At 40.0% G+C, this 55,479-nt stretch carries 64 protein-coding genes, 1 tRNA gene, 1 other RNA gene and 2 pseudogenes (2 of these 68 only partly in view); 56 read left to right on the top strand and 12 right to left on the bottom strand.

Features of this window, described 5'->3' with window-relative positions; all coding sequences use genetic code 11:
* Positions 1-1,227 carry the 3' portion of an N-6 DNA methylase gene (locus tag DV356_RS05515; protein WP_110431005.1) on the top strand. Its footprint begins 30 nt before the window's first position, so only the last 1,227 of its 1,257 coding nucleotides appear in the window; the start codon falls outside the window, past its left edge; its stop codon occupies positions 1,225-1,227.
* Here the strand turns inward: DV356_RS05515 and DV356_RS05510 are convergent.
* The 3 genes from DV356_RS05510 to DV356_RS05500 form a co-directional block, all read right to left on the bottom strand.
* Complete coding sequence (locus tag DV356_RS05510; protein WP_110431006.1) at positions 1,211-1,873, bottom strand: MAE_28990/MAE_18760 family HEPN-like nuclease; 663 nt, start codon at positions 1,871-1,873, stop codon at positions 1,211-1,213. The two genes, DV356_RS05515 and DV356_RS05510, sit on opposite strands and share 17 nt — an antisense overlap.
* A gap of 6 nt (positions 1,874-1,879) precedes the next feature.
* The gene (locus tag DV356_RS05505) at positions 1,880-3,010 is read right to left on the bottom strand and encodes a GmrSD restriction endonuclease domain-containing protein (RefSeq protein WP_110431007.1); all 1,131 of its coding nucleotides are present in this window, start codon (positions 3,008-3,010) and stop codon (positions 1,880-1,882) included.
* Between the two features lie 81 nt (positions 3,011-3,091).
* Positions 3,092-3,790, bottom strand: a complete 699-nt coding sequence (locus DV356_RS05500) for a LexA family transcriptional regulator (RefSeq protein WP_110431008.1) — start codon at positions 3,788-3,790, stop codon at positions 3,092-3,094.
* A 110-nt stretch (positions 3,791-3,900) separates the two neighbouring features.
* On the opposite strand from DV356_RS05500, the gene DV356_RS05495 reads away from it, so the two are divergent.
* The 48 genes and pseudogenes from DV356_RS05495 to DV356_RS05265 all read left to right on the top strand — a co-directional run bounded on the left by DV356_RS05495 (position 3,901) and on the right by DV356_RS05265 (position 37,119).
* Entirely contained in the window at positions 3,901-4,089 is a 189-nt protein-coding gene (locus DV356_RS05495; RefSeq protein WP_005679233.1) for a transcriptional regulator, read from the top strand.
* A gap of 48 nt (positions 4,090-4,137) precedes the next feature.
* Entirely contained in the window at positions 4,138-4,578 is a 441-nt protein-coding gene (locus DV356_RS05490) for a YmfL family putative regulatory protein (RefSeq protein WP_112119160.1), read from the top strand.
* A gap of 46 nt (positions 4,579-4,624) precedes the next feature.
* Positions 4,625-5,293 carry a phage antirepressor KilAC domain-containing protein gene (locus DV356_RS05485; protein ID WP_118806638.1) on the top strand — a complete coding sequence of 223 codons (669 nt, stop codon included), beginning with the start codon at positions 4,625-4,627 and terminating at the stop codon, positions 5,291-5,293.
* A complete protein-coding gene (locus DV356_RS05480) occupies positions 5,290-6,036 on the top strand; it encodes a helix-turn-helix domain-containing protein (protein WP_112119162.1) in 747 nt (248 codons plus the stop codon). The genes DV356_RS05485 and DV356_RS05480 overlap by 4 nt, the downstream gene beginning before the upstream one ends.
* Positions 6,033-6,680, top strand: a complete 648-nt coding sequence (locus tag DV356_RS05475; protein WP_422567861.1) for a replication protein P — start codon at positions 6,033-6,035, stop codon at positions 6,678-6,680. The genes DV356_RS05480 and DV356_RS05475 overlap by 4 nt, the downstream gene beginning before the upstream one ends.
* Positions 6,677-6,901 carry a hypothetical protein gene (locus tag DV356_RS05470; protein ID WP_005633909.1) on the top strand — a complete coding sequence of 75 codons (225 nt, stop codon included), beginning with the start codon at positions 6,677-6,679 and terminating at the stop codon, positions 6,899-6,901. The genes DV356_RS05475 and DV356_RS05470 overlap by 4 nt, the downstream gene beginning before the upstream one ends.
* The gene (locus DV356_RS05465) at positions 6,898-7,821 is read left to right on the top strand and encodes an N-6 DNA methylase (RefSeq protein WP_112119163.1); all 924 of its coding nucleotides are present in this window, start codon (positions 6,898-6,900) and stop codon (positions 7,819-7,821) included. Before DV356_RS05470 ends, DV356_RS05465 begins: the two co-directional genes overlap by 4 nt.
* Complete coding sequence (locus DV356_RS05460; RefSeq protein WP_118806637.1) at positions 7,822-8,241, top strand: recombination protein NinB; 420 nt, start codon at positions 7,822-7,824, stop codon at positions 8,239-8,241.
* An 88-nt stretch (positions 8,242-8,329) separates the two neighbouring features.
* Entirely contained in the window at positions 8,330-8,875 is a 546-nt protein-coding gene (locus DV356_RS05455; RefSeq protein ID WP_112119165.1) for a recombination protein NinG, read from the top strand.
* The gene (locus DV356_RS05450; RefSeq protein WP_112119166.1) at positions 8,876-9,385 is read left to right on the top strand and encodes an antiterminator Q family protein; all 510 of its coding nucleotides are present in this window, start codon (positions 8,876-8,878) and stop codon (positions 9,383-9,385) included.
* Positions 9,386-9,524: 139 nt separating this feature from the next.
* Positions 9,525-9,881, top strand: coding sequence for a phage holin, lambda family (locus DV356_RS05445; protein ID WP_118806636.1), 357 nt, complete (start codon positions 9,525-9,527; stop codon positions 9,879-9,881).
* Positions 9,850-10,452 (top strand): glycoside hydrolase family 19 protein, encoded by a 603-nt coding sequence (locus tag DV356_RS05440; RefSeq protein WP_112119167.1) that lies wholly within the window; start codon positions 9,850-9,852, stop codon positions 10,450-10,452. Before DV356_RS05445 ends, DV356_RS05440 begins: the two co-directional genes overlap by 32 nt.
* Positions 10,445-10,768: a DUF2570 family protein gene (locus tag DV356_RS05435; RefSeq protein WP_112119168.1), complete on the top strand. Its 324-nt coding sequence runs from the start codon at positions 10,445-10,447 to the stop codon at positions 10,766-10,768. The genes DV356_RS05440 and DV356_RS05435 overlap by 8 nt, the downstream gene beginning before the upstream one ends.
* On the top strand, positions 10,680-10,961 hold the full coding sequence (lysC, locus tag DV356_RS05430; protein WP_112119169.1) for an Rz1-like lysis system protein LysC: 282 nt from the start codon (positions 10,680-10,682) through the stop codon (positions 10,959-10,961). The genes DV356_RS05435 and lysC overlap by 89 nt, the downstream gene beginning before the upstream one ends.
* Positions 10,962-10,999: 38 nt before the next feature.
* Positions 11,000-11,521 carry a terminase small subunit-like protein gene (locus tag DV356_RS05425; protein WP_112119170.1) on the top strand — a complete coding sequence of 174 codons (522 nt, stop codon included), beginning with the start codon at positions 11,000-11,002 and terminating at the stop codon, positions 11,519-11,521.
* Positions 11,496-12,899: a phage terminase large subunit gene (gene terL, locus DV356_RS05420; RefSeq protein WP_239994848.1), complete on the top strand. Its 1,404-nt coding sequence runs from the start codon at positions 11,496-11,498 to the stop codon at positions 12,897-12,899. Before DV356_RS05425 ends, terL begins: the two co-directional genes overlap by 26 nt.
* 1 nt (position 12,900) lies before the next feature.
* Positions 12,901-14,230, top strand: a pseudogene (locus DV356_RS05415) (anti-CBASS protein Acb1 family protein).
* Complete coding sequence (locus DV356_RS05410) at positions 14,202-15,692, top strand: phage head morphogenesis protein (protein WP_192878920.1); 1,491 nt, start codon at positions 14,202-14,204, stop codon at positions 15,690-15,692. The pseudogene DV356_RS05415 and the gene DV356_RS05410 overlap by 29 nt, the downstream one beginning before the upstream one ends.
* Positions 15,693-15,781: 89 nt before the next feature.
* Positions 15,782-16,882, top strand: a complete 1,101-nt coding sequence (locus tag DV356_RS05405; protein WP_112119172.1) for a DUF2213 domain-containing protein — start codon at positions 15,782-15,784, stop codon at positions 16,880-16,882.
* 12 nt (positions 16,883-16,894) lie between these two features.
* Complete coding sequence (locus DV356_RS05400) at positions 16,895-17,335, top strand: structural cement protein Gp24 (protein WP_103757463.1); 441 nt, start codon at positions 16,895-16,897, stop codon at positions 17,333-17,335.
* Between the two features lie 9 nt (positions 17,336-17,344).
* Positions 17,345-18,259 (top strand): major capsid family protein, encoded by a 915-nt coding sequence (locus tag DV356_RS05395; RefSeq protein ID WP_112119173.1) that lies wholly within the window; start codon positions 17,345-17,347, stop codon positions 18,257-18,259.
* A gap of 9 nt (positions 18,260-18,268) precedes the next feature.
* Complete coding sequence (locus DV356_RS05390; protein ID WP_112119174.1) at positions 18,269-18,631, top strand: DUF4054 domain-containing protein; 363 nt, start codon at positions 18,269-18,271, stop codon at positions 18,629-18,631.
* Complete coding sequence (locus DV356_RS05385; RefSeq protein WP_112119175.1) at positions 18,632-19,144, top strand: hypothetical protein; 513 nt, start codon at positions 18,632-18,634, stop codon at positions 19,142-19,144.
* Positions 19,141-19,512, top strand: coding sequence for a hypothetical protein (locus DV356_RS05380; RefSeq protein ID WP_118806635.1), 372 nt, complete (start codon positions 19,141-19,143; stop codon positions 19,510-19,512). The genes DV356_RS05385 and DV356_RS05380 overlap by 4 nt, the downstream gene beginning before the upstream one ends.
* Positions 19,436-19,939: a phage neck terminator protein gene (locus DV356_RS05375; RefSeq protein ID WP_223364811.1), complete on the top strand. Its 504-nt coding sequence runs from the start codon at positions 19,436-19,438 to the stop codon at positions 19,937-19,939. The genes DV356_RS05380 and DV356_RS05375 overlap by 77 nt, the downstream gene beginning before the upstream one ends.
* Before the next feature lie 4 nt (positions 19,940-19,943).
* The gene (locus tag DV356_RS05370; protein WP_112119176.1) at positions 19,944-21,452 is read left to right on the top strand and encodes a DUF3383 domain-containing protein; all 1,509 of its coding nucleotides are present in this window, start codon (positions 19,944-19,946) and stop codon (positions 21,450-21,452) included.
* A 76-nt stretch (positions 21,453-21,528) separates the two neighbouring features.
* Positions 21,529-21,687, top strand: coding sequence for a hypothetical protein (locus DV356_RS09855; RefSeq protein ID WP_006996371.1), 159 nt, complete (start codon positions 21,529-21,531; stop codon positions 21,685-21,687).
* Positions 21,688-21,696: 9 nt separating this feature from the next.
* The gene (locus DV356_RS05365) at positions 21,697-22,128 is read left to right on the top strand and encodes a phage structural protein (protein WP_065250971.1); all 432 of its coding nucleotides are present in this window, start codon (positions 21,697-21,699) and stop codon (positions 22,126-22,128) included.
* Positions 22,128-22,538 (top strand): phage tail assembly chaperone, encoded by a 411-nt coding sequence (locus tag DV356_RS05360; protein WP_042600671.1) that lies wholly within the window; start codon positions 22,128-22,130, stop codon positions 22,536-22,538. Before DV356_RS05365 ends, DV356_RS05360 begins: the two co-directional genes overlap by 1 nt.
* 150 nt (positions 22,539-22,688) lie before the next feature.
* Positions 22,689-24,800, top strand: a complete 2,112-nt coding sequence (locus tag DV356_RS05355; RefSeq protein WP_118806634.1) for a phage tail tape measure protein — start codon at positions 22,689-22,691, stop codon at positions 24,798-24,800.
* A gap of 5 nt (positions 24,801-24,805) precedes the next feature.
* The gene (locus tag DV356_RS05350) at positions 24,806-25,582 is read left to right on the top strand and encodes a phage baseplate protein (protein WP_112119179.1); all 777 of its coding nucleotides are present in this window, start codon (positions 24,806-24,808) and stop codon (positions 25,580-25,582) included.
* Positions 25,583-25,587: 5 nt separating this feature from the next.
* Positions 25,588-25,896, top strand: coding sequence for a phage baseplate plug family protein (locus tag DV356_RS05345; RefSeq protein ID WP_013525922.1), 309 nt, complete (start codon positions 25,588-25,590; stop codon positions 25,894-25,896).
* Between the two features lie 136 nt (positions 25,897-26,032).
* Entirely contained in the window at positions 26,033-26,158 is a 126-nt protein-coding gene (locus DV356_RS09975) for a hypothetical protein (RefSeq protein WP_257004065.1), read from the top strand.
* 14 nt (positions 26,159-26,172) lie between these two features.
* Positions 26,173-27,057 (top strand): phage protein, encoded by an 885-nt coding sequence (locus tag DV356_RS05335; RefSeq protein WP_116961844.1) that lies wholly within the window; start codon positions 26,173-26,175, stop codon positions 27,055-27,057.
* Positions 27,054-27,698: a Gp138 family membrane-puncturing spike protein gene (locus tag DV356_RS05330; RefSeq protein WP_112119181.1), complete on the top strand. Its 645-nt coding sequence runs from the start codon at positions 27,054-27,056 to the stop codon at positions 27,696-27,698. The genes DV356_RS05335 and DV356_RS05330 overlap by 4 nt, the downstream gene beginning before the upstream one ends.
* Positions 27,695-28,048 carry a contractile injection system sheath initiator gene (locus DV356_RS05325; protein WP_112119182.1) on the top strand — a complete coding sequence of 118 codons (354 nt, stop codon included), beginning with the start codon at positions 27,695-27,697 and terminating at the stop codon, positions 28,046-28,048. The genes DV356_RS05330 and DV356_RS05325 overlap by 4 nt, the downstream gene beginning before the upstream one ends.
* 128 nt (positions 28,049-28,176) lie before the next feature.
* Complete coding sequence (locus DV356_RS05320; RefSeq protein ID WP_112119183.1) at positions 28,177-29,490, top strand: SNIPE associated domain-containing protein; 1,314 nt, start codon at positions 28,177-28,179, stop codon at positions 29,488-29,490.
* A gap of 311 nt (positions 29,491-29,801) precedes the next feature.
* Positions 29,802-30,689 (top strand): phage antirepressor N-terminal domain-containing protein, encoded by an 888-nt coding sequence (locus tag DV356_RS05315; protein WP_112119184.1) that lies wholly within the window; start codon positions 29,802-29,804, stop codon positions 30,687-30,689.
* A gap of 111 nt (positions 30,690-30,800) precedes the next feature.
* Positions 30,801-31,943, top strand: coding sequence for a baseplate J/gp47 family protein (locus DV356_RS05310; RefSeq protein ID WP_042600682.1), 1,143 nt, complete (start codon positions 30,801-30,803; stop codon positions 31,941-31,943).
* A complete protein-coding gene (locus DV356_RS05305; protein ID WP_006996360.1) occupies positions 31,943-32,518 on the top strand; it encodes a DUF2612 domain-containing protein in 576 nt (191 codons plus the stop codon). Before DV356_RS05310 ends, DV356_RS05305 begins: the two co-directional genes overlap by 1 nt.
* A 9-nt stretch (positions 32,519-32,527) precedes the next feature.
* Positions 32,528-32,770: a hypothetical protein gene (locus DV356_RS05300; RefSeq protein ID WP_162628589.1), complete on the top strand. Its 243-nt coding sequence runs from the start codon at positions 32,528-32,530 to the stop codon at positions 32,768-32,770.
* 83 nt (positions 32,771-32,853) lie between these two features.
* Positions 32,854-33,117 (top strand): hypothetical protein, encoded by a 264-nt coding sequence (locus DV356_RS05295; protein WP_075985679.1) that lies wholly within the window; start codon positions 32,854-32,856, stop codon positions 33,115-33,117.
* A gap of 17 nt (positions 33,118-33,134) precedes the next feature.
* Complete coding sequence (locus DV356_RS05290; protein ID WP_112119186.1) at positions 33,135-33,515, top strand: hypothetical protein; 381 nt, start codon at positions 33,135-33,137, stop codon at positions 33,513-33,515.
* A gap of 3 nt (positions 33,516-33,518) precedes the next feature.
* Complete coding sequence (locus DV356_RS05285) at positions 33,519-33,761, top strand: hypothetical protein (RefSeq protein ID WP_005663359.1); 243 nt, start codon at positions 33,519-33,521, stop codon at positions 33,759-33,761.
* A gap of 125 nt (positions 33,762-33,886) precedes the next feature.
* Positions 33,887-34,195 (top strand): hypothetical protein, encoded by a 309-nt coding sequence (locus DV356_RS05280; protein ID WP_118806633.1) that lies wholly within the window; start codon positions 33,887-33,889, stop codon positions 34,193-34,195.
* A 9-nt stretch (positions 34,196-34,204) separates the two neighbouring features.
* Positions 34,205-36,391: a replication endonuclease gene (locus DV356_RS05275; protein WP_118806632.1), complete on the top strand. Its 2,187-nt coding sequence runs from the start codon at positions 34,205-34,207 to the stop codon at positions 36,389-36,391.
* 54 nt (positions 36,392-36,445) lie between these two features.
* The gene (locus DV356_RS05270) at positions 36,446-36,952 is read left to right on the top strand and encodes a MazG-like family protein (protein ID WP_085012573.1); all 507 of its coding nucleotides are present in this window, start codon (positions 36,446-36,448) and stop codon (positions 36,950-36,952) included.
* A complete protein-coding gene (locus DV356_RS05265) occupies positions 36,952-37,119 on the top strand; it encodes a helix-turn-helix domain-containing protein (protein ID WP_005652916.1) in 168 nt (55 codons plus the stop codon). Before DV356_RS05270 ends, DV356_RS05265 begins: the two co-directional genes overlap by 1 nt.
* Here the strand turns inward: DV356_RS05265 and DV356_RS05260 are convergent.
* Both DV356_RS05260 and ssrA read right to left on the bottom strand, forming a co-directional pair.
* Positions 37,100-38,392, bottom strand: a complete 1,293-nt coding sequence (locus DV356_RS05260; protein WP_112119188.1) for an integrase arm-type DNA-binding domain-containing protein — start codon at positions 38,390-38,392, stop codon at positions 37,100-37,102. The two genes, DV356_RS05265 and DV356_RS05260, sit on opposite strands and share 20 nt — an antisense overlap.
* A 193-nt stretch (positions 38,393-38,585) precedes the next feature.
* Positions 38,586-38,951: a transfer-messenger RNA gene (gene ssrA, locus DV356_RS05255) on the bottom strand.
* 428 nt (positions 38,952-39,379) lie between these two features.
* Between ssrA and DV356_RS05250 the strand changes: the two genes are divergently transcribed.
* The 4 genes from DV356_RS05250 (at position 39,380) to infB (ending at position 44,138) form a co-directional block, all read left to right on the top strand.
* A tRNA-Met gene (locus tag DV356_RS05250) sits at positions 39,380-39,456 on the top strand.
* A gap of 221 nt (positions 39,457-39,677) precedes the next feature.
* A complete protein-coding gene (rimP, locus tag DV356_RS05245; RefSeq protein ID WP_005650281.1) occupies positions 39,678-40,133 on the top strand; it encodes a ribosome maturation factor RimP in 456 nt (151 codons plus the stop codon).
* Between the two features lie 16 nt (positions 40,134-40,149).
* The gene (gene nusA / locus DV356_RS05240; protein ID WP_005691699.1) at positions 40,150-41,637 is read left to right on the top strand and encodes a transcription termination factor NusA; all 1,488 of its coding nucleotides are present in this window, start codon (positions 40,150-40,152) and stop codon (positions 41,635-41,637) included.
* An 11-nt stretch (positions 41,638-41,648) separates the two neighbouring features.
* Complete coding sequence (infB, locus tag DV356_RS05235; RefSeq protein ID WP_112119189.1) at positions 41,649-44,138, top strand: translation initiation factor IF-2; 2,490 nt, start codon at positions 41,649-41,651, stop codon at positions 44,136-44,138.
* Positions 44,139-44,216: 78 nt separating this feature from the next.
* On the opposite strand, the gene DV356_RS05230 is transcribed toward infB, so the two are convergent.
* The 3 genes and pseudogenes from DV356_RS05230 to DV356_RS05220 form a co-directional block, all read right to left on the bottom strand.
* Positions 44,217-47,384 carry a type I restriction endonuclease subunit R gene (locus tag DV356_RS05230; RefSeq protein WP_005694526.1) on the bottom strand — a complete coding sequence of 1,056 codons (3,168 nt, stop codon included), beginning with the start codon at positions 47,382-47,384 and terminating at the stop codon, positions 44,217-44,219.
* 91 nt (positions 47,385-47,475) lie between these two features.
* On the bottom strand, positions 47,476-48,855 hold the full coding sequence (locus tag DV356_RS05225; RefSeq protein WP_005694527.1) for a restriction endonuclease subunit S: 1,380 nt from the start codon (positions 48,853-48,855) through the stop codon (positions 47,476-47,478).
* A pseudogene (locus DV356_RS05220) lies at positions 48,848-50,574 on the bottom strand (class I SAM-dependent DNA methyltransferase). Before DV356_RS05220 ends, DV356_RS05225 begins: the two are co-directional and overlap by 8 nt.
* A gap of 115 nt (positions 50,575-50,689) precedes the next feature.
* Between DV356_RS05220 and rbfA the strand changes: the two are divergent.
* From rbfA to tyrA, 3 genes are all read left to right on the top strand, one after another.
* Positions 50,690-51,076, top strand: coding sequence for a 30S ribosome-binding factor RbfA (rbfA, locus tag DV356_RS05215; RefSeq protein ID WP_005694530.1), 387 nt, complete (start codon positions 50,690-50,692; stop codon positions 51,074-51,076).
* Complete coding sequence (gene truB, locus DV356_RS05210) at positions 51,076-51,996, top strand: tRNA pseudouridine(55) synthase TruB (protein ID WP_005694531.1); 921 nt, start codon at positions 51,076-51,078, stop codon at positions 51,994-51,996. Before rbfA ends, truB begins: the two co-directional genes overlap by 1 nt.
* Positions 51,997-52,084: 88 nt before the next feature.
* Positions 52,085-53,209 (top strand): bifunctional chorismate mutase/prephenate dehydrogenase, encoded by a 1,125-nt coding sequence (gene tyrA / locus DV356_RS05205; protein ID WP_192882162.1) that lies wholly within the window; start codon positions 52,085-52,087, stop codon positions 53,207-53,209.
* A 32-nt stretch (positions 53,210-53,241) separates the two neighbouring features.
* On the opposite strand, the gene queF is transcribed toward tyrA, so the two are convergent.
* From queF to DV356_RS05185, 4 genes are all read right to left on the bottom strand, one after another.
* Positions 53,242-54,081: an NADPH-dependent 7-cyano-7-deazaguanine reductase QueF gene (gene queF / locus DV356_RS05200; protein ID WP_071163292.1), complete on the bottom strand. Its 840-nt coding sequence runs from the start codon at positions 54,079-54,081 to the stop codon at positions 53,242-53,244.
* A gap of 125 nt (positions 54,082-54,206) precedes the next feature.
* Positions 54,207-54,992, bottom strand: coding sequence for a Zn-ribbon-containing protein (locus DV356_RS05195; protein WP_118806629.1), 786 nt, complete (start codon positions 54,990-54,992; stop codon positions 54,207-54,209).
* A complete protein-coding gene (locus DV356_RS05190) occupies positions 54,983-55,363 on the bottom strand; it encodes a SufE family protein (protein WP_118806628.1) in 381 nt (126 codons plus the stop codon). Before DV356_RS05190 ends, DV356_RS05195 begins: the two co-directional genes overlap by 10 nt.
* A protein-coding gene (locus DV356_RS05185) for a cysteine desulfurase (RefSeq protein WP_118806627.1) crosses the window boundary here: on the bottom strand, positions 55,360-55,479 show its 3' end. It continues 1,080 nt past the right edge of the window; the window shows 120 of its 1,200 coding nt (coding positions 1,081-1,200); its start codon lies beyond the right edge, outside the window; it ends in the stop codon at positions 55,360-55,362. Before DV356_RS05185 ends, DV356_RS05190 begins: the two co-directional genes overlap by 4 nt.

The following is a 55,479-nucleotide window of genomic DNA, read 5'->3' as shown; positions in this document are numbered from 1 at the left end:
GAATTAAATGTATGCTCATCTGATATTAAAATACTGCAGAAAGAAAACAATATAGACATTATTAACGATGTAATCAAAAATATCATAGGAATTGAATCGTTAAGAGCATTAGGAGCATTTTTTACCCCACAAGCACTAGCGAAAAATGCAGTGAACCAATTTTCAACTGCAATTACGGCGGAATCAAAATTATTAGATCCGAATTGTGGTGTGGGGAATTTGCTAATTGAAGCTACAATGGGTTTGGGCGTCCAACCTTCTCTTTCCGCTACGTTAAAGATATGGAATGAAATTCTCTATGGTTTTGATATTGAATGTAATTTTATTGTTATTACTAAGCTTCGATTGATTCTTGCTGCACTTGCTCGTGGCGTTAAATTAGATTGCAGTATTGAGCAAGCTGAATCCTATCTTACTAATATCAAATTAAAAAATGCTCTCGATATTACTGCAGAGGATATTTCGCACATCACGCACTTATTAATGAATCCCCCTTTTTTAAGAGTTGACTCTCCAACGCGGGATTATTGGAAGAAAGGTAAGGTAAATTCAGCCGGAGTATTCTTTGATTATTATTTAAGGCTAATTCCAGTAAGGTGTGATGTTGTTGCTATTTTGCCAGATGTGCTACGCTCCGGATCTCGTTATAGTGGTTTTCGTCAATTTGTATCTGAAAACTTGGTTGGGAAGAGTGCTATTTGGGGACGTTTTTCAATGAATGCAGATGTGGATGTGTTTGTATTATCAGGTATTAAAGAATTTACTCATTCAAAAATTGAGTGGGTTAAATCTGCAGATGAAGGCAAACCAATTTTAGCAGATGAATTTAATGTATCAGTTGGCGCTGTTGTGCCATATCGTGATAAACAAATCGGGGAAAAATATCCTTATTTTCACCCTAAAAATTGCAAGAATTGGGCAGTTATAAATACTGCAGATGAATATCGACGTTTTAGCGGTAAAATATTTCAGTCGCCTTGTATTTTGATTAAACGCACATCTAGTCCGTCTGATAAATTCCGAGCTGCAGCAACACTTATTCGCTTAAATGAGCCAATAGCGGTTGAAAATCACTTAATTGTAGTTACGCCAAAAGATGGTTCATTAAGAAGTTGTAAGCGATTATTAAAAGTGTTAGCTAAAGCGCAGACCAGTCAATTCTTAAATGAGCAGATTCGAGCTCGGCATCTAACGATAGGTGCGGTAAAATCTATTCCGATTGATTAGCTTTTAGATAGAGTTTATTTGATGCGCTATCTAAAATATGATTATCAAAGGTTTCAATCATATTAAGTAAATTTTTTTTGATTTGCTCATAAATATTATTTAGATTGTGACGAGATATAGATGTTTTATCACCATGTGAAATAGCATTTCTTGAAGCCAATAGCTGTTCATCAATAAATGTTTTATGAGCATCAAAGAGAGTAGCGTCAAAACCAAGCTGCATTAAAATTTCAGTAGTAACATCGGAATTTAAATTTGATTTTGTTGAAATTGTCTTTTCGCTATCCACTTTGAATAAAGTCTCATTTTGATTAAAAAAATCATGTAGCATTTGTTGCGATTGAATCTTTTGAAGATTCAATGTCTTATCATAAAAATATGCAGGTAAAAAGATTTGCTTAAAATTTTCAGTCAGATCCCCTACAGGCAGTTTTTGCTCACTAATATATTCGATGTATTTCCTTGCCGAATATTTAACATGCCCTTCCCAATGTGAATATAGCAGAGCAATACTTGCTTTTAGCATAACTTCTTTTCGATAAGATGATACTTCACCATCTTGTAATAGAAAATGAAATTCAGTAAATTCTTGCCTGCGCCATGATAAGTCTTTATTGATATCCTCTTCTAGTTTTTCGTATTTCATCGCAACTTAAGAGTAGTTAGTTGTAAATAGAGTTTTACCTTGTATAACCATTTCTTTCATTCTATCTAATGGCCGCATATTCCTTTCAATTTTTGGATCTTCTGAAATTAATTCGGCTCTAAATTTTTTGAAATCTTCAATTTGGCTGGCAGGCATAGCTTGTGGATCTCTTTCAATGGCTAATGATACCCCGCTTGCTAATACCTCAAATATAGGCATCGAAATTGCGCCTGTATAATCTTGTTTGGTTTGGTTATATTTTTTGAACGCTTTCTCGCCAAATTTTGTATTTAGATATTTAAATGTATTATTAAAGATTTCTTCTTCTTTTTTGTAATCAAATGAATCAGTGAAAATATTAGTTACCATCTGATCTAAATAGGGAGCAACATCGCTATGTCTAGAAAGTAAATCATCTTTTTCAATATAGCGTAATGCTAAATAACGCACTACCAATTCATTGTAATAACTCTCATCTTTTTGTTTTTGAGATATAGGTAGAGTTTCTATAAAATCGGTGCTTTGTGCCAAACGTTCAATCCAATGTTGTGCTGCTGGATTTACCATTAGAAGTAAGGCATTACGTACTTCTTGAGCACTTAATTCTGAACCTCCTGTATTTAGGCGTTGGAAAATCTCATATTTAGTATCGTTTTGACTTTCACGCTGTACAATCTTGATATCAATCTTTTCGCGCTTAAATATGCGTTGAATATTGCGATTTATAATATTTTCATCATCATTATCCGGGTCGCCCCAAACTTTACCTTGCAGACTTGGTAGATACTTTGTGCCATTCAGTTTTAATGGTTTACATAACTCGCCATTATTGCCTCTCATTTTCCCCATAAATGAGAGAATAGTAGATATTCTTTGCAAACCATCTACTAATTCCCATACTCCATCTTCACGTTGAGACACGAAAATAGATGGAATTGGAATGCCAAGCAGTACTGATTCAATAAAATTACTTTTTTGTTCTAAAGACCAACGGAAAAGGCGTTGAAATTCAGGACGAATTTCTAACTCACCATCATCATACATACTCACTAATTCTCCAATTGACATTGGATAAGAGTCGGTTTTGACATTTAGGCGAGCTTTATTTAATTCAATTTGTAGTTTATCTTTACACATTTCTTATTCCTATATAAGAAAACAACATAACTAGTTTTTATAGGTTAATTATTACAGAACAACAATATCCAGTGTTAGTTTCTATAGTAATACTGAATACCAAAAAACTTTCCCAAGTACCGATATATCTTTTAGATCGGCTGTTTCGTCTGGGTGTTCTTCGCTGTTATAACTACGGATTTTCACTTGTTCGTTTGGCATATTGTAAAGTAGCTTTATGCGTAATAGCCCACCGTGATTTATTGCGTATATTTTCCCATCTCGGATTGTTTTATTACCAAGATCAATACCAACCGTTGTTCCATCCGGAATAACCGGTTCCATTGAATTTCCGTCAGCAATCACACATACCGCGTTTTCGTACTGTACTCCTTGTTTACGTAGTGTTGCTTTGGAAAAACGTAATTTGAAGTTGTTATAGTCCATTATGTCATCAGCAAAGCCGTTTCCGGCAGCAAGCCTAATATCTTGATAAAACGGAACGGCATATTCATCGCTATTTAGTGGGGTATTGCGATCCCATAAGTCGAATGAGCCAACGTCTTTCACATTAGAAGTTAGTTGATTTTCTAAAGAATCGGCTGTGCCGTATTTCAAATGAGCGGGACTAACTCCAAAGTACTTCGCCATAGCTTCAATTTTCTTATCTCTCGGGGTTGCAGTGCCTAAAGTGTAACGTCTAGCCATTTCATAAGTTACGCCAATAGCTTTTTGTAAATCCACAATATTTTTGCCTTGTTTAGCCATTAATTCATTAAGTCGGCTTGCTAAATTTGTCATAGACGCTCCTTTATTCTACTAAAGGTAGAAGATACAAAATTAAAACAGTTGATTCAATTCTATTTTTAGTAGTAGAATTACACTACTTTAAATAGAATTAAGAGGTTAAAATGCTACCAATCGAAAAAGCTTATGAAATCGTGGGCGGTATTTCGGCTATGGCTCGACATTTCAATCTTACCCCTTGGGCTGTTTCCAAGTGGCGTGAAAAAGTGCCTGCGGAACGTTGCGCAAAGATTGAAGAACTTACAGCAGGAAAAGTTAAGAAATCCGAATTACGTCCTGATTTGTGGGATTAATTTACCAAAATTTACCCAAAAGAAAACCATAAAAACAAGGCAAAAATTATGGAAATGAAGAAAGTTATTATCGAAATGATTGATCGGATTCCTGGGGGGAGAAGTGCGGTAGCTGGATTCCTAGGTTTTACCGAAAGTGAATTAAAGAATCGCCTTTATCAAATAAAGGGCCAACGATTCAAAAATGAAGAATTGATTGCACTGCAACTTGAGTATGGATGCACTGATTTTATCGATGAGCTTTGCCGAAATGCTGGTGGACGTTTTGTGCCAGATGTAGCGGAGGATGAATTAGACAAGGTTGAGCTTGCCAATTTACAACTGCGCGAGCTTTCTGCGCGTGGCTTGTTATTTGCTGTATTAGAAAAGGCATTAGAAGACGGTGAAATCACTTCGAAAGAAGAAGACAAAATCCGTCAAGCATTGAGTAAGCATTTAGCAGCGACGCAACATTCGATTGAATGTGCGATTGTGTTACACAAGAAATAAAAAAACCACGGCGGGAACCGTGGCTAATTCATTAAGGAATATACAGATGAACCAATTATTAACGATGACGAAAGAAAACGCAAGTATTTTGACGATGAGTAGTCGGGAAATTGCGGAGATTACATATAAAGAACACAAAAATGTATTACGTGTTATTCGTGATTTAATTGAACAAAATTTAGTCGCTCAAATTGAGCCACTAAAATTTGAGTATAGAAATCAATGGTTTGATTACTACGAGTTAAACAAGCGGGATACGTTTGTTGTTGTCGCTCGCTTATCGCCTGAATTTACTGCCGCTGTGGTCGATCGCTGGCAAGCGTTGGAAAATCGACAAAAACCAACCGCACTTATTCCGCAATCTTTTTCTGAGGCATTGATGTTAGCCGCTCAGTTACAAGCAGAAAAAGAGCGTAATGCGCCTAAAGTCGCTTTTGTTGATCACTATGTGGAAGTGGGGACGAGTAAATCATTTCGTGAGACGGCGAAGATTTTGAAAATACCTGAGCGTGCATTGGTCAATCGCTTGGTGGAAGATAAATATTTGTATCGTCAATCGGGTGTGCTTTTGCCTTATCAATCGGCCCACACCAAAGATCTTTTTACGGTTAAAACAGGCACCGCTGAACACGGTCACAATTACACACAGACACGTGTAACAAGCAAAGGCATTGAATTTATCGCGTCACGTTATGCTTCGGAGTTGATGCTATGAGTATGCGATTAATGGTTCAAGCAATGAATTGTAAGGTTGGCAATCCTGCTAGAAAACTTGTGCTTTTAAAACTAGCTGATAATGCCAATGATGATGGAATTTGTTTTCCTAGTTATCAATACATTGCCGATAAATGCGAGATGACCCGACGTAGTGCAATCAGTCACATTGAATATTTAATCAAAATGGGATTAGTAAGCAAAAAAGAACGTAAAAATAAAGATGGTTCCATCTCAAATTTATACTTTTTACACCTTGAACAAGGTAGTGAAAATTTTGCACTGGGTGGTGAAAATATTTCACTAGGTAGTGAAAATTTTGCACTAGGGGGTAGTGAAAATATTTCACCCATAACCAGTCACTCTTTAGAACCAGTCAATGAACCTAAAAAAACTACGCAAAAAAGCGAATCCGAAATGTTGCTTGAGCGGTTCGGGATAAGTGGACAACTTGCAAAAGATTTCATTACTCACCGAAAAGCGAAAAAAGCGCCAATCACAGAAACGGCAATGAATGGTTTTCTGAGAGAGGCAAACAAAGTACGGCTATCAGTTGCAGAATCGGTGGCAATATCCATTGAGCGGAATTGGCAAGGGTTCAAGGCTACTTGGTATTTGAAAGACAAGGAATTGCAAAGCATTAAACAACCTCAATCATCGAATACTTTTGCCGATGATGGTTCTTGGGCAATCGGCAGACAGCTAAATATCGATCCTGATTTGATACCGGAGGAATTGAGATGACAAACGTGATTCCGATGCAAGCCGTGAAAAGTGCGGTTAAAAAATCAGATATTCCCGACAATGCCGTTCGTTTGATTGACAGAATGTTTATCCGATTAAAATCAATCTTTCCTGCCTGGAAACAGGCGTTTGCTAGTGAAGTTGAGTATAACGAGACTAAGCAAGTATGGCTCGAGGAATTATTCAAGGCTGGCGTAGTTGAACCGATGAAATTAAAACATGGCCTTGATTTGGCTGCAAAATCGACTAGCCCATTTTTCCCAAGTGTAGGGCAATTCATTGCTTGGTGCAGTGAAGACTATCACGTATTGGGTTTACCGAATGAAGCGGAATTATACCAACGTTATAACACTTTCTTAGGCTATGCCCGATTCAATCGGGATGAATTTCAATATCGTTCAAAAGTGGAATTTTGGTTGCTTAAAAATCTGTACGAAAAGTGCAAGAAAAAATCGGAAGAGGACACGTTGAAAGCTATTCCGAAATTACTCACAGAAGCGGCAGAAAAAGTGCGGTCGAATTTTCCTTTTGAGGATATTCCTAAAATGATTCCAACAAAGCCAAGTTTTTACGATAAAGCGAAGGCTGATAAGGCGCGCGATAGCTTGATGGCAATGATCAAAGGGAAATGGGCATTGCAATGACAAGCTATAAATGCCCAAAGTGCGGAGCGGAATTAGAGGATTTTTATACGCCAGATTATTTTATATCGAGCAGCGAATGGGATGACGATCGTTTTCGTTGTAACGGTCACTTAATTGAGCCGATACCGTTTCCGCAGGTAAGTAAATACAGCGCAGTGAATCGAACAAAATCTTGCGGTTATTTTGGGTTAGAAGATTTAGGTGTGGAGTACAAAGAATGAGTTTTGAAGAGCATAACAATCGAAAGAAAGCGAACAAATTTGCTGAGTACATCACGGGAGAATCTTTGCGTCGATATTTGGCTGGGAAAGTCGAGAAGTACTTAGGTAAAAATCCAAGTGTTTTTGATGGTGCAGCAGGCAGTGGACAGCTTGAGCAATTTATTCAACCAAGTAAGTTTATTGCAGTAGAAATTCAGGCGGAATCATGCGCGGCATTAGCCAATAATTATCCAGATGCAGAAATTCATAACACGAGTTTTTTCTTGTATCAAAGTGAACCAAAAAGTGATTGTGTTGTAATGAACCCGCCATTCTCACTTAAATTTAAAGAACTTACCGAAGAAGAAAAGACCGCTATTCAAGCGGATTTTCCGTGGAAAAAATCAGGTGTGCTTGATGATGTTTTTATGCTGAAAGGATTAGCCAATGCGCATCGTTTTGGGTTTTTCATTATGTTTCCTGGCATTGCCTATCGAAACACCGAAAAAACACTCCGTGAAGTTATTGGGAATCAATTAGTCGAGTTGAATTTGATTCAAAACGCCTTTGAAGATACGCCTATTTCAGTGCTTTTCTTGGTGGTTGATAAAACTAAGTCAAATAACAAGACATACCGTGAATTGTATGACTGTGCCACGAATAAAATAATTAACGCTGATGAATGGTTAATTGATTCTGATAAATGGGACACGGTTTCACCGCCAGAGCCGCCAAAAGAAAAAGTAGATCCTATGAAATTAGAGTTGATGTCGCAAGCTCAACTAAAAGAGCAAATTCGCGCTCAAATTCAATTTAGCGGTATGGTGTTTGATTTAGAAGGCTGGCCGCGTGAAGAATTTGAAAAATTCTGCGATGAAGTCTGTGTTTTGATTCAGGAAGAAAAAAAATCAAATCGCTTTTTATTTGGCTGGGGCGAATGAATGAGCCAATACAAACCTTTCTTTTTACGCGATCAACGCATTAAAAATAATTGCTTGGATTTAATCAAAGAGCTGCCAACGGACGATAAAAAACCGTTAGTAGTCAAAATCCAACCAATAACACGAAACCTTGAGCAAAATGCCAAGTTCCACGCTATGTGCCAAGATGTTGCAAATCAGGCTGAATTTATGGGGCGTAAGCTCACAATGGAGCAGAGGAAAGTTTTGTTTATTTCGGGTCACGCAATCGCCACCAATCAAAAAGCAGATGTTGTGCCAGGTCTTGAGGGGGAATTTGTGAATATCCGTGAGAGTTCGGCTCAAATGAGCGTGAACAGAATGGCGAGCCTAATCGAGTATGTGACCAGTTGGGGCGTGCAAAATGGCGTGAGATTTAACGATAGATGGGGATTTAAATGAAACGCTTAAACGATGATGAGATTTTGGAGTTAAAAATTGTACTTTTGATTGCGGCAGTTTGGGTAATGTTTAATATGGTGTTTGGTTAATGGCGAAAGAGTATAAATGCAAAGTTTGTGGCAAAGCGTTTGTAAAAACCTTTAGTTCGACACAAAAAGTTTGCTCGCCTGAATGTGCGATTAAATTAGCCCGAGATAATGCGAAAAAAGCGCAAGAACGAGCAGAGAAGAAAAAGCAAAGGGAACGTAAAGCTAAATTAAAAAGTCGTTCAGAATGGCTGAAAGAGGCGCAAGCGGTATTTAATAAATTTATCCGTTTACGAGATAAAGACCAACCCTGTATCAGTTGCGGTCGGTATCATCAAGGGCAATACCACGCAGGGCATTATCGGAGTGTGGGGGCTTGCCCTGAATTAAGATTTTGTGAGCTCAACGTACATAAACAATGCGCCCCTTGTAATGATCACAAGAGCGGAAACATCATCGAATATCGAATTAATCTCGTCAATAAAATCGGTGCGGATAAGGTAGCGTGGTTAGAACGGCAAGACCACGAACCGAAGAAATACACCATTGAAGATTGCAAGGCGATGATTAAGCATTACAAGGCAAAAATTAAAGAGTTAGAGGAATAAATGCGTAAATTTAGCGAATTATCAGAACTAACGATTGAACAAGAAGAATTTGTTGACCGTTATATGTATCAATGGGGTGCTTGGGTGCGCAGCGGTAGGCTTGATAAACTGCAATTAAATATTATTGCAAAACTAATGCAATCAGTCATTCCTGCAGAGCCAAATGAACCAATTTGTGATGACTCAACAGGAATGATGATTAGCGAAGTTGTTGAGAGATTTTTCCTTAAAAACGACCGCACTTTACACTATATCGTATTTTCCTATTATGTTAATAAAGGCACTATTAATCATATAGCGGTTAAACTCCGTGAAAACTGCGGAGAGATAAAAATGCAGCCGTGTGCAGGCAAGCCAGATATTCGCATTCCAAGCCTTAAAACGATGATACGGAATGTTGAAAAAGAGCTAAAATTAGCGAAGGCAATAATTCACGAACTTCTTGTAATTGGGTTCGTTATTCTGCAAACTGGACGACAAAATGCAAAAAATATCAAAATTACTTATTGACAAACCTTGTCATCTTGTCCTATCATTTAGATGTAAGGTGGTCGTTGTGTAAGTGATGTTCACCGAATAAATTTTTACAGCCCTGATCGGAAACGGTCGGGGCTTTTTTATTGCCTAAAGAACAGGCGGGAGAAAATATATGCCAATTAAAGAGCCTGATGTGTGGGCGTTAATATGGTCTTGGTTGCAAACAAATCTTAGCTCTAGCTCAGCACAGAGTGCTTTTTGGGCGTTATTTATTTCTCTTTTAAGATTTGGGTTTATGCGTAAAAAGCCAGCTATTCGTTATGTTTTAATTGATGCGGCTATGTGTGTCTCTATTGCGGGTGTTGCGGTGCCAATTTGTACGCATTTATTTGGGCATACAGAATATTCTTCATTTCTTGGCACGATGATTGGTTTTGTTGGTACTGAAAAAATTCGCGAGTTTTTATTTAAATTCATTAATCGGAGAATTGAAAAAGATGACAATGATGATTTCCGAAGAGACATTTAATAAAATTTTTCCACACGCAGTTAAAGGTGTTTATCAAGCTATTTCGGTGCAGATAGAAAAAGCAGGTTGTGTAACTAAGATGCAGCAAGCGATGTTTTTAGCTCAATGTGGACATGAAAGTGGCGGATTTACAAGATTTAAAGAAAATTTAAATTATTCTTGGCTTGGACTTTCTAAAACTTTCCGTAAATATTTCCCAGACCCTCTTACAGCGAAGAAATATGAGCGCAAACCTGAGCTAATAGCCAATCGTGTTTATGCTAATCGTTTGGGTAATGGCGATGAGAAAAGTGGAGATGGTTGGAAGTATCGTGGTCGTGGACTGATTCAGATTACAGGTAAGGATAATTATGCCGCATTTAGAAAATGGTTAGGTAGAGATATTGAGCCAGAAGATGTGGCAGGGAATTTAGATTTATCTGTTAAAACTGCTGTGTGGTATTGGAAATGCTATGAATTGGCTGATCTTAATTCTGTCGAAAAAGTCACGCGAAGAATTAATGGTGGACTAAATGGCATTGATGAGCGTTGCAAGCTCTATCGAGCATTAATGGTAACGGATAATGACTAAGTACATTTACATGGCGTTAGCGGGTGTTGTAGTGGTTTTGATTGGTGCATTGCGTTACCAGTCTAGCGTTATAGATGAATTGAACATAACCACAAAGCAACAAGCCCAAACCATCCAACAACAAGAAAATGCGAACAAGGCATTGACCATTGCTCTACAACAAGAGCGTTATGCCGTTATTGAGCAACAAGAGCGTAATAATGAAATAGAAAGGATGGCAATAGAACATGCTGAATCAGTTAAAACAATCATTAAGACTCAACCTTGCGCTCACACTCGTTTGCCTCAGTCTGTTCTTGACCGCTTGTACAAATAAAATCACGACTAAAGCAGAATATATTTACCCGCCTCAAGCCTATACCGCACCTTGTGTCAAAACAGCATTTACTGGAGAAACATACGGCGATGCAGTCATACAGCTTGTTAAGGTAACCGCAGAGCGAGATAAATGTGCAAGCCAAGTAGATAATCTCAATAAGTGGATTAATCAAGCAAAAGGCGGCAAATAGGGTTTATAAGTTTTATTCAAGTATTTTAAGGATTTCCTATGTCAGACGTGAAAGGAAAATCCACGTCTGATGGCGTGGGGAAGAAAAAAACTGGTCGACCATCTTCTTATGTAAAAGAAGTGGCTGATGATATTTGTCAGCTTATCGAGCAAGGCGAAAGCTTACGTAAGATTTGTGAACGACCTGGAATGCCAAGTTTATCAATGGTATTCCGTTGGTTGAATGAACAAGCTGAATTTCGGGATCAGTACGCGCGTGCGCGCGAGAACCAAGCCGATTTTTTGCTTGAGGAGATGTTGGAAATTTCAGATCTTGCCACTCCCGAAGATGTTAGCGTAGCTAAGTTGAGAGTTGATGCTCGTAAATGGTATATCACCAAAGTCGCACCTAAAAAATATGGCGATAAAGTAACGCAAGAAATCACTGGTGTTAATGGGGCGCCGATTGAGCAAAAAATATCTATGGATTTATCAAGGTTAAGTGTCGATGAACTCAAACTTCTTAGAGAGCTTAAATCTAAAGCAACTGGATGCAATGATAGCTCAAAAGAGCTTGATTGATTTCACCACTCAAACCAAATCTGACTTTGTAACAGGGTGGTTCAATATTCTCATTGCAAAAGAGCTACAGCAATTTTATCAAGATGTAATAGATGGCAAGCAACCGCGTTTAATGATATTCGCTCCACCCCGTAGTGGTAAAAGTGAATTATTTAGTCGTCGTTTTCCTGCTTGGGCTTTTGGTAAAAATCCTGACTTGCAGATGATTGCCTGTTCTTATTCTGCTGATTTAGCTAGCCGAATGAATAGAGATGTTCAGCGGATTATGGACGATGAGTCTTATCACAATATTTTTCCCGAATCATCGTTAAATAGCAAACGGATTACGACTATATCGGGTCAGCCTTTACGTAATAGTGAGATTTTTGAAATTGCAGGACATAAGGGCGCTTATCGCTCCGCTGGTGTGGGTGGCGGTATTACAGGGATGGGGGCGGATATAGCCATTATTGACGACCCTGTAAAAGATGCTAAAGAGGCTAATTCTCAAACAGTTCGAGATAGCGTTTGGGATTGGTACACAACCACGCTTTATACACGTTTATCACCAAAATCTGGTGTGCTGTTAGGTATGACTAGATGGCACGAGGATGATTTAGCTGGTCGATTAATTGAAGAGATGAAGAATGGTGGCGACCAATGGCGCATAGTGAAATTTCCTGCGATTGCCGAAGAGGATGAGGAGTTCCGCAAAGAGGGCGAGCCATTACACCCAGAACGCTTTGATTTAGAGCGATTGAGCAAAATTAGAAAGGCTGTTGGCTCTCAAGCGTGGAATGCTTTATATCAACAAAGACCATCTAATAAGGGCGGTGGCATTATTAAAGGCTCTTGGTTTGGTCGATATAAAATTCCTCCACTAATTAAAGTCAAAGCAATCTACGCTGATACGGCACAAAAAATTAAACAGCACAATGACTATTCAGTCTTTATTGTCGCTGGCAGAGGGAGCGATGGGAAGGTTTATATCCTTGACCTTGTGCGAGGTAAATGGGAAGCCCCAGAACTTGAGCAGACATTAAAAGATGTTTGGGCTAAACACAAGGCAAGAAAAGACACTGGAATATTAACTCGAGCAAATGTGGAAGATAAAGCCAGTGGCACAGGCTTGATTCAAGCTATACGCAGAAATAATCAAATTCCAATCTCGCCCATTCAAGTTGATGCAGATAAGTACACTCGGGTTTTAGGTGTTCAAGGGTACATTGAAAGTGGTTATGTGATGATACCCGAAAATGCTCCTTGGGTAGCGGATTTTATTAGTGAGTGTGAGGCATTTACCGCAACAGATAGTCACGCACACGATGACCAAGTCGATGCGCTTGTAATGGCAATAACGGATATTTTAGGGAAACCTAAATCACTACTGGATTTATAAGATGAATATTTTAGATGGCATCAAATCACTTGCGCTAAAGTTAGGCAGTAAACAAGACCAGACATATTATGCTCGTGGGCTTAGCTTAACCGATGACTTAATGCAAGAAGCATTATGGCGTGATAACTGGATTGCAAATAAGGTTTGTATTAAACGTTCGGAAGATATGGTGCGTAATTGGCGCGATATTTTCTCGAATGACTTGAAATCTGAACAGCTAGACGAGTTCACTAAGCTCGAGCGCAGATTAAAACTGCGTGAGACATTAACTAAAGCGTTGCAATGGTCTAGTTTGTATGGGGCAGTGGGTTTATTACTTGTCACTGACACAATTAACATCACTTCGCCATTGCAGCCTACAGAACGATTAAAGCGGTTGATTATCTTACCTAAATGGAAAATTTCACCTACAGGACAACGAGATGATGATGTGTTTTCGCCAAACTTTGGTCGATATAGTGAATATACCATTATTGGCGGCACACAATCTGTTTTAGTGCATCATTCACGTTTATTAATTATCAATGCCAATGATGCACCTTTATCTGATAATGATGTTTGGGGTGTGTCAGACTTTGAAAAGATTATTGATGTACTTAAACGCTTTGATAGTGCCTCAGCGAATGTCGGCGACCTTATTTTTGAAAGTAAAATCGATATTTTCAAAATTGCAGGGTTATCTGACAAGATTTCAGCTGGGTTAGAAAATGATGTGGCTCACGTTATTTCAGCGGTGCAGTCGATTAAATCAGCAACCAATAGTCTGTTGCTTGATGCGGAAAATGAGTACGACCGAAAAGAATTATCTTTTGGTGGGTTAAAAGATTTATTGACAGAGTTTCGCAATGCGGTGGCAGGTGCGGCAGATATGCCAGTCACCATTTTGTTTGGGCAATCTGTTTCGGGATTGGCAAGTGGAGATGAGGATATTCAAAACTACCACGAATCCATTCATCGATTGCAAGAAACAAGATTGCGTCCTGTGCTTGAAGTGCTTGATACATTACTATGCAATGAATTATTTGGTGGGCAACCTGATGACTGGTGGTTTGAGTTTTTACCATTGACGGTGGTTAAACAAGAACAACAAGTCAATATGCTTAATACCTTTGCTACAGCGGCAAATACGTTAATTCAAAATGGCGTAGTAAATGAATATCAAGTAGCAAACGAACTCCGAGAAAGTGGTTTATTTGCTAATATCTCTGCTGATGACATTGAGGAAATGAAAAATGCTGATGAACTTGCCCAGAAATTTTGAAGAACCAGAAGGCGAGAGCACGCAAGTTCAAGCCAGTGAAGATGAGCAAGAGAACGGAGCTTTGGTATAGACAACAGCTTAAGCAGTTCGTCAAAATGATGACCAATGATGTAGAAAGAGCCCTGCAACAACCGCAAGGCTCTTTTTTTATGGATGATGCGAAAGGATTCCAAGCGATTAGTGCGAAAGCGTTGATGAAAGTATTAGAAAAGTACGAAAAATCTGACCGCACTTCACAAGCCGAAAATATCGCCAATGGCTTCGTTGGTCGTGGTGATGCACAAAATCATGCTGAAGTATCAACTAACCTAAAAAATCAAACTGGCATCGATTTATCCGCTTATTTACGCAATAGTCCAAATATTGCTGAGAAAGTGAATGCATTGACCGCTGGCAATATCCAGTTAATTAAGTCTATTCGCTCACAATATCTTGATAAAGTGCAAAATGCCGTCATGCAAGCGATGGTTCGGGGGTCTTTAAATAAAGACCTTGCAGCACAAATAAAAGACTTAGGTAAAACAACTGAAAAACGAGCGCTATTTATTGCTCGAGACCAGTCCTCAAAATTAAACGCCGCCTTAACGCAAGCGAGACATGAAGATGTTGGCGTAAAAAAATACATGTGGTCAACATCGGGTGATGAGCGTGTGCGTGCAAGCCATTCTGAAAAGGATGGGCAGATATTCGAATATGCCAATCCGCCTGCCGATACTGGTCACCCTGGTCATGATGTTAATTGTCGATGTGTTCAGATTCCAGTGCTTGATAATAACGAGCAGATAGTGAAAAATAGCCCAATAGTTAGCCAACAGGAAAAACAACAAATGCGCTCAGAATGGTCTGATGATTTCCCTGATACTATCATTGATAGAAAATTAGGAGATGCAACATCACATCCGCTATATGAAAATGCTAAAAAGGGTAGTATTGAAGATGCTTATCAACTTGCTAAAGATTTAGTTACAGATGATGCGGTAAATAAATTGAAACAATTGATTGGCAATAAAAATGCAATTTTAATTCCTGTTCACGCAGAAGAAGCTGTTGGTCGAAATATGATTCCTGTAGCTATTGCTACTGTATTATCTAAAAAACTCCATATTCCTGTTGATTTATCAATTGTTCAAGCAACAAAAGTATCTAGAACTGGGGGAGATGGATGGCATCGATTGGTTTATTCTCCAGCTTTTGATGGCATAGTTCCAAAAGATAAATATGCTATTATTTTAGATGACACACAGACACAAGGTGGCACATTAGCTAGTCTAAAAGGCTATATTGAGGGAAATAAAGGAAAAGTTATTGCATCTTATGCTTTAACCGGCAAACAATATTCTGTACAATTAAGGCTATCTAAATACACATTAGCAGAATTACGGAGTAAATATGGCGAACTTGAAAGTTGGTGGAAAAAAGAATTTGGCTACGACTTCTCGCGGTTTACAGAATGGGAAGCAAGATTCATCATTAATTCACGTAAGACACCTGACGAAGTCAGAAATACAATCCTTGCGAGAAAGCAAGCGTAATGCTTACCATCAAATGATGGCTCTAAATTAAATTCAGCTATTCAAACAACCCGATCAGAAATGGTCGGGTTTTTTATTGGGGTAAATAAATGAAATTTACAGACAAAACAACTCAAGCAGCTACACAAAGAACCATCACTAAAGATGGTTTTTTAGTTGTGCCCGCAACCATTTCAAAAGTTGGGGTATTTGATTACCTCGCTACAGAACTTGGGCTAAAAGAAGACGGCATTAAAAAGGTCGCTCGCACAGAGAAATCGTTGTTTAGCGATGAAACGATTAAGAGTTTTGAAAATGCCACATTAACTGTAGGACACCCTAAAGATGGGGTGAATGCGAAGAACTGGAAACAGCTCTCTGTCGGTGTCGTGCGTAATGTTAAGCGAGTGGGCGATGAACTCACAGCCGAGGCTTGGATTTATGATGAATCTGCGATTAAGGCCGTGCAGGAGAATGGTGTTGAGCAATTATCTTGCGGATATGACTGCGATATTAAGCCATCCACGGTACAAGATGCAGATTTTGAGATGTCGCCGATGATCGGCAACCACGTAGCGATTGTGGCAAAGGGTCGCTGCGGTGGAAGTGTAAAACTTGCCGATGAAGATAAAACCATTATGGGGAAAACCGCAAAAATTCTCGATGCGTTTTTAGGTGCGTTCGGCATCAAGTTGTCGGACGAACAGAAAAAACAAATTGAGGACGAAGAAAAGTCTGGTAGTGAAGAAGGTAAAGAGCCAAAAGGCGAACAACCAACCGAACCAAAAGAAAAACAATCTAAACCCGAAGATAAAAAGGATGAAGAAGTGAATAAAGAAGAGTTTGAAAAACAACTTAAAGCCAAAGATGCAGAAATTCAACAGCTAAAAGATGCACAAGCAAAACGTGACGCAGAAGTAAAACAAGCTGCCGTGTTGGCTGATGCTAAAACTGCATTTAAAGAAGTCAATTTTGCGGATAACTTGACTGTGCGTGAAATCCAAGAAAGTGCGGTAGTTACGCAGGGCATTTTTACTAAAGATGAGGCAGCCAAATTATCCGATGAGGAAATTTCGGGTGCATATCAAACAGCAAAAGCGGTTGTGGCGAAATTAGCGGATGAACGTAAATCACTCGGCAATATTTTGCTTGGTGATGCGGAGCCTAAAGCTGCACCAAAAATAGATTTCAACAAAACTTACAACAGTTAGGAGAATAATGAAATGAGTTATGCTTACGAACAAGCGCCTGCGCGTGCAGGCGAGTTAGGCAAGGGCAATCTTGCAAGTGCAAAAACCACAGCAGAAAAAGTCACGGGCAAAGTAAAAGCTGGTGACTTTGTAGCATTAAATCCAGATGGCGGTGTGAAAGCATTAGCAGCTAAGACTGATGTATTAGCTGGCGTAGTAGTTGCAAGCCTTATCCGTGATGAATGGAATGATGGCGAGTTATGCGATGTAATGCACATTGCGGCAGGTGATGCTGTGTGGGTGAACGTTGCAACTGGTAAAACTGTTACTCGTGGCAAAAAAGTCTATGTATTAACTGCTGGCGGTGACGGTAAAATTGGTGCAATCCAAGGGGAAACCGATGCAAATGCGATTGAAACAAGCTACACCGTGATTGACGTTAAGGGTCAATTAGCGATGATTACAAAATTATAAGGGGGATGAATGTCATTATTAACTTATGTACAAAACGGCTTAACGGCTGTGAGCAAAGAAATTTCAGAAACCAAATATCCTGAAATTGTGTTCCCGCAATTTGTTTATGTGGATCAACAAGCCGCTGTCGGCATTACAGAAAAACTTCACTATGGTGCAGATGAGCACGGTTCGCTTGATGATGGTTTAATTACCACTGGCACAAGCACATTAGACCAAGTAGAAGTCGGCTTTACGCCAACTCGCTCTTATATCGTACAATGGGCTAAATCGGTAACATGGGCAACACCAGAGCTTGAACAAGGCAAGCTGTTAGGGTTAGCGTTAGATACCGCTAAAATCATGGCGTTAAACAAAAACGCACAACAAACCTTACAAAAAGTTGCTTTTTTAGGTCATGCGAAAGACTCTCGATTAACTGGCTTGCTAAACAATAAATCTATTGAGGTGCACAGCATCAAAGGCACTTCCGCAAATACCAAAGTACAAGCGATGGATTTTGACAAATCAGTAGCATTCTTTAAAGAAATGTTCCTTGCAGGTATGGAAAAAACCAAACGCATTGAAGCACCAAATACCTTTGCAATTGATTCACTTGATTTAGCGCATTTAGCTTTAACGCAACGCAATAACACCGATACAACCGCATTAGAGTTCTTGACTAAGAGCCTGTCTGCTGCTGCGGGTCGTGACGTTACAATTAAAGCCTTGCCGTCAAACTTTGGTACTCGTGTAACAAGTGGCAAAACTCGTGCAATGGTTTATGTGAACAGCAAAGAGCACGTTATCTTTGATGTGCCAATGTCGCCAACTGTGTTAGCTGCTCAACAAAAAGGCTTATTAGCTTATGAATCTGGCTTACGTATGGCGTTTGGTGGCGTAACCTTTATGGAGCCAAATTCTGCACTCTACGTAGATTACTAGGGAGTCATTATGCCAACATTTGAAACGGATACATTCCTTGAGCGTTATCCTGAGTTTAAAGAGGTCGATTATGAAAAAATCGACCTTTTTTTATCGGATGCAGAAATGGAAGTAAGTCAATCTCGTTGGGGAAAACTCTACCAACGTGGCGTGTTGGCATTGACTGCTCATCTATTACGTTTGTCACTTTGGACAACCGAAGGTGGCGGTGGGGCAAATCGAAATCTCGCTAGTGAAAGTGCTGGCGAGTTATCTGTTAGTTATGCCATGCCAACACTGACAGGCACTGATGCGGATTATCAATTAACAGCGTATGGTCAAGAGTATTTGCGATTACGTAAATTGGTTGGCATTGGGGTAATGGTGGCGTAAATGGCAGTGCAAATTACGGGGAATTTAGCGCAAGCAAAAGCGTTAATTGAGCGATTAAAGGCTGATAAAGACAAAGCGGTTTACGTTGGATTTCCTGCTGAGTTTGATGAACCATTAGAGGGGGCTAAGAATTTTAATCTTGCCTCTTTGGCGGCTGTGTTGGAATTTGGTAATGAGAACATCCCATCACGCCCTTTCTTGCGTCAAACCTTGTCTAAAAATCAAGGGAAATACACCGCACTTTTTGCTGAGCATTTCAAGCAAGGAATAGATATAGCCAAAATCTATGATGAAATTGCATCCATAGCACAAGGCGATGTTCAGTTAAATATTGTTAAAGGCGGTTGGGTGGAAAACGATGACTCAACCAAAATAGCATGGAGACTTAAGGATATTAAAAGTCTAAAACGCAGGAAAAAACTTAGAGCAACACTAGATCCAAGTAGCATTAAGAAAAAGCCGCTTATATGGAGTGGGCATTTGCGTAAATCTGTAAAAGGTATCGTTAAATGAGTTTAATTAACCAATATCCTCGCTTTCTGAATAGCAAATTTCGCCAAATTGTCACTGTAAAACATCTGCAAGGTGAGCATTCATTTGATGGGTTCGGGGCGAGTTATACCGATGAAAGCGTGACTGCCATTGTTATGCCGACCTCTCCTAATGATGTGTTGTTATTGCCAGAAGGTGAGCGTTTTATCCCCTCAATCAAAATCTACACCATTAAGCCATTAAAAATAGGTGATTTGGTTATTTATGAGGGGGAAACCTACAAAATAAAAACCGTAGCAAATTGGGGGAAATATGGATACCACAACAATATCGGCGTTAGACACAGCCAAACTGCGAAAGTGGATTCAACAGGCTTTACAGTTACCTAATGGCGCTGTTATTGGCGGTTGGCTCCCTGAAAATCCTTTGCCTGCTTTTATTACCGTGGATTTGATGACGAGTAATGAAATCGGGCAGGCTACGAGAGAATTTGACGGCAAGCGAGAGCGTATCATTCAGTCAATGCAAAGCACCGTGAGTCTCTCTTGTTTCGGTCGAAATTCCCTTGCGCAGTGTTACAAGCTAAAAGCCATTTTCCAAAGTTCAGCGTTTCTTTCCTTTCTCAAATCAAATCACTGGGGTGTGATTCGTTTTTCAGATATTCGCAATTTAACGGCTACCGTTGGGGCAGATTATGAAGAACGAGGGCAGTTTGATGTTGTATTTAGCCATCATCACATTGTTGATACGCCTCTAGATCCGATAGAAAACGTTGAACAACGCACAAACCATTTAATTCAACAAATAGGAGGATAGCCTTATGGCATTATCTATCTCGCAGATTGTCAATGTGCAGTTAAATACTGTGCCAAAATCTGCCGCGCGTAAATCATTCGGTATAGTGGCATTGTTCACGCCAGAGGCAGGACAAGCATTTGCTGATGCGACTACGCGTTATGTTTATGTCGAAAATCAACGTGATGTAGAACAGTTGTTCGGCACAAATTCAGAAACAGCAAAAGCAGCACAGCCATTTTTTGCTCAAAGCCCTCGTGCGAAACAATTAATTATTGCGCGCTGGCAAAAAGCCCCTGTAACCATTGAGGCAACCAAGAACACATTAAGCGGTGCAACCTTGTCGGATGATTTAGATCGTTTTAAAGCGGTTGTAAATGGTCAATTTTCATTAACCATTGGCACTGCAATTAAAAAAGTCACGGGGCTATCTTTTGCTGACGCCTCAGATTTCAATGAGATTGCCACCAAAATCCAAGCAAAATTGACCGCACTTTCCTCATCTTTGTCTATTTCTTACGATGGTGTAGGGCAGCGTTTTATCATTACTTCTAACAATGCTGGAGAAGATAAAGCGACCGAAATCCATTACGCCTTTAATGGCGACGACAATGGCGAATATATTGGCACATTGCTTAAATTAGAAAATGGCCAAGCAAGCCGAAAAGTAGGTAAGGCATCAATTTCTTTGAAAAAAGAAACCGTTGCAGAAGCATTATTTAACGTAGCTGAAGTGAATAATGCGTGGTATGGCTTTACCTTTGCTGCGCAGCTTACGGATAGCGAAGTGGAATCTGCAGCAAAATACGCGCAAGCTAATACCAAAATGTTTGGTGCAAATGTTATTCGTGTTGAACAACTTGAATGGTCTGCTGATAACATCTATAAGAAATTATATGATGCAGGTTTAGATCACACATTAGCGATGTTCGATAAAAACGATATGTACCCAGCATCTTCTGCATTGGCTCGTTTATTATCAACGAACTTTGCGGCAAATAATTCAACCTTAACGCTTAAATTCAAGCAACAACCAACTATTACGGCTGATGAAATTACGGCAACGGAGTTCTCTAAGGCTAAACGCTTAGGTATCAATGTGTACACTTATTTTGATGATGTAGCGATGATTGCTGAAGGCACAGTAATGGGTGGTAAATTTGCAGATGAAATCGTTATCTTAGACTGGTTTACCGATGCAGTACAAAAAGAAGTATTCGCTCGCTTGTATAAATCGCCGACCAAAATCCCGTTAACAGACAAAGGCCAAGCGGTATTGATTGCTGCCGTGGAGAAAGTTTGTTTAGAGGGTGTAAACAATGGTGCTTTCGCACCAGGACAATGGACTGGCGATAGCTTTGGTAACTTGACGACAGGCGATTATCTTGAAAAGGGTTACTATGTATGGGCGGCACCAATGGATACGCTATCTGATAGCGACCGTGAGCAACGCCGTGCAACCCCAATTCAAACCGCAGTGAAATTAGCAGGCGCAATCCATTCTAGCGATGTGATTGTGAACTATAACCGATAACATCAAAAAAGCGAAAAGCCAAGAGCGACAACCCTTGGCTTTTCTTTTACCCCTTATCCATACTAAGGAATAAATTTTGATTAAGTATACACCAAAATATCAAGTTAAGGTAGGTGGCAAAATGTCAGAAAAGGATGCAGGGATTGTTGGAAAACGATTGGCGCTTTCGGCAAATATCGCAGCAATTGGCGTATTGTTGTTTGGCTTATCTTTCGTATTAAAAGTCTTTTTATGAGGAATAACTATGGCAGTTTTCGATCCAAAACAAGTTGTCGTGTTATTAGACGGCAAAGAAATGAGTGACTGGGCAGACGGCTCAGATGTGATTAATGCGACCAACCAAGTTGATGCGGGGCAAATGGTTATTGGCGCAAATGGCACGGGCGTATTTATCGCAAACCCTGACCAATCAGGCAAATTAACCCTAAAAATTAAACAACACTCTGAGGATAACGCCTATTTATCTAAGTTGTTTAATCAACAAAAAACCAGTATTAAAACCTATTTACCGATGACACTCGCTATCCGCGACTTAATCAATGATGATGTTGTCACGGCAAGCAAAGGGTATTTCACCACGCCTGCACCTTACGTGCGTGGGAATGGGCACAATGCGACAACCTGGACGATTGTGTTTGAGAAAATGACGATGAATCTTGAAAAAGGTGTCCAATAATGGAAAGCAAACAAATCAATATTGAAAATGTCACCTATACGATGACGCCAGCTAATGCTATGACAGCATGGACTGCACTCAAAAATGCAATGAAATTATTGCAATCAGTCGATTTATCATCATTAGGTAACAATAAAAAGCTCGGTGCAAGCGTATTGACGACTGTATTGGCGAATTTAGGCGACCCAAGCATTAAAGAGCTTGAGGACATCGTGCTTAAGCATACCTCATGCGAACAAGATGGCAAACTATACCGGCTATCTGAACGTTTTGATAGTCATTTTAACCAACACCGTGGGCATTTAATCCCAGTATTAAAAGAAGGGTTGATGTATCAATTCGCTGATTTTTTTATCGGTGGGGGCGGATTGCTGAGCAATATTCAAGCCAATCTAAAAGCGAAGAAATAAGCCAGTCAGACAGTAAAGTTGACTGGTTTATTTTTACGCCCATTGTAAAAAACTTTTGTTCACTACACGAATTAAGGTAGGTTTATTCGTTAGCCGACCTTTTATCTTTCCATGAAGTCATTGTTGAATTAAATCAAATGGAGCAACGCAATGCTACTCGATGAACTACTGATTAAAATCGGCATTGATGCGGATAGCCAAGCAATGCAACAGTTTGAGCAATTCCTCAATGCAATTGGAGACGGCACTGAAGATGCCGCAGAAAGTTTAGGTGCCTTTGGTCAAGCGCTAGAAGATGCAGTGAATGAGGCGACTGAACAAGTCAAGAAAATGCCAGAATTCTCCGAGTTCTTCCAATCATTGGATGATTTACAGATAAAAACCGAAGGACTGACTGAGGATGAAGCTTTAGATGCATGGGTGCAAAAATGGATTGAATCAAATGAATTGCTATCTGGGCTTGGCGATGATCTCATCGAAAATGTCGATGACTTAGAACATTATTTAGTCGCATTTGGTGCTGATTTTGCTGATATTGAAAATCTTATTACCAAAATCAAAGATGCAATTGAGAAAAAGCGCAAGGCTATTGATAAGGATACGGAAAGCACCCAAGAAAACACCAAAGCACAAGATGAAAACGCTAAAAGCACAGAAAATTTATCTGACAATATCATTGACTTGTGGGCGACCCAATATGGCGCAGTCGGATTATTGAATAAATTTGAATTGCTTGGCATTAGCATCAATAAAACCACACTTAAAGTTGCGGCATTTGGTGCAGCTTTCTACGCCGCCACAATCGGGGTGAAGAATTTTGTTGATGCTAATCTCGATGCGCTTGATGAAATTAAACAACTCTCGGCTGTCACGGGCGAATCAGCCGACCAAATTTACAACTTAGGTAAGGTTGCAGAGGTCAATGGCTCATCTGCACAGGCGGCACAATCATCTATTGAAGGATTATCTCGCGTCATTGGCGAAGCTGCAGCAGGAATTGGTCGAGGAGCTAAGTCATTTGAGCAATATGGACTAAGTGCCAAAAAGGCGAATGGAGAGGTAAAAACCTCAAGCGAAATGCTGGGTGAAATCTCGGACAAGATGAAAGCAATGGGTGAGCAAGAGCAAATTGCGATGCTTGCGAAACTTGGCATTGATAGTTCGATGATTCAAACCTTGCGCCTTGGTAATGAAGAACTGAAAGAACAAATTGCCCTTGCAAGTGTGCTCACGCTTGGTGTGGGTAATGCAGAAAATGCAAAAACCGCCGCATCTTTTAAAGATGCACTGACTCAGGTTTCTCAGGCTTTTAGAGCTATTGGCGAATATGTCTCACTCCGTGTTGCACCATCCATTCAGCGATTAGCCGAGCGGTTTACAAAATGGTTCACGGAGAATAATGACTTTATCAAGGCTACACTAAACGGCTTTGGAAAAATTCTTTCATTCTTGTTTGAGTTAGCCTCAGCAATCGATAATGTTGTTGAGCATACTGTTGGGTGGAAAAACTTAATCTACGCATTAGGTGCGGCATTATTGTGGTTTAGTCGCAGAATGTTATTAGCTTTCGCTACCAACCCTGTCACATTGATTATAACGGCAATTGCAGCCTTGTTTTTACTTGTTGATGACTTTATCACTTATCTTGAAGGTGGTGAAACAGCATTAGGTGAATTTTGGAAGCCATTTAAAACAGCGTTATTGTGGGTTAAATCCACTTGGAAAAATTTTGTTGATAACTTTAGCGTCGATCCAATTGGCGAAACATTATCTCTCATTACAGATATGCTTGAGTTGCCATTTAAACTTGGGCTTGCGCTTGTTGGTGGTTTGTGGAATTTATTTACCGGCGAACAGTTAGATTTGGATGTTATCGAGACTAAGTTCGCCAAAGTCACCGACTGGATTAAAAAGCCATTCCAAAGTGCATTTGATTGGGTTAAGGGCTATTACGACCAATATATCGCACCGATTGTTGATACAGTAAAAAGGTGGTTTAGTGATAATGGCGAAAAGGTAGGCACGGTAAGTCAAAATACAAAAGCCTATGACACAATGATGTTTGACCCATCTTATGCTTCTGCACCACAAGTGGCAGCGGCAGGAGTCAATCATCAAACTTCAAATGCTGATAACAGTGTCAAAAATAGCAACAACAAAATCACCATTACACAAAATATCCAAGGTACGGACAATCCAAAAGCAGTGGCAGACCAATCGGCTCGAGCGATCAATAATCAACTTTCACCTGTTGTGGGGTAGCCTCTATGTTAAATTTTGCACAAGTATCCAATCGTAAGATTGGCAAAATTACCTTTGATGTGGTGACAACAGAAGACCATCAGTCGGATTTATCTATTACAGAAAACCCGATTGAATCAGGCGCTGCCATTGCTGACCATGCGGTTATTCAGCCTAAACAAGTTACCATTAATGGTGTAATGGTTGATCACGACCATTCGACTTTTGGTTTAGACCTTCCGTTTATTGGCAATATTCGTGGCGGGATAGACTTTCTTAATAACTTTCCTTTGCCAGTTAAGGTTATCACTCAAACATCGCAAGCTATCGCAAGAGCGGGGAGAGTGATTAGCCAAGTTGCAGGGGCGTATAGTCAAGCAAAGAACATCCTTAATCAAGCGCGAACCATTGCCCCTTTTTTGCCTGATTTTGGTCTAGGCGGATTGCTTGATAGCAGTGCAGGGGATAGTCGAGTGCAAAAATGCTATGCTGACCTTGTTGCTTGCCAGAAATCAGGGGAAACCATTGACATACAGACAGGCATTAACTTGTACAAAAACATGCTAATCCAATCTGTAGCCGTCAATCAATCACAAGATGGCAGTGCGACATTTACGATAACGGCTCGTGAGATATTTATTGTTGAGACACAAACAGCTCAATCTAAATCATCTGCATCGGGCAAGAATAAAAGCGGCCGAGCAGCAGCTCAATCCGCAACGAAATCGCAGCAAGGTTCTACTCAACCAAAGAACGATACACCTAAAAGAACCTCCTCGCTTTTCAATCTTTTTAAATGGTAAGACGTATGCTTAAAATTCCATTAACACAACATCCTTATCAGGAACAAACCTTTGAATTTAACGGCATAAAAATCCGCTTAACCTTGCGATTTAATAGTATTGGACAGTTTTGGGCAATGGATGTATTTGAGTCAGTAAACCAAAAACAGATTTGCCGAGGTCATGCGATCGCGTGCGGAGTACCATTATTGGCTCGCACTACACAACCTTATTTCTTCTACTTGGACGATGAAAGCGGTGCTGAATTAGACCCAATGAGTATGGAAGATTTGGGCACTCGATGCTTTTTGTATATAGGCGAAAAGGCATCGTAAATTAATAGATAAAAATAACCCCGATAGCTGGCCACTATCGGGGTTTTTTATTCCAACTTTCCCAATAAAGAAGGAACAAATTTTGAGTAAGTATAGCAAAACTAAGTTAAAAATACACTTAAAAGAGGGGTTAGAAATGGAAACAAATGCAAGTCCGATTATGCGAGGTGCAATCGCATTCTCTATTGTTATCGTTGCGCTTGGCTTGTTTGCTTTATGTATTACACCGTTGGCAAATGTCCTTATTGAACTTGCTAAATAGCGCAAGGAGAGACAATGAAACAATTTGGCAGACGTTGGAAACTGGACATTAGTAACGACCAAGAAACGTTAAGCATTGAGCAATTGCGTGTTGCGTTTGAAATTGATAAAACCATTAATGAAAAGCCTAATCCCGCTAAAATCCAAGTGTGGAACTTAAATCGAGACCATATCAACCAATTATTAAGCCAAGACTATAAGAAAGTCGCCTTATCGGTTGGTTATGGCGAGTTACGCCAAATCTATGCGGGAGATATTACCAAAACAAGAATCCAACGAGAGGGATTGGATTTTGTTCTTACGCTTGAGTGTTCAGACGGGCATCAAGCCTATACCCAGTCGAGAGCCAAAACGACATTAAAAGCAGGGGCAACAGACAAGCAGATTGTGGAGGAATTGCAAAAGACTATGCCTAAAGTACAGTCTGGTGCCATTGACATCCCTAATCAACGGAAACTCCCTCGAGGTAGAGTATTAAACGGTAATAGTCGAGATATTCTCACCAAAATTGCACGTAATAATAACGCTGATTGGTCTATCCAAGATGGCTCGCTTATTTTCCTGCCGAAAGATAAAGTGTTAAGTGATGATGCTGTACTGATTTCCCAAGATACAGGAATGATTAATGCACCAGAACAAACCGATGAGGGATTAGAGCTGACTTGTTTACTCAACCCCGCATTACAAATTGGCGGACTTGTGAAAGTTGAATCTATCATTGAGTACTTCAATGGGGAGTACAAGATTATAAAACTTGCGCATTCTGGCGATGGTATCGGTGGGGATTGGCACAGCAAAATGACAGTTGTCGGGGGAAAATTCCAGAAAGTGGAAAAAGAAAAGAGCGGTCAGAAATCAGATAAAAAAACAGATAAGCAAAGCAAGGATAAGAAAAAATGAACTACTCACAAACCTTAGCAACGCCAGAAACTGCAACCGACCATCAAATCCAACAAAACCAACTGAATTTACACACCGCACTTCCTGCAAAAGTCGTGAGTTTTGACCCAGCCAAGCAAACTGTATCACTTGCGATACAAATAAAAATGCAGCTAGTCGATGGGAGTGGGGCAGATATACCGCCACTTCTTGATGTGCCAGTGAACTTTCCTCGTGGCGGTGGCTTTGCAGTGACATTTCCACTTAAAGCAGGCGATGAGGGGATAGCCATATTTTCCGAGCGTTGCATTGACGGATGGTGGCAAAACGGCAGCGCATCAACGCCTTTAGATTTTAGGTTACATGATTTATCCGATGCGATGTTTATTCCTGGCATATGCTCTGTGCCAAAAGCTATTGGCGGATTTTTTACAGATGGATTATCCATGCAAACCCTTGATGGCAGCACATACATCAGAATCAAAAACGGTTCGATTTTGATTAAAGGGGATATCGAACATCAGGGAGACACCTCGCAAACAGGTTCGCATAGCTCTACAGGCGTTATCTCGAGCGATACAGATGTAAAAGCAGGCGGTATTTCAGGGAAAACCCATAAACATACAGGCGACAGTGGCGGTAAAACAGGAGTGCCAGAATGAGAGTAAGACGACTTAATAAAGAGCACGATTGGACATTTGGACAAGGCTTTTCAAACTACGCAAGCGAATCAGATGCCATTGCTCAAAATGTACAAACTCGCCTTTGGTCATTTGCTAATGACTGGTTTTTAGACCTCGATCACGGCTTACCTTGGCTTGAACAAATGGGGCGTGGGGTAAATATGGCAGACTGGGAAATCAAAATAAAACGCTATGTGTTAGAAACTGAAGGTGTAAGCAGAATAACTGATTACCAAGCTAATTTTGATACAGATACACGCAAGCTGACCATATCGATTGATTACCAAGATATTTACGGACAGCAACAAACAGCACGTTATGATGCTTAAAGTGCGGTTAAATTAAGTAACGTTTTGTGATGGAGATCTCAAAAATAAAAAATTTCTGATTAAAAACCTACATAAACAATTTTGGTTTCGTAGAATAGTTATCTCTATTTTTTACTAAGGAGTACTCTATGGAACCAAGCAATATTTTTGCCACAATCATTGCAATTTTGATTTTACTTAGCCCTTTTTATCTTGTTTATCTGATTATAAAGAAAATAAGAAAAGGCAAGGATCAAAAGATACAATCAGAATATAACGATCTATCATCAAAAATTAAACAGATACAAGATGAGATTTATGAAAAATCAAAAGAGTTATCTTTAATTAAAGATGAGCTTAAGAGCTACGAATCAGAAGGGGCTTTATTAAGGGTTGGATTATATCAGCCTATATTTAGCTTTGATACCTCTGAAGAATATAAAGCAAAAATTCTTGAATTAAGAGAAAAGCAAAAAGCACTATTTAAAAGTAATTTGGCTTGTACTTGCTCTACAACATGGACTGTTGGGACAGGTAAAGATGCTAAAAAACAAGGTGCTAAAATGACAAAAAATAATATTGATTTGGCTTTACGGGCTTTTGATAATGAATGTGATGCGCTGATTAGTAAAGTTAGCACTAGTAATTTTGAAAAAATCCGAAATAGAATCCAATATTCTTATGAGCATATTAATAAACTAAATCAACACAATTTAATATCTATTAATCCAGCTTATTTAGCTCTTAAGCTAAAAGAATTAATGGCTACCTATGAATATGCCTTGAAGAAAGAGGAAGAAAAGGCAGAGCAAGCCAGAATTAAAGAGGAAATGAGAGAAGAGGCTAGAGCACAAAGAGAATTAGAGAAAGCTCAAGCTGAGGCGGAAAGAGCTCAACGAGATGCCGAGAAAGAGTTGGAAAATGCTCGTAAACTACTTGAGAAAGATCAGGCTAATGCTGAATTACAAGCTAGATTTGCTGAATTAGAGCAAAAATATAAAGAGGCTCAAGCTCAAAGTGAAAGGGTTAAATCTCAAGCTCAACTAACAAAATCAGGACACGTTTATGTAATCAGTAATATTGGTTCATTTGGCGAAAATGTCTTTAAAATTGGTATGACACGCCGATTAGAGCCATTAGACCGTATAAGAGAATTGGGCGATGCTAGTGTGCCATTCTCTTTTGATGTTCATGCGTTAATTTACAGCGATAATGCACCTGCTTTAGAAACTGACTTGCACAAAGTATTTGCTACCTACCAAGTAAACCGAGCAAATCCACGTAAAGAATTTTTCAAGGTTCCATTAGAAATGATTGCTGAAGAGGTTAAAAAACGCAATGCAAATATTGAATTTACGATGATTGCAGAAGCTGCGGAATATAGACAATCTTTAGCAATGGAAAGAGAAAATCAATACACTGAAATTGAAGAATTTAAGGACGAAGATTTATCCGAAGAATAGTTACAAATCCCCTTGACACCCAAGGGGATTTTTCATTATTATTTTTAGCAAGGTGTCGAAACCTTATATCACAAGCGGAAGTCCGCACCCGACAGCATAGCGGTTTTTTTATGCGTGAAATTTAGTAACCTTGTTTGTTTTATTGCCATTAAACATTCATTGCGCATAACCACATCTTATCTATGCCGAGAGGGCGGAGAATAAAATACCCGAAAGGGGAATAATCCCAGCCTACTTGTGAAGGCTTTCGAACCTCTTGGCGACCCTATGAGGTCAAATCTTAATATCGAAAAATTCACAAGGAGACAGTTATGTCTAATCAAATCTCAACCCAAACAATTTCATTCAACAATCAGTCATTAATTACCGTTGAACAAAATGGCAATCACTATGTTGCTATGAAACCAATTTGTGAAAATATTGGTCTTGCATGGGAACCTCAAGTATTACGTATCAAACGTGATGAAGTTCTTTCTCAAGGTATGATCGTTATGATCATACCTACTAATGGCGGCAACCAAAATATGATTTGCTTACCAATCGAATATTTAAACGGTTGGTTATTTGGTATTGATATTAATCGTTGTAAACCAGAAATCCGTGACACATTAATCAAATACAAAAAAGAGTGTTATCAAGCGTTACATGATTATTGGTTTAACGGCAAAGCTGAACGTAAAACCACTGCAGACGACCGCACTGGCTTACGTAATGCCGTAAATATGTTAGTCAGCAAGAAAGGCTTGATTTATTCCGATGCTTATAATCTTGTTCATCAATACATGAACGTAGAGCGCATAGAAGACATTCCTGCCGACAAATTACAAAGTGCGGTGGAATATGTCCACAGAATCGTATTTGAGGGTGAATTGATTACAACGCCTAAAAAAGATGAGTGCTTTAATTTTGAATTTACCGAACGCGAACTCCAACATCTCGTTTGGGCGTGGTTTGCTTTATTGCGTGGCACGGAACTTTGCCAAGCACTTCACCCTGCATTAAAACAAATTGGTTCATATTATGCTGCGCCCGTTCATGACATTGCTTACGAATATCGCAGCACTCTCCGTCAGGCGCAAAAAATATTAGAGCGAATCACTGAAAAATTTGAGTGCAAACAAGGCGATAACTGGCGTGTCTTAAAATATCTTCGAGCCTATAATCCTAAAGCAACAGGCTTTCAGCTAGATATCTTATAAACAACACAAAATCCGACTGCTCTTACCGCTTACGGGAAACTGTAAGCGGCTTTGGGCGTGCTTAAAATCACAACCCGATCATTTCTGATCGGGTTTTTTATTGGAGAAAATATGGCAAAACTGATTGAAACAGGCATTCAAATTGAGCGATTAAACGAAATCGTGGCACGATTTGAAGATGGATTTAGACAAATCTATGGGCAGAATATCGACCTATCGCCCAACTCACCTGATGGGCAAATGGTCGGCTTGCTTGCTCAGATGAAGATGGATATTGAGGAGCTTGCCGAGAATGTGTATCGACAGTTAGATCCTGATGTTGCGACAGGTGCTTGGCTCGATCAGCGTGTTGCTTATGCAGGATTAATAAGACGAGCGGCAAGTTATAGCTATTTACGCTCAGTTATTTTGACAGGAGAGCCATTAACTCATCTTTATGCAGGGATTGTGGTGTCTGACCCACATAAAGTGCGGTGGGTATTAACGGCAGATGTACAGCTAGATAGTAATGGCTCCGCCCGTGCGGACTTCCGCAGCGAAGAATTGGGTGCGTTTAACCTCATAAAAAACACGAATTTGACCATTGAGACCGTTACGCTTGGGCTTACCTCGGCAACCACATTCGAAAATGCAGAAATTGGTGAGGAAGAAGAAACCGACTTGCAATTACGAGAACGTTTTTTCATTAGCCGAACCAAAAATGCGCAAAATTCAGCCGATGCAATCCAGTCAAAAATTGCCGCATTGCCTGATGTTAGACAAGTTAAAGTGCTAGAAAATAACACTAAACAGCGTGATAAATATGGTGTAGAGCCTAACTCCTTGAATATTATTGTAGATGGCGGGGCAGATGAGCAAATCGCTCACGTTATTTATGAAAATAAAGGAGCAGGGGTAGGGTTGCAAGGTGCTACAGAAACAACTTTAACGGTAAATGGCGAGCGTAGAGCATTACGGTTTGACCATGCAACGCCTGTTGATGTGCAAGTATCTATGCGTTGTGTTCGATATGAGGATTTTACTGAAGTGGATAAGGATGAAATCAAACGATTATTATCCATTCAGCGCTTTGGCATCGGGCAAAATCTTTCGCTTTCCAGACTTTATTCGCCAATTAATAAAGTGGGCGGTTTCTGGGTGAAAGAACTAAAAATCGGGCGTAAAGGGCAGTCTCTTACCACGGAAAATATTACCGCACAACCACGTGAATTAATCCGAATTTTAGCAACAGATATAACCATTGAGGTGGAATAATGGGCTATTCTGATTTGTTGATTTGGCAATACCGAAACAAGCCCAAAGCCGTCTCAACGATTAAGCTATTTGAAAGCATTATCGGGCAAGGCTTTATCGATTTATATCGGTTGCAAGATGTGTTGAATATTGAAACAGCAACAGGGCATCAGCTTGATTTGGTCGGTAAACACGTCGGGCAATTTCGGGTTATTAATGGCTATCAATTACGTAAATTTTTCGGTTTCCGCAATTCGCCCAATGCACTGGGATTTAGTCAAAAAAGACTAGGCGGTGCGCAATGGTATCGTAAACGAGACCCGCTGTCTGATTCCGTTAGATTATCCGATGATGATTATCGGTTCCTGATTAAATGCAGAATCCTTAAAAACTACCAAATAGGCACGCTACCAAACTTAATTGAGGCGTGCTTATTTATTTTCGGAGAAGGTTGTCACATCGTGGATAACTACGATATGACCGTCTCTATCTCTGTTCCAAGTGCGAGCACATCTGATTTTAAGAAATTCGCAATCAATCATTTAGATATATTGCCACGCCAAGCCGGTGTGCAATATCTTTTCAACCTAATATAGAGGTCACATATGGCATTAGTAAATAAGCCAGATGAAAGCATTTTTGCATCATCTGCAAAACAAGGTGAAGTTGATAATTTCCCTGATTTATTGCGTGGATGGGGGATTACGTTTGACCAAACACAGGGTATCCCTCCTATGGAGTGGTTTAACTTCTTGTTCAAGCGACGATTGCAACGTGGACAGCATCAGAAAAATCACGCAAGAATATTGATCCACGGCAGATTCAAATCGAAGCCGATTAATTCTTAATTTCCTTTTAATTTTTACCCACCGTCGTTTGAAGAAATTCATTCGACAGGATTTTTGCAACCAAAATTTAGGAGTTTGAGCAAATGACAAGCAAAAAATATGTGTACAGCAAAGAAAAAAACACGCCGCGTAGCCGTGTGAATGTGTGGCAGTTAAACAAAACCGTGCAAGAACAGGCTCGCAATATTCAATTATTACAACGAGCAATTTCTCACCAAGCAGGCGTAAATGCCCAGCAAGTATTGCTGAATGAATCACTCAGTGATCGCATTGCATTACTTGAAGAAGAGCAGTGGGCACGTGAACAAAGCATTTTCCAACGCTTTGCTCGGTGGTTCCGTAAATAAATGAATGGGGGTGAGTGATGGCCTTAATGCCTTATTGCTTTGAAGATGAAACGGAATCTGCCGCTGAAAAATGGTGCCGTGTTAATCAAGTAAAGGTGCCAGAAATCCGAAGTTTTGATGATGCGCTGCACTTGTTAAGCAAAAGCCAATTCCGTGTAGAACGAGAGTTTGACGGTTTACAACAAGGCTTTCGAGAAATGCTGTTGGAATTAGCCGATTTAGATTTTTCAGATTTACGTGCAGGGCATTTAACAGGTTCAAAGCTCCATCACTACACAGAACAAGGACAACGCAAAATAGCCCGTGCACTACGTAAAGTGCGGTTACTTTCGGGAATGTTTTCACAAGGCGTAACAGAGCGGGAATTTACTCAAATTGATAAGACGATGGAGGAATAACAAATGGCAGCAATAATTTTAAGCCGTGGTGCTTTGTCTTTTTGTGCAAAAGATGTTTATCACAAGCTAGATAATGCGCAAGAGCAATTGTTCGCTTATTTCTACCACTTAGATAAGGGCGATGAACAATCAGCGAATAAGGCATTTAGTGAATATATCCGTTTGGGCGATATTGCAATTCAAGCGAAACGAGAATTAATGAAAAAACACGCCGAATGGGCGGACTGGAGAGAGAAAAGAAAATGACAAGTTGTTTAGTGATGTTTTTCGTGGTGCTGTTCGCTGTTCTTGGCGTGGCTGTGACGGTAATGGGATTAATTGAGTTTATTACAGACGTGCTAGATAGCCGTTGGTAAAGGAGAAAAAGAATAATGGAAAACAATATTTGTATCGCGCTAGATTGTGGCGCAACGCTAGAAATTTTACCCATCGGCACCCGCTTTCAAGTGGTTGAAGTAATTGGCGATCAAGATAGTTGGTATGGCAAACAAAAAACAAGAACGGTGGGCAATTTACACAACACAATTTGGGGTGCAATCGAAGAAGTACGCCGTTATGACTTAGCCCAATATGAAATGTTGAGTTTGGAAGAATTACTCAGTGCAGTGAGTTCGACCAACAACAAAATCAAAGAATATTTTGAATATCACAGTGAATATTTAGCCCATACGGCAATGTAAGGATTTTTGATGATGAACTGGGAACTTGAGTGTAATGCCAATCTTGCTAAACGTGAGCAAGCGATGGCAGATGCACGTGCAGTGATGATGCAAAGTGCGGTGAAATTTGACCGAACTTTCGATACTGCTCAAGCAACATCGGCGCAAATGGAATTATTTTCTGTTGCGCCGCACCAGTTCGATTATGTTGAAAAACTACTTTCTGCGCTCCCTCGCAAACGCCAACGTGAGCATTTTCGCCATGTTTGGTTGCGTGCGTTCAACGGCGTAAAAGATGATGGCTCTATTGGGTTTAAATTCGGCAATAAACAGGCAGCGTATGCCAACACCTATTTGCGTGAAATTCTCACTAATCACTTGAAAGCCGTTTTTCAACATTATCAGGTTAGCCTTGATTGGTTGATTGACCGTGATACGCATTCACAAGTGGTCGCACTTTCTAAAGGCAAAAAAGCGGCTAACTTTCCGTTTTATCTGTTAAGTGAACATCAGCTAAAAGAAATGGCAGACAAATTAGCCATGTTGTTTACGAAATTGCAGTCTGATTTTGTCACTGAACAAGCGGAGCGGAAAGAACGTGGGGAAATATCTCTTGATGATTTCGCCGCACTTTCTCGTGACCTTTATCGTTTAGTGGGCGAAGTGTGTGCCGATATTGGTTTTCCGTTAAAACACTGGTTTGCTTATCAAGATAACCGTTTCTTAGATGTAAATGACATTGAGGTTGATCTGAATAAATCAGTTTGCCCAACACATTGGAAACGCCAACTTACTACGGCACAAAAACGATTGAAAGAACATGTGGAGATTGGCTGTGGTGCAGTGTCGGCAAAAGTGAGCCCTTATGTGTCGAAAACCGCATTTAATGACTACCGTGCACAACGTGCAGATAACCTCGAATATCTGCAACAAATGGTGTTGGAAAATCTAGACGATAGCACCGAACAAATGCCGTTGATTGAAATGTGGAAAAAATCAGTGGCAAATCCTGCTATCCGTTTTCAGGAAACCATGAACCGCTTGCGCGGTATTGATGAATGGGCGATAGAAAATTCATTTGTGTCACTCTTTCTTACGCTGACTGCCCCATCCTCTTTTCACGCGACGCATGAAACAGGCAAAAACAATAAAAAATGGCAAGGCGCAAGCCCACGTGATACGCAACGTTACTTAAATAAAGTGTGGGCGCAGTTGCGTGCACAGTTTGCCAAACGTGGAATCGGTTTTTTTGGCTTTCGTGGTGTTGAACCTCATCACGATGGCACACCGCATTGGCACTTGCTGATGTATGTAAAACCTGAACATAAAGATGACGTTATTCATCTATTCCGCAAGAAAGCGTTGGAATTAGATGGCGATGAATTCGGTGCGAAAAAATACCGTTTCAAAGTAGAAGAAATTGATCCAACCAAAGGTTCTGCCATTGGCTATGTGGCGAAATACATCGCCAAGAATATCTATGCAGGTAAGCAAGGCAAAGAAATGTCCGATGAAGTAGAAAATCTGACATTACTTGAAAACGTGCAACGTGTCAGTGCGTGGGCAAATCTTTGGGGCATTCGTCAATTCCAGTTTTACGGCACACCGTCAATTTCGACGTGGCGTGAACTTCGCAAAATTGATGATGCCATGGCTGCCGTTGCGGACGATGAAGTATTGGATATTGGCCGCACGGTGGCTGATGTGAGTTGTTTTGGTAGTTATTTAAAAGTGCAAGGTGGTGCAATGACAAAACGTTGTTATCAACCAATTTGTATTGAGTATGAAGAGTGCGAACCGAATAAATACGGGGAGATTCGTAAGAAAATTGTGGGGGTAAAAAACAGATTCACAGAAAAGAAAATAATCACCAAATTAAAAAACTGGGTGATTAAATCAGCGAAAAGTGCGTTGGGTTCCACCGCACTTAATTCGGAGTCCACCGAAACAAACAAGGCGCATCGCGCCGCTTGGACTTGTGTCAATAACTGTAACCGTTCAAAAATTGAACAGCAAGCTAATTTATTGATGTTGCCTATTGGTTCGCCATTAAAACCGTCACAAATTGACCTTTTAATGTGCCATGGATGGTTACGGCTTAATGACTATCGGTGGATTTGTTGTGAAAACGATGAAGTTTTCATTAAAGAAGAAAAAATTCCGTTGGCTCAAACCTTTGGTTGGGGTGAGAGCTTGGGGGATTTTAGGGTTAATTAGATAAAAATAGATGAATTATGCACTATTGTAATTGAATATTAAGAGGAAATTAAAATGGCAGACTTACAACAGCTTATAAAAAACATTGAACAATGGGCGGAGGATCGCAATTTGATTAAAGGCTCAAGTATTAAAAAGCAAACACTCAAGATGGTTGAGGAGTTTGGTGAGCTTTGTGGGGGTGTTGCGAAAGGCAATATTAATATAATTAAAGATAGTATTGGTGATTGTTTTGTTGTGCTGACAATCATAAACGCTCAATGTCGCAATGAGTCAGTAGAAACCAACGCCAACCAATCGCACTTACTTGAACCAACAGGACATTTTAGGGCAAGCTCCATAGATGAGGCACTATTACGAACCGCTGCAAGAATAGGTGGTTTTGCAAGTAAAACCCCACCTGATGATTGGGATGTAAACTGTCTATCTAATTATCTATTCCTTATCAGTAAAATGGCTAATCTTGATTTCTGGGATTGTGTTCAGTACGCTTACGAGCAAATCAAAGACCGCAAAGGACGTATGATTGACGGCGTGTTTGTAAAAGAGGGGGATTTATAATGGAACGATATTTTTCAATCAAAGAGATCGTGCAAATGGGGATTTGTTCAGAAGCAACCGTGAAACGTTGGATTTCTAGCGGCAAGTTAAAGTCTTATAAATTCGGTCGCTCTCGCAAGATTGCGGAAAGCGACTTGAACGAATACATTAAGACTTGTCGGCAATAATTTCTTTGAATAAACCATTCGCACATTTTTCAACATAGTTGGCCCATTCTTGAAACGTCTTTAATCGGTAAGGCAAATATTCCGCCCGATTATAGGCGTTTCGTATTTCATCGGAATTCAAATGGCTTAGGCAAATTTCGATGACTTCTTTATCCAAGCCAAGTTCTAGGCGATTATCATTGCAATAGCTGCTGAATAACGACCGTATGCCGTGATTTGTCATGGTACCTTTGTATTTGCCGCCGTCCATTGTTTTAATCACTTCATTCGGTGTTTGGCTATTGATATGCTTTTTATTTCTCGTCTTTGACAAAGTGGACGGGAACAAATATTCCTTATTTGCGTGTTGCTTGATGTATGAAAGCAAGGTTTCTGCCTGTTTACTTAACGGTACAAGGTGCAATCGATCTCCTTTCCCGCCTTTTGAAACTTCCACTTGCCACACTTTACCATTGGGCAAATGTTCGTGTTCAATGATGTCAGAATATTTTGCACTGACGGTTTCGCTCGCCCTTGTAGCGTTGAGCAACCCCCACAAAATCGCAAGGCGAACAGTTTGGGATATATTGGCCCGTGCAAGGCTGATCATGAATTCCGGTAAGGCTTTGTAATGGATTGACGGGTGATGTTTGTTTTTGTTCACTGCAGGGAGATCATCGCCAAGATATTTCCATTTGTTGTTTTCCCAATATTCAAAACGTTCGGCATATTCTGCGATTGACTTTAAAACTAAATAACGCTTTTTCAATTCAGCCGTTGTGCCTGATTGGCGATAAGGTTCAAGCACGGATAAACCGTGTTTTAGAGTCAATTCTTTGAAAGGTACGTCACCAATTAAATCAATGGCGGAATTAACACGTCTTTCGGTATCAATCCTTGTCTTTTCTGTGTAATTACCTTGTTCTTTGCCGATTTTCGCACGATAGAGCAACCATTCATTCGCAACGTGGGCGAATGTGCTTTGCTGTTCTTTTAGTGCGTCTATGGCTTGTTTTCGCTCAAATTCGTGTGGGTCAATTTTATTGGCTAAAAGTTGGCGAAATTTGAGTGCTTTTTGACGGGCATCTTTAAGCGACACTGCAGGGAAAGTGCCGATGGTTTTTTCGGTACGTTTTAATGTGTAGGGGCGTTTGTAATTAAACACCCACGTTTTCACACCGTTAGGCTTGACGACGAGTTTCAGCCCTTCTCCATCGAATAAATAATAGATCTTTTCTGCCGCTTTGGCATTGTTTACCTGTGCAATGGTTAGCTGCTTGATGATTTTTGCCATGGTAGGAATTTCATAAAATGGTAGTAAGATTTTTGCATTGTAAGTTCTTACTACTATTTTTACTACAAAAAAATGCGATCGCTTGTGAAATTAACTGATCTTTTGAGCAGTATTAAGACACCAAACAAAAACGGTCAAACTATTGATTTTTCAATAAATTTGACCGCTTGTGATCTTTTGTGATGTTGTTTGGTGGTGGAGCTGGGGGGAGTTGAACCCCCGTCCGAAATTACTCTACCTTCAGTACTACACGTTTAGTCTCGTCTTTAATTTTACTTAAGCATGCGGACAGACACGCTAAACTTAAGCTAGTTTGATTCAATTTAGTGCTTCGATCCTCAAACGGTGGCTTCCACACGATCTCGTTTTGGTTTGACTCCGCGTTATCCCCGTCTTACGAGCGGAAGCTGGAGCGCGAAGGCTAAATGCAGGTTATTAAGCTGCTAAAGCGTATTGTTCGTCGTTTGCGACTATTTTTTTGCGGTTTATTTACGAGGCCTACCGCACCTCGACGTGCACCTTGGGCTTCGCTAATCCCGTCGAATCCAGAATCAGCCCCAAAATTGCGTGTTAGTCTAACAAAAAAAGAAAGGTAGGGAAAGTCGAGATTGATTGAATTTTTGTATGAAAGCTAGAATAACCTTAAATATTGTCTATTTATTATTGGCTTATTACCTTATTAACAATTCATCTCTAAATTGATTGGAGACGATCATTGATTTTTTATGGCAGGGAGGCTTGATAATGGCGTTAATTAATTGGCATTATTTCACGCTTTATTTTTGATGATAGGAGCTATAGATTTTTAAATTATGGCAAAATTAAAGATATTTACGAATTCCTGAAAATATAACACAGCATATATGCTATAATTAGCTCCTAAATTTTTTGGAAAATGTTATCTTATTCTAGTATTTATCATCAATGATTTTATAAAATTTCTTGCATATTAAATTTTTATCACTATAATGTGGTGCATATTTCGGACGCGGGGTGGAGCAGCTTGGTAGCTCGTCGGGCTCATAACCCGAAGGTCGTTGGTTCAAATCCAGCCCCCGCAACCAATAATAAGTTCAGTAAAAGAACCCCAGTTTTGGGGTTTTTTTCTATAAGAAATTTAGTAACTGGGCTTAGGTTCTTATGAACCTAACCCTTTTTTTATGTCTGAGATTTAATAAACTATCTTCTTACTATTACTAAAATAGAGGGATAAGTATTGTTTAGGATAAGGTTTCATAAGGTTATGATATAGTGCGGTGAATTACACCCTATATAGGAGTAGAAATTGGCTACATTAGAACAAAATTTACAAGAAATGCTACAAGATGCGGTAAAGGATTTAGGCTGTGAATTGTGGGGAATTGAGTGTCAGCGCGTGGGTCGTTTTATGACAGTTCGTTTATTTATAGATAAAGAAGGTGGTGTGACAGTTGATGATTGTGCTGATGTAAGTCGTCAAGTGAGCGCAATTTTAGACGTGGAAGATCCAATTGCGGATAAATATAATCTAGAAGTGTCGTCACCCGGTTTAGATCGTCCGCTATTTACCTTGCCGCAATTTGAACGCTATATTGGGCAAGATATCGCTGTGCATTTGCGAATTCCAGTGATGGAACGCCGTAAATGGCAAGGTAAGTTAGAGCGTATTGAAAAGGATATGATTACTTTAATCGTTGATGATCAAGAACAAATTTTAGTCTTCGGAAACATTCAAAAAGCGAATGTTGTTGCAAAATTTTAAAAGGAGAAAAAGAGAAATGAGTAAAGAAATTTTACTGGCGGCGGAAGCTGTATCCAATGAAAAATTATTACCACGTGAGAAAATTTTTGAAGCATTAGAGAGTGCGATTGCGATTTCTACTAAGAAGAAGTTTGAATATGAAACGGATATTCGCGTTTCAATTAATCCCAAAACAGGAGAATTTGATACTTTTCGCCGTTGGTTAGTCGTAGATGAAGTAAAAGTACCAACGAAGGAAATTACTTTGGAAGCGGCGCAATTTGATGATCCAAATTTGCAACTTGGAGAGTATGTAGAAGATCAAATTGAATCTATTGCATTTGACCGTATTGCAATGCAAACGGCACGTCAAGTTATTAGCACTAAAATTCGTGAAGCCGAACGTGCAAAAGTGGTTGAACAATTTCGTGAAGAAGAAGGAAAAATTGTAACAGGCACTGTAAAAAAAGTAAGTCGAGACAGTATTATTTTAGATCTTGGCAATAAAGCGGAAGCGATGATTGCGCGTGAAGATATGTTACCACGTGAAAACTTCCGTCCGGGAGATCGTGTTCGTGGGGTACTTTATAAAGTAAATCCTGAAGGCAAAACTGCACAATTATTTGTGACACGTTCTAAACCAGAAATGTTGATCGAATTATTCCGTATTGAAGTGCCTGAAATTGGCGAAGAAATGATTGAAATTCGTGGTGCAGCTCGTGATGCTGGCTCTCGTGCTAAAATTGCAGTGAAATCAAATGATAAGCGAATTGATCCAGTTGGTGCTTGTGTAGGAATGCGTGGTGCGCGTGTTCAGGTAATTACGAATGAACTTGGTGGCGAGCGTGTAGATATCGTGCTTTGGGATGACAATCCCGCGCAATTTGTGATTAATGCGATGGCACCTGCGGATGTTTCTTCTATTATCGTTGATGAAGATAATCATTCTATGGATATTGCTGTTGAAGCTGATAATCTTGCTCAAGCCATTGGTCGTAATGGTCAAAACGTGCGTTTAGCAACACAATTAACGGGTTGGACACTAAACGTAATGACGACTGATGAGTTAAATGCTAAGCATCAAGCAGAAGATAACAAAGTGTTAAATTTATTTATTAACGCATTAGAACTTGATGAAGAATTTGCTCAAATCCTTGTAGAAGAAGGCTTCACAAGTTTAGAAGAAATTGCTTATGTGCCAATGAATGAATTGACAGCAATTGATGGTTTGGAAGATGAAGATCTTGTTGAAGAGCTTCAAACTCGTGCTAAAAATGCGATTACAGCCGCAGCAGTAGCTGAAGAAGAAGCACTGAAAAAAGCGAATGTTGAAGATCGTTTATTGAATTTAGAGGGAATGAATCGTCACGTTGCGATCAAACTAGCAGAAAAACAAATTACCACCCTTGAAGAACTCGCAGAACAAGGCGTTGATGATTTAACTGATATTGAAGAATTAACCGCAGAACAGGCCGCAGATTTAATTATGGCTGCACGTAATATTTGTTGGTTTGGCGAAGAATAAGGAGAGCAGTAATGACTGAAGATGTTAAGGCTGATGCGCCAAAAAAATTAAGCATTCAACGCAGAACAAAAACAACAGTGAGCAGCACCACAACTGGCGGTAAAAGCAAAGAAGTACAAGTAGAAGTACGTAAAAAACGCACAGTAAAAACTGATATTGCTCAACAAGAAGAAGCAAAATTAAAAGCACAGCAAGAAGCGGAAGCGAAAAAAATTGCTGAACAAAAAGCAGTAGAAGAAAAAGCTCGTTTAGAAGCTGAAAAAGTGAAAGCTGAAACTGCTAAGCCAGTAAAAAGTGCGGTAGATTCTAAAGTGAAATCTGTTGATCCTGAAAAAGAGAAACGTAAAGCAGAAGAAGCAGAACTTCGTCGTAAAGCTGAAGAATTAGCTCGTCAAAAAGCAGAAGAACAAGCTCGTCGTGCAGTAGAAGAAGCGAAACGTTATGCTGAAGCAGATGATTCAGACAATGAATCTTCTTCAGAAGACTATTCTGATTACAATCTAAGTTCAAGATATGCACTTGAAGCAGAAGATGAAGAAGATCGTCGTAATGAAAATCGTGGTCGTGGCAAAAATAAAGTAGCGAAAGCGAAAAAAGGCGGTCGCGACGATGAAAATAGCAAAAACTCGAAAAACGAGCGCGAATCTAATCGTAAAAATCAAAAAGACGCTAAGTTTGGTAAAGGTAAAAATGGCAAAAAAGGTGCCGCACTTCAACAAGCCTTTACTAAACCTGCTCAAGTAGTTAAATCGGATGTAGTCATTGGAGAAACCATTACGGTTGCAGAACTTGCGAATAAGATGGCGGTAAAAGCTACAGAGATCATCAAAATGATGATGAAGATGGGCGAAATGGTTACTATCAACCAAGTTATCGACCAAGAAACCGCTCAATTAGTAGCAGAAGAACTTGGTCATAAAGTGATTCTTCGTAATGAAAATGAGCTTGAAGAAGCGGTATTAGGCGATCGTGATGTAAACGCAGAAAAAGTAACCCGTGCGCCAGTTGTAACCATCATGGGTCACGTTGATCATGGTAAAACCTCTTTACTTGACTATATTCGTAAAGCGAAAGTTGCTGCAGGCGAAGCGGGTGGTATTACTCAACATATCGGTGCGTATCACGTAGAAATGGATGATGGCAAAATGATCACCTTCTTGGATACTCCAGGACACGCAGCGTTTACTTCTATGCGTGCACGTGGTGCAAAAGCAACAGATATCGTTGTTCTTGTTGTTGCGGCCGATGATGGTGTGATGCCTCAAACTATCGAAGCGATTCAACACGCAAAAGCAGCGGGTGCACCTTTAGTGGTTGCAGTAAATAAAATCGATAAACCAGAAGCAAATCTAGATCGTGTTGAGCAAGAATTATTACAACATGATGTCATTTCTGAGAAATTCGGTGGTGATGTGCAATTCGTTCCAGTATCGGCGAAGAAAGGTACAGGGGTTGATGATTTATTAGATGCAATCTTACTTCAATCTGAAGTGCTTGAATTGACCGCTGTAAAAGACGGCATGGCAAGTGGTGTAGTCATTGAATCTTACTTGGATAAAGGTCGTGGCCCTGTGGCAACTATCTTGGTTCAATCAGGTACACTACGTAAAGGTGACATCGTACTTTGTGGTTTTGAATATGGCCGTGTGCGCGCAATGCGTGATGAAAACGGGAAAGAAGTGGATGAAGCAGGTCCTTCAATTCCAGTTGAATTATTAGGTCTTTCAGGCGTGCCTGCAGCGGGTGATGAAGCAACTGTTGTGCGTGATGAGAAAAAAGCACGTGAAGTGGCGTTATATCGTCAAGGTAAATTCCGTGAAGTGAAATTAGCTCGTCAGCAAAAAGCGAAACTTGAAAATATGTTTAGCAATATGTCTGAAGGCGATGTGGCTGAATTGAACGTTATTGTGAAAGCGGATGTACAAGGCTCTGTAGAGGCGATTGTTCAAGCGTTAAATGAACTTTCTACCAATGAAGTAAAAGTTAAAGTTGTTGGTTCAGGTGTAGGTGGTATTACTGAAACTGATGCAACTTTAGCTACCGCATCTAATGCCATCATTGTTGGCTTTAATGTTCGAGCGGATGCAACAGCTCGTCGTGTCATTGAAGCTGAAAACATTGATTTACGCTACTACTCAATTATTTATGAATTGTTGAATGAAATTAAAGCAGCAATGAGCGGTATGTTAGAGCCTGAATTTAAACAAGAAATTATTGGCTTAGCTGAAGTTCGTGATGTATTCCGTCATCCGAAATTTGGTGCAATCGCAGGCTGTATGGTAACTGAGGGTGTAGTGAAACGTAACAACCCAATCCGTGTATTACGTGACAACGTCGTTATATTTGAAGGGGAATTAGAATCTCTTCGCCGTTTCAAAGACGACGTATCTGAAGTTCGTAACGGTATGGAATGTGGTATCGGCGTGAAAAACTACAATGATGTAAAAGTCGGCGACCAAATTGAGGTATTTGAAGTGGTTGAAGTTAAACGTTCAATCTAACTTTTAACAAAATAAAGGGCGGTTAAAAATCATAGTGTTTTTAATCGCCCTTTTGTTATTAAATAAACCGCATCAAAATTATAAACCAGTTAAATCCTCAGCAATTTCTTCAGCTTGTTTAATCACATAAGTTACCGCTTCTTCCTGTTTATCAGGCGGGTATTTATATTTTTGTAAGGCACGTCGAACGAGTAATCTAATTCTTGCCCGCACCGCTTCTTTGTACTGCCAGTCGATTGTGACCGATTTTCTAAGTGTTTCCGTGATTTCTTTCGCCAGTTTAGAAAGCACTTCATCACCCATCAAATCTTTTGCACTTTGATTTTGAGATAGAGCTTCATAGAAGGCTAGTTCTTCCTTGGTTAATCCTAGTTTTTTCCCTAATGCTAAACGTTCTTGGAAATCTTGGCTCATTTTAAAGAGTTCGTCCAAAATCTCTACCACAGTCAAATTGTGATTGTGGTATTGATTCAATGCTTCCTTCAAACGCCGTTCAAAATCTTTTTGCAAGGTTAAGTTTGTGCCTGATTTAACTTTAATTTCACTTGCCAAATAACGCTCCATCGCGCTAACCCATAAATTTTTAGTTGGGCTATTTTTTACAGTTTGTAAAAATTCCTCGGAAAGCAAACTGATTTGTGGTTGTGGTTTTTCTAGCAGATCGAATAAATCAATCACGCCTTCAGAATACACAGTTTGATTGACCAATTTTTTCAATAAAATCTGTCTTTCATTTGTGCCTGTGCCTTTTTGTTCACGTTTAGTTAAAATTGCCCGTACGGCATCATAAAAGGCGATTTCTTGGTTATACGGCTCAACTTCAGCCAATGTGCCGCACAGCATATAGCCTTTTTTTACCAAGCCTGCCGTTTTCAAAAAGGCTTTTTTGCGTGGCTCGGTTTCTTTTTTATTAAACCAATGCTGCTCGTGCGCTTTGCCATCAAACGATAATTGATCAAGGCTTAAAATATGGTTGGCGGCAAAACGAATCGCCATCAAAAGATCATTCGGATTATCTTTTTCTAAGGCAGCCTGAACATCAAAAGTTTTTCCTTCAATTGGTGTCGCAAACAAAGTTCGGATAAATTCAAGCTGTTCTTTCATTTTAAAGAACACGCTTTGCACATCTTCCGCTAATTGACCTTTGCCTGTAGAGTTGGTGTATTGCTGTGTGGCTGCTCGTAATTCTTTTGCCAAACCAACATAATCTACGATAAGCCCACCGTTTTCACGACTTTTGTTAGCGAATACACGGTTTACTCGTGCGATGGCTTGCATTAGGTTATGCCCTTTCATTGGCTTATCAAGATACATAGTGTTACAGCACGGTGCATCAAAGCCTGTCAGCCACATATCACGCACAATCACCACTTTCAGCGGATCGTTCGGGTCTTTAAAGCGACGTTCTAACGTTTGCTTTTCCTGCTTACTGTAAATATGCTTTTGCATTTCAGGCGTATCGCTTGCCGAACCTGTCATCACAATTTTAATCGCCCCTTCGTTAATATTGTCCGAATGCCATTCAGGGTGCAGAGCGATGATCTGATTATACAAATCCACGCAAATTTGACGGCTGGAAACCACCATCATCGCTTTGCTGTCCACCACTTCATTGCGTTTGGCAAAATGTTGCACAAAATCTGCGGCCAATTCGATAAGACGCTCTTGTGAGCCTAGTAATTTTTCCCGCAAACGCAGGGAAGTTGATGGCTCCTCTTCTAGTAGAGCATCAATTTCTGCAAACAAAGCATCGTGGTCTTTTTTATTTAAGCGAATTTGGCGAGCATCATCATAAACAATCGGTACAGTCGCTCCATCTTCCACCGCATCTTGCAAGTCATAAATGGACACATAACGACCGAACACATCTTGCGTGTCCTTATCTTCAAGGCTAATTGGCGTACCTGTAAAACCAATAAACGAGGCATTAGGTAAAGCATCACGCAAATGGCGAGCATAACCTGTCTGAAACTTGCCGTTATGCAGCTTTTGCGTAAAGCCATATTGGCTGCGGTGAGCCTCATCGCTGATCACAATAATATTGTTGCGCTCATTTAAAATAGGGAAGCGGCTTTCTTCCTCATTTAGGGCGAATTTCTGAATCGTAGTAAAAAACACGCCGCCGACTTCATTTTGTGCGAGCAGTTGGCGCAGTTGATCGCGGTCTTCTACTTGCTGCGGTGTTTGTTTGATTAAATCCTTGCCTGAAGAAAAAGTTTGGAAAAGCTGACCGTCTAAATCGTTGCGGTCGGTAACCACTACAATGGTAGGATTTTTCAATTCAGGCTGTGCAAGCAGTTTGCCTGCATAAAACAGCATCGAAATCGACTTGCCCGAACCCTGCGTATGCCACATCACCCCAATGCGGCGGTCGCCTTTTTCTGAAGTCGCCCAAATGGTGGAATCTACCGCTTCATTTACGCCGTAATATTGATGGTACGCCGCGATTTTTTTAATGGTTTTGCCAACGGAATCCCGTTCAAACAAGACGAAATAGCGGATATAGTCCAATAAATCCTCAGGCTGCATTAAGCCATTGAGCAGGCTTTGCAACTCATCGTCAAAATATAAGCGCGCGCTTTTATTTTTTTCATCGACCACTTTCCACGGCGTAAAGCGTTGGAAATCTGCCGAAAGCGAACCCAAACGGGCGACAATGCCGTCTGAAATAATCAGAGCTTGGTTGTAAACAAACAGCTCGGCAATTTCATCTTTATAGGTTTCAAATTGATTAAACGCCTGCAACAAATCCGCCGATTCACGCAACGGATTTTTGAGCTCAAATACCACCAACGGCAGACCATTTACAAAGCCGATAATATCGGGAATCCGTTTACCTCCTTTGCGGCTGCGGATTTCCAATTGATTGACGGCAACAAAGCGGTTGTTTCCCCAATGCTCGAAATCCACCAAACGCACCATCTCAATTTTCTGTTCGCCGTTTTGCGTATATTCGACCCGCACGCCATCACGCAGCAGTTTATAAAACGTCTGATTACGCACAACCAAGTCGCCAATATCGCTTTTCGTTGCCGATTTCACTACAGAATCCACCGCACTTTCAGGAAGCTGAGGATTAAGTTTACGCACCGCCTCACGCAGTTGCTCAACAAAGACTACGCCGCTCAAATCGCCACGGGCAAACTTGCCCTCATGAACAGGCAAGTCTTTACCGTAGCGATATTCCCAACCGAGGGATTGCAGGCGTTGAAGGGTAAGTTGTTCGATGTCATTTTCGTTGAGCATAGGTGTTCCTTTTGTGTATTTGCTGTCTTTGGGGAGCTAATAGATTAATTTCTTCGTTTATTGGCAGAAGTGAAATCAACCTCGTGAGTAATTAAATTTCCCCATTCAACAATCTAGGCAGCAATAAATCTCTTATTTCAGTTAGTCTCTTATTTTCAATAGAATTTGATAAGGTCTTTTCAAAAATAGAAACAACTTTTTTTTGAAAAATATAGATAATTTCTTTTGATGGTGTAATTATCTCTATTTTAGAGAATGTGCTTGTGTTTAAATTTAAAGTTGCAGTGCCACCACTTGCCAAATCTTTTAGATATTTTGTCATTGATGGCTGTTTTAACGATAAATATAAAAACTCACAGGATTGTTCATCATCTGGAATAATTGAATTAATTTGTTGGTTTGTATGAGATGGCTTAGATGTCATTGAAACCAATCCGACAGTAGCAATACAACTTACACAAATGCTTTTTGCTGGAATATATTTTTTAGATTGGTAATTTGCACCTACTACACTCAAGTTATCTGTTGTTTGAGTAATAAATACTTGATTGTGCATATCTGGAATCTTAATAAATGGCACATCATCACCATAAAATTCTTTGTTGGATTTTGATGGTGTTTTCCCGCAGATAATTTGACCTAAATCTGATAAGGCTTTCATTTCCCACCCCCTCGGCACCTCAACCCCATCAACCTCCACCCCATCAACCTCCACCATCTCACACGGAAACGCTTTGGCGGTTTCGGCTAATTCGGCGTAGCGGTCAGGCTGTGTTTGTGAAAGTGCGGTCAGTTCTTCGGGTGTTTTTCCGCTGATTGCCTGCATGGCGGCAAGTTCCGCTTGTTCAAGGCTCATGCCGTCCGAAAGGGCTTGGGCTTTGGCACGCACGGGATCGAAATCGACAAACCAGCTTTTAAACAGCGCTTGGGCGATTTGTTCCAAGGTTTGGTTGATTTGGGTGTTGAGTTCTATTTTGTCATCTAATGGGGTAATAATATCAAGGATTTTTTGTTGTGTTTCTTTATCTGGTATATTTAAAGATAAACTTGAAACCGAATCAAATGTGATCTGTGGAAATGTTCCAGATCTTGATTCAGCTATCATTTTAAAATATTCGGTTGTTTCATTGCTAATTAGTAGTAAAAATAGGAATTCTGGTAATACAATATTAGCATTAGGCTCAATTACCATAAATTTTGTGGAAACAACATAATTGTCTAAATCATTATCTACAAATAAATATCGTCCATTACCTGGTCTTATTTCACTATATAGAATATCGCCTTTTTTTATGGCTTTCTTAGCTTGCCCTGGTAAATCTTTGACGTTTGATATCTCGCAATGTAGAAATTTATTATTTAATACATCCCCAGTGTTAATAAATACAACATTTGGGTATGCATTAAAGTCAAACCTTCTTGATATATTTCTTGATATATCACCCAGAGAATACTCTTTCCAATCACTCATAACCCAATCCCCCTAAATTCTTCTTAATCTCAGCTTCCAATTCCGCACTTTTTGCAAATTGCTCCTTCAAAAGAGCGGTCAGATTTTGCATTTTTTCTGCAAATGGCACGCCGTCGTCTTCTTGTTCTGCAGTGCCGACGTAGCGCCCTGGTGTGAGGACGAAGTCGTTATTTTTAATCTCTTCTAAAGTCGCGGATTTGCAGAAAGCGGCTTGGTCTTCGTAGCCGTCTGATGTTTGCCAAGCGTGGAGGGTATCGGCAATTTTGGCGATGTCGTCAGCGGTGAAATCACGCAATACGCGGTCTTTCATATAGCCGATTTGGCGGGCATCGATAAATAATACTTCGCCTTTGCGCTTTTTGTTGCGGTTTAAAAACCAAATGCAGGCGGGGATTTTGGTGTTGGTAAAGAGCTGGCCGGGCAGGGCAACCATACATTCGACCAGGTCGGCATTGATGATGGCTTTGCGGATTTCGCCTTCGTTGTTGGTTTGGCTGCTCATAGAGCCGTTGGCAAGCAATAATGCTATTTTACCGTTTGGCGAGAGGTGGTAAATCATGTGTTGCAGCCAAGCGAAGTTGGCGTTGCCTTTGGGCGGTGTGCCGTATGCCCAACGTGGATCATCGGCAAGGGATTCATTCCACCATTCTTTATCATTAAAATGCGGATTCGCCATAATAAAATCCATCTTTTTGTCGATGTGTTGTGGCTGGGTGAAACTGTCGGCGTTGTATTTGCCGAAGTCGTAATCAATGCCGCGAATCGCCATATTCATGGCGGCGAGTTTCCAAGTGGTCGGGTTGAATTCTTGCCCGTAGATGGAAACGTTGTTGATGTTGCCTTGATGGGCGGTGATAAAGCGTTCGGTTTGCACGAAAAAGCCGCCACTGCCCATGGCTGGGTCATACACGCGTCCTGAATAGGGTTCGAGCATTTCGACAATCAGGGAAACAATGGATTTCGGTGTAAAATATTGCCCACTGCGTTTGCCTTCGGCTTGAGCAAATCTGCCGAGGAAATATTCGTAAACGTGGCCGAGAATATCTTTTGCGCCTAAATGTACGGGCTCGCCGTTGTAAGTTGGGCGGGTAAAGTGGGTATCGGAGAAGAGGATAATCAGCCCGCGCAGGGTGTCTTCGTTTACGGCATAGCCGCTGATGCGTTGGAGTACGCCTTTGAGTTTTTCGTTGTCTTTTTCAATGGCATCGAAGGCATCGTCAATCAGTTTTGCCACACCAGAAAATTTTCCACCCCAAGGCAATTCTGCCCCAGTGTTGAGAATAGAGACTTCTTGTAAGGCTTGCCAACGTGCAGAAGCTGGCACCCAAAATACGTTATCAGCGGTGTAATAATCACGGTTTTCTAGTTCTGCGGTTAAGGCTTCTTGATATTCTTCTTCAGTATCAAAAAAAGTGCGGTCAAGATAGAGGGGATTTTCAGGTGTGGAGAGTTCCGCCTGAATTTTTTCCTGTTGATGGGTGAAACTATCGGAAATGTATTTTAAGAAGATAAGACCAAGAACGATATGTTTATAGTTAGCGGCATCAAGTTGTTTGCGGAGTTTATCAGCAGATGCCCAAAGTTTTTCGTCTAATTCATTTAAAAATGCTTGTTGTAATGTGTGATTTTTATCGACAATCTTGGTCGTCTCGTCTCGTCTCGTCTTGCATAAATTATGCCCTCTGTAAAGTGATTTTTATCGGAAGTTTGAATATTCAAACAAATTATCAGGTGTCATTTTATCGAAAAACAGTATTAAGTTGAAAGGGATTTTTGCGTGCTAAATTCAATGATTTCCAGTAGAATGAGGCGCTTTTATAAATAAGGAATAACTATGGCAAGAGAATTTAAACGTAGCGATCGCGTCGCTCAAGAAATACAAAAAGAAATAGCAGTCATTTTACAACGCGAAGTGAAAGATCCCCGTATTGGGATGGTGACGGTTTCTGATGTGGAAGTGTCAAGTGATTTATCTTACGCAAAAATCTTTGTGACTTTTTTATTCGATCACGATGAAATGGCAATTGAGCAAGGCATGAAAGGCTTAGAAAAAGCATCGCCTTATATTCGTTCATTACTAGGCAAAGCGATGCGTTTACGTATCGTGCCAGAGATTCGCTTTATTTACGATCAATCCTTAGTGGAAGGGATGCGTATGTCAAATCTTGTGACAAATGTTGTGCGTGAAGATGAGAAAAAACACGTTGAGGAAAGCAACTAATGTCTAGACCTCGTAAACGCTGGCGTGATGTTGATGGTGTGTTTTTGTTGGATAAACCACAAGGCATGTCATCAAATGACATTATGCAAAAGGTAAAGCGTTTATTTCAAGCGAACAAAGCCGGGCATACTGGCGCGCTCGATCCGTTGGCTACGGGAATGTTGCCGATTTGCTTGGGGGAAGCAACTAAGTTTTCACAATTTTTGCTTGATGCCGATAAGCGTTATCTTGTTACGGCAAAATTAGGCGAACGTACCGATACTTCCGATGCAGAAGGGCAAGTCGTGGAAACTCGTGAAGTTAATCTTGAAACTCAGCAAATTTTGACCGCACTTGAACAATTTCGTGGCGATATTTTGCAAGTGCCGACAATGTTTTCCGCACTAAAACATAACGGCAAACCGCTTTATGAATATGCGCGCCAAGGTATTACCGTTGAGCGTGAGGCACGTCCAATTACGATTTTTGAACTTAATTTTATTGAATATAATGCGCCTTTTTTAACCTTAGAAGTGCATTGTTCAAAAGGCACTTATATTCGCACCTTAGTAGATGATTTAGGTGAAGTGCTAGGTTGTGGCGCGCATGTGACAATGTTACGCCGTACAGCCGTAGCGGATTACCCCGTAGCAGAAATGATGCCAATCAATGAGTTACAACTGCTCGCTGAAAGTTTTCCATTAAGTGAATTAGATCGTCTATTACTGCCAACCGATACCGCAGTAAGTAAATTGCCCGCTTTGCATTTGGATGCAGAGCAGAGTAAAGCCATTGGTTTTGGTCAGCGAGTGAAATTTGCTAACGAACAGCAATTAAGTGGTCAAGTGCGGTTATTTTCAGCGGAGAATTTATTCTTAGGCGTAGCCTTAATCGACGGGAATATTATTCGCCCACAACGATTAATTACACAATCCGCATAACTTCATTGCCTTTCCTGTAAAATTCTAGTAATCTCCTTGTAATTAATTTTTTACAATATATGTAAGATAAAAATTACAGGTGAGTTTTATGGAAGCCCTTAAAGATTTACGTTCTGAAATTGATTCGCTTGATCGCGAACTTATCCAACTTTTTGCTAAACGTCTTGAGTTGGTTTCTCAAGTCGGTAAAGTGAAACATCAACATGGATTACCTATTTATGCGCCAGAACGTGAAATAGCAATGCTCCAAGCACGTCGTTTAGAAGCTGAAAAAGCAGGCATTTCAGCCGATTTAATTGAAGATGTTCTACGCCGTTTTATGCGTGAATCCTATGCCAATGAAAACCAATTTGGTTTTAAAACTATCAATTCTGATATTCACAAAATTGTTATTGTGGGCGGTTATGGTAAATTAGGCGGCTTATTTGCCCGTTATTTACGTGCATCTGGCTATCCAATTTCTATTTTAGATCGCGAAGATTGGGCGGTGGCTGAAAGTATTTTAGCGAATGCTGATGTCGTGATCGTTTCCGTCCCTATTAATCTCACCTTAGAAACAATTGAACGCTTAAAACCTTATTTAACGGAAAACATGCTACTTGCAGATTTAACCTCTGTTAAGCGTGAACCGCTAGCGAAAATGCTTGAAGTTCATACTGGTGCTGTTTTAGGTTTACATCCAATGTTTGGTGCAGATATTGCAAGTATGGCAAAACAAGTGGTTGTGCGTTGTGATGGACGTTTTCCTGAACGTTATGAATGGTTACTTGAGCAAATTCAAATTTGGGGTGCAAAAATTTATCAAACCAATGCCACAGAACACGATCATAATATGACTTATATACAAGCCTTGCGCCATTTTTCGACTTTTGCGAATGGTTTACACCTTTCCAAACAGCCCATTAATCTCGCTAATTTATTGGCACTTTCTTCCCCTATTTATCGGTTAGAACTTGCGATGATAGGTCGTTTATTTGCGCAAGATGCAGAGCTTTACGCAGATATTATTATGGATAAGTCAGAAAATTTAGCGGTAATTGAAACGCTAAAACAAACTTACGACGAAGCCTTAACTTTCTTTGAAAATAATGATCGTCAAGGTTTTATTGATGCTTTCCACAAGGTGCATGACTGGTTCGGCGATTATTCAGAACAATTCTTAAAAGAAAGCCGTCAGTTATTGCAGCAGGCAAATGATTTGAAACAAGGGTAGAGAAAAGTGCGGTGAAATTTCACCGCAGTTTTTTACTGTCTCGCCAATCTTAAATTTTCAGGTAAATTCTCAAAATTAGAGCGGAATGGATTAATGTCTAATCCGCCACGACGAGTATAGCGTGCGTAAACGGTGAGTTTTTCTGGTTTTGCGTAGTGCATTAAATCGCAAAAAATACGTTCGACACATTGTTCGTGGAATTCATTGTGTTGGCGGAACGATACAACGTAACGCAATAATTTTTCCTGATTGATTTTTTTACCAACATAATGAATATGCAAGGAGCCCCAGTCTGGCTGATTGGTAATGAGGCAGTTAGATTTCAATAAATGGCTGACTAATTTTTCTTCGACAATTTCATCAGATACGCAATCTTTCAGCCAATCAGCGTTAAATTCGTAGCTAGTAATTTCAATATCTTGTTCATCAATGCAATCGCCTTGTAAATGCTCAATTTTTTGAGCATCATAAACTGCTACTGGATTTAACCGCACTTTTACATCGCCTTGCGCACATTCGATTAAATTGCGTTGCATAGTTTGTTGAACGGCGTTGAAGTCGGCAAATTTGCTTTGGTTAAAGCTATTTAAATAAAGTTTAAAACTTTTTGATTCAATCAAATTTTGGCTTTGATAATCCAGATAAATATCTGCGATAGCCACTTGTGGCAAGCCTTTTTCGTTGAGCCAAGAGATTTCATAAGCCGTCCAAATATCGGCGCCGATAGTAAATGGTTGGTTTTGAGTAATGCCCAATCCATCACGATTTAACGCACGTGGCACAGGCTGTAATAAAGTGCGGTCATATTGAGAGGCGTATTCCGTTTTTTGACCGAGTTTTAAGGATTTTAAGCTGTTGTCTTGGTAATTCATTTATTTTTCCTTTATATGTTAAACAATAATTTGCCTTCCCCTGCTTGCGGGGGAAGGTGGCGCGAAGCGTCGGAAGGGGGCTAAGACTTTATCATTCCAACAGAGAGTTGAGGCATAGACTTAAATTACAAAAAATTCCACGATAAATTCGAAACTAATAGACAGGTATCGCATTTAAAATGAAAGGTATCAAAAATCGCATTTTTTAACGCCCAATTTGCACCACAAGAAGGGCAGCAACGGGATTTTTCAGATTCTAAAGATTGCCCACCTACACGATATAAATAATAGTAAGTCGGTATGCCCGTTTCTTTTTCTATTTCTTGAGCTAAATATCGCCCATGTTTTGAAAGTGTGCTTTGGTGCTCCGAAATTTCTGCCAAAGATTGTTGTTCTAATACCGCACCATTCATTTGTAGTTGATCGCAGGCTTGCCAATTTTCTTGCCATTTAATCAGATCTTGGCTTAAGTGCGGTTGATTTTTCAACTGTTTATACAACGGAATTGGTGCGAAATTTTCTCCACTATGAATCGGTGAGCAGCTTTGTAAATGAGTTGTGTAAAGCACTTGCCAAGCTGGCGACGCATTTTCTGCCGTTTGATCTGAATTGAAATCATCGCCCACAAGTTGAAAACCATCAAAAATTACACCGCACTTTTCGGCTTCTTGTAATGCCCGATTCACTTCTGCGTTATTATTTTGTGGGAAAAGACTATCTTGCTCAGGGCAAATGACACGCATAGCAAAACCTTGTGCACCATCTTCTTCCGCTAAATATAAAGGAATTTCACGTCCGATAATTTGCCCGTTATACCGCCATTGATCGATCACGGCATTAAGTAAATGGATTTGTGATTCAATGTTATTTTCAAGGGCTGTCAGGCGAAAATAGGTCTCGATTAAATACATAAATTTTTTAATTGCTGTCCGATTTGGTTTAAGCCGTTTAAACGTGTTTCGCTTAAACGTTGTGAAATGCCGAGTTCGCTAAAAAAGGCAATAATATCAAATGTATTCAATTCATCCGCTGTTTTGCCATTGATTTGATTGAATAAAATCCAAAGTAAGCCATTCATAATTCTGGCTTCGCTAAATCCGCTGAATTGAAAAGTGCGGTCATTTTTAGGCATAATTTGAAACCACATTTGTGCTTCGCAGCCAGTAATAGGTTGCATTTGAGCGAGTTTATCATCGCTTGGGCGAGGTAAATTTTTGCCTGCTTGAATAATCAGGCGATAGCGTTCTTCCCAATTTTTAGCTTGTTTTAATTGTTCTATCATTGTAATAAATCCAGTGCTTTATCTAAGGCGGTAAAAAATGCCTCTACATCTTCCTGTGTATTATAAGGGGCAAAAGACAGGCGTAATGTGGTGCGTTCGCCTAAGCGTGCTAAATA

The sequence above is a fragment of the Haemophilus influenzae genome (assembly GCF_003494325.1).
GTDB classification, from domain to species: Bacteria; Pseudomonadota; Gammaproteobacteria; order Enterobacterales; family Pasteurellaceae; genus Haemophilus; species Haemophilus influenzae_I.
This window is presented reverse-complemented; position numbering and strand designations above follow the sequence as displayed.

What these genes read in the sequence shown, in the direction of transcription:
- DV356_RS05510 (WP_110431006.1), bottom strand. Translation starts at nt 1,873, where the DNA reads ATGAAATACGAAAAACTAGAAGAGGATATCAATAAAGACTTATCATGG.
- DV356_RS05505 (WP_110431007.1), bottom strand. Translation starts at nt 3,010, where the DNA reads ATGTGTAAAGATAAACTACAAATTGAATTAAATAAAGCTCGCCTAAAT.
- DV356_RS05500 (WP_110431008.1), bottom strand. Translation starts at nt 3,790, where the DNA reads ATGACAAATTTAGCAAGCCGACTTAATGAATTAATGGCTAAACAAGGC.
- DV356_RS05495 (WP_005679233.1), top strand. Translation starts at nt 3,901, where the DNA reads ATGCTACCAATCGAAAAAGCTTATGAAATCGTGGGCGGTATTTCGGCT.
- DV356_RS05490 (WP_112119160.1), top strand. Translation starts at nt 4,138, where the DNA reads ATGGAAATGAAGAAAGTTATTATCGAAATGATTGATCGGATTCCTGGG.
- DV356_RS05485 (WP_118806638.1), top strand. Translation starts at nt 4,625, where the DNA reads ATGAACCAATTATTAACGATGACGAAAGAAAACGCAAGTATTTTGACG.
- DV356_RS05480 (WP_112119162.1), top strand. Translation starts at nt 5,290, where the DNA reads ATGAGTATGCGATTAATGGTTCAAGCAATGAATTGTAAGGTTGGCAAT.
- DV356_RS05475 (WP_422567861.1), top strand. Translation starts at nt 6,033, where the DNA reads ATGACAAACGTGATTCCGATGCAAGCCGTGAAAAGTGCGGTTAAAAAA.
- DV356_RS05470 (WP_005633909.1), top strand. Translation starts at nt 6,677, where the DNA reads ATGACAAGCTATAAATGCCCAAAGTGCGGAGCGGAATTAGAGGATTTT.
- DV356_RS05465 (WP_112119163.1), top strand. Translation starts at nt 6,898, where the DNA reads ATGAGTTTTGAAGAGCATAACAATCGAAAGAAAGCGAACAAATTTGCT.
- DV356_RS05460 (WP_118806637.1), top strand. Translation starts at nt 7,822, where the DNA reads ATGAGCCAATACAAACCTTTCTTTTTACGCGATCAACGCATTAAAAAT.
- DV356_RS05455 (WP_112119165.1), top strand. Translation starts at nt 8,330, where the DNA reads ATGGCGAAAGAGTATAAATGCAAAGTTTGTGGCAAAGCGTTTGTAAAA.
- DV356_RS05450 (WP_112119166.1), top strand. Translation starts at nt 8,876, where the DNA reads ATGCGTAAATTTAGCGAATTATCAGAACTAACGATTGAACAAGAAGAA.
- DV356_RS05445 (WP_118806636.1), top strand. Translation starts at nt 9,525, where the DNA reads ATGCCAATTAAAGAGCCTGATGTGTGGGCGTTAATATGGTCTTGGTTG.
- DV356_RS05440 (WP_112119167.1), top strand. Translation starts at nt 9,850, where the DNA reads ATGACAATGATGATTTCCGAAGAGACATTTAATAAAATTTTTCCACAC.
- DV356_RS05435 (WP_112119168.1), top strand. Translation starts at nt 10,445, where the DNA reads ATGACTAAGTACATTTACATGGCGTTAGCGGGTGTTGTAGTGGTTTTG.
- lysC (WP_112119169.1), top strand. Translation starts at nt 10,680, where the DNA reads ATGCTGAATCAGTTAAAACAATCATTAAGACTCAACCTTGCGCTCACA.
- DV356_RS05425 (WP_112119170.1), top strand. Translation starts at nt 11,000, where the DNA reads ATGTCAGACGTGAAAGGAAAATCCACGTCTGATGGCGTGGGGAAGAAA.
- terL (WP_239994848.1), top strand. Translation starts at nt 11,496, where the DNA reads ATGATAGCTCAAAAGAGCTTGATTGATTTCACCACTCAAACCAAATCT.
- DV356_RS05410 (WP_192878920.1), top strand. Translation starts at nt 14,202, where the DNA reads ATGAGCAAGAGAACGGAGCTTTGGTATAGACAACAGCTTAAGCAGTTC.
- DV356_RS05405 (WP_112119172.1), top strand. Translation starts at nt 15,782, where the DNA reads ATGAAATTTACAGACAAAACAACTCAAGCAGCTACACAAAGAACCATC.
- DV356_RS05400 (WP_103757463.1), top strand. Translation starts at nt 16,895, where the DNA reads ATGAGTTATGCTTACGAACAAGCGCCTGCGCGTGCAGGCGAGTTAGGC.
- DV356_RS05395 (WP_112119173.1), top strand. Translation starts at nt 17,345, where the DNA reads ATGTCATTATTAACTTATGTACAAAACGGCTTAACGGCTGTGAGCAAA.
- DV356_RS05390 (WP_112119174.1), top strand. Translation starts at nt 18,269, where the DNA reads ATGCCAACATTTGAAACGGATACATTCCTTGAGCGTTATCCTGAGTTT.
- DV356_RS05385 (WP_112119175.1), top strand. Translation starts at nt 18,632, where the DNA reads ATGGCAGTGCAAATTACGGGGAATTTAGCGCAAGCAAAAGCGTTAATT.
- DV356_RS05380 (WP_118806635.1), top strand. Translation starts at nt 19,141, where the DNA reads ATGAGTTTAATTAACCAATATCCTCGCTTTCTGAATAGCAAATTTCGC.
- DV356_RS05375 (WP_223364811.1), top strand. Translation starts at nt 19,436, where the DNA reads ATGGATACCACAACAATATCGGCGTTAGACACAGCCAAACTGCGAAAG.
- DV356_RS05370 (WP_112119176.1), top strand. Translation starts at nt 19,944, where the DNA reads ATGGCATTATCTATCTCGCAGATTGTCAATGTGCAGTTAAATACTGTG.
- DV356_RS05365 (WP_065250971.1), top strand. Translation starts at nt 21,697, where the DNA reads ATGGCAGTTTTCGATCCAAAACAAGTTGTCGTGTTATTAGACGGCAAA.
- DV356_RS05360 (WP_042600671.1), top strand. Translation starts at nt 22,128, where the DNA reads ATGGAAAGCAAACAAATCAATATTGAAAATGTCACCTATACGATGACG.
- DV356_RS05355 (WP_118806634.1), top strand. Translation starts at nt 22,689, where the DNA reads ATGCTACTCGATGAACTACTGATTAAAATCGGCATTGATGCGGATAGC.
- DV356_RS05350 (WP_112119179.1), top strand. Translation starts at nt 24,806, where the DNA reads ATGTTAAATTTTGCACAAGTATCCAATCGTAAGATTGGCAAAATTACC.
- DV356_RS05345 (WP_013525922.1), top strand. Translation starts at nt 25,588, where the DNA reads ATGCTTAAAATTCCATTAACACAACATCCTTATCAGGAACAAACCTTT.
- DV356_RS09975 (WP_257004065.1), top strand. Translation starts at nt 26,033, where the DNA reads ATGGAAACAAATGCAAGTCCGATTATGCGAGGTGCAATCGCATTCTCT.
- DV356_RS05335 (WP_116961844.1), top strand. Translation starts at nt 26,173, where the DNA reads ATGAAACAATTTGGCAGACGTTGGAAACTGGACATTAGTAACGACCAA.
- DV356_RS05330 (WP_112119181.1), top strand. Translation starts at nt 27,054, where the DNA reads ATGAACTACTCACAAACCTTAGCAACGCCAGAAACTGCAACCGACCAT.
- DV356_RS05325 (WP_112119182.1), top strand. Translation starts at nt 27,695, where the DNA reads ATGAGAGTAAGACGACTTAATAAAGAGCACGATTGGACATTTGGACAA.
- DV356_RS05320 (WP_112119183.1), top strand. Translation starts at nt 28,177, where the DNA reads ATGGAACCAAGCAATATTTTTGCCACAATCATTGCAATTTTGATTTTA.
- DV356_RS05315 (WP_112119184.1), top strand. Translation starts at nt 29,802, where the DNA reads ATGTCTAATCAAATCTCAACCCAAACAATTTCATTCAACAATCAGTCA.
- DV356_RS05310 (WP_042600682.1), top strand. Translation starts at nt 30,801, where the DNA reads ATGGCAAAACTGATTGAAACAGGCATTCAAATTGAGCGATTAAACGAA.
- DV356_RS05305 (WP_006996360.1), top strand. Translation starts at nt 31,943, where the DNA reads ATGGGCTATTCTGATTTGTTGATTTGGCAATACCGAAACAAGCCCAAA.
- DV356_RS05300 (WP_162628589.1), top strand. Translation starts at nt 32,528, where the DNA reads ATGGCATTAGTAAATAAGCCAGATGAAAGCATTTTTGCATCATCTGCA.
- DV356_RS05295 (WP_075985679.1), top strand. Translation starts at nt 32,854, where the DNA reads ATGACAAGCAAAAAATATGTGTACAGCAAAGAAAAAAACACGCCGCGT.
- DV356_RS05290 (WP_112119186.1), top strand. Translation starts at nt 33,135, where the DNA reads ATGGCCTTAATGCCTTATTGCTTTGAAGATGAAACGGAATCTGCCGCT.
- DV356_RS05285 (WP_005663359.1), top strand. Translation starts at nt 33,519, where the DNA reads ATGGCAGCAATAATTTTAAGCCGTGGTGCTTTGTCTTTTTGTGCAAAA.
- DV356_RS05280 (WP_118806633.1), top strand. Translation starts at nt 33,887, where the DNA reads ATGGAAAACAATATTTGTATCGCGCTAGATTGTGGCGCAACGCTAGAA.
- DV356_RS05275 (WP_118806632.1), top strand. Translation starts at nt 34,205, where the DNA reads ATGATGAACTGGGAACTTGAGTGTAATGCCAATCTTGCTAAACGTGAG.
- DV356_RS05270 (WP_085012573.1), top strand. Translation starts at nt 36,446, where the DNA reads ATGGCAGACTTACAACAGCTTATAAAAAACATTGAACAATGGGCGGAG.
- DV356_RS05265 (WP_005652916.1), top strand. Translation starts at nt 36,952, where the DNA reads ATGGAACGATATTTTTCAATCAAAGAGATCGTGCAAATGGGGATTTGT.
- DV356_RS05260 (WP_112119188.1), bottom strand. Translation starts at nt 38,392, where the DNA reads ATGGCAAAAATCATCAAGCAGCTAACCATTGCACAGGTAAACAATGCC.
- nusA (WP_005691699.1), top strand. Translation starts at nt 40,150, where the DNA reads ATGAGTAAAGAAATTTTACTGGCGGCGGAAGCTGTATCCAATGAAAAA.
- infB (WP_112119189.1), top strand. Translation starts at nt 41,649, where the DNA reads ATGACTGAAGATGTTAAGGCTGATGCGCCAAAAAAATTAAGCATTCAA.
- DV356_RS05230 (WP_005694526.1), bottom strand. Translation starts at nt 47,384, where the DNA reads ATGCTCAACGAAAATGACATCGAACAACTTACCCTTCAACGCCTGCAA.
- DV356_RS05225 (WP_005694527.1), bottom strand. Translation starts at nt 48,855, where the DNA reads ATGAGTGATTGGAAAGAGTATTCTCTGGGTGATATATCAAGAAATATA.
- rbfA (WP_005694530.1), top strand. Translation starts at nt 50,690, where the DNA reads ATGGCAAGAGAATTTAAACGTAGCGATCGCGTCGCTCAAGAAATACAA.
- truB (WP_005694531.1), top strand. Translation starts at nt 51,076, where the DNA reads ATGTCTAGACCTCGTAAACGCTGGCGTGATGTTGATGGTGTGTTTTTG.
- tyrA (WP_192882162.1), top strand. Translation starts at nt 52,085, where the DNA reads ATGGAAGCCCTTAAAGATTTACGTTCTGAAATTGATTCGCTTGATCGC.
- queF (WP_071163292.1), bottom strand. Translation starts at nt 54,081, where the DNA reads ATGAATTACCAAGACAACAGCTTAAAATCCTTAAAACTCGGTCAAAAA.
- DV356_RS05195 (WP_118806629.1), bottom strand. Translation starts at nt 54,992, where the DNA reads ATGTATTTAATCGAGACCTATTTTCGCCTGACAGCCCTTGAAAATAAC.
- DV356_RS05190 (WP_118806628.1), bottom strand. Translation starts at nt 55,363, where the DNA reads ATGATAGAACAATTAAAACAAGCTAAAAATTGGGAAGAACGCTATCGC.